Annotated in this window: 44 protein-coding genes and 3 pseudogenes (2 of these 47 only partly in view); 33 read left to right on the top strand and 14 right to left on the bottom strand. The window is 66.5% G+C overall.

The features are described 5' to 3' along the window. Both BJ970_RS34715 and BJ970_RS34710 read left to right on the top strand, forming a co-directional pair. Positions 1–441: the 3' portion of an ATP-binding protein gene (locus tag BJ970_RS34715; protein WP_246471956.1), read on the top strand. 1,881 nt of this gene lie to the left of the window's left edge; the window shows 441 of its 2,322 coding nt (coding positions 1,882–2,322); the start codon falls outside the window, past its left edge; its stop codon occupies positions 439–441. A gap of 144 nt (positions 442–585) precedes the next feature. Then, positions 586–807, top strand: a complete 222-nt coding sequence (locus BJ970_RS34710; RefSeq protein WP_184732063.1) for a hypothetical protein — start codon at positions 586–588, stop codon at positions 805–807. 141 nt (positions 808–948) lie between these two features. Here BJ970_RS34710 and BJ970_RS38600 read toward each other — a convergent pair whose 3' ends face one another. Next, complete coding sequence (locus tag BJ970_RS38600) at positions 949–1,377, bottom strand: transposase (RefSeq protein ID WP_246471955.1); 429 nt, start codon at positions 1,375–1,377, stop codon at positions 949–951. Positions 1,378–1,559: 182 nt separating this feature from the next. Here BJ970_RS38600 and BJ970_RS34700 point away from each other — a divergent pair, with 182 nt between their 5' ends. Beyond that, complete coding sequence (locus BJ970_RS34700) at positions 1,560–1,994, top strand: hypothetical protein (RefSeq protein WP_184732061.1); 435 nt, start codon at positions 1,560–1,562, stop codon at positions 1,992–1,994. Between the two features lie 198 nt (positions 1,995–2,192). Here the strand turns inward: BJ970_RS34700 and BJ970_RS34695 are convergent, their stop codons facing one another. Further along, complete coding sequence (locus tag BJ970_RS34695; protein ID WP_184732059.1) at positions 2,193–3,566, bottom strand: helix-turn-helix domain-containing protein; 1,374 nt, start codon at positions 3,564–3,566, stop codon at positions 2,193–2,195. Between the two features lie 436 nt (positions 3,567–4,002). Beyond that, entirely contained in the window at positions 4,003–4,740 is a 738-nt protein-coding gene (locus BJ970_RS37415) for an MmyB family transcriptional regulator (RefSeq protein WP_221468393.1), read from the bottom strand. A gap of 840 nt (positions 4,741–5,580) precedes the next feature. On the opposite strand from BJ970_RS37415, the gene ltrA reads away from it, so the two are divergent. From ltrA to BJ970_RS39275, 7 genes and pseudogenes are all read left to right on the top strand, one after another. Further along, positions 5,581–6,951 carry a group II intron reverse transcriptase/maturase gene (gene ltrA, locus BJ970_RS34685; protein ID WP_184732057.1) on the top strand — a complete coding sequence of 457 codons (1,371 nt, stop codon included), beginning with the start codon at positions 5,581–5,583 and terminating at the stop codon, positions 6,949–6,951. 168 nt (positions 6,952–7,119) lie between these two features. Next, positions 7,120–7,653: a (2Fe-2S)-binding protein gene (locus BJ970_RS34680; protein WP_184732055.1), complete on the top strand. Its 534-nt coding sequence runs from the start codon at positions 7,120–7,122 to the stop codon at positions 7,651–7,653. A gap of 21 nt (positions 7,654–7,674) precedes the next feature. Continuing rightward, positions 7,675–8,269, top strand: a pseudogene (locus BJ970_RS38595) (FAD binding domain-containing protein); the annotation flags it as partial. 15 nt (positions 8,270–8,284) lie between these two features. Further along, complete coding sequence (locus tag BJ970_RS38590) at positions 8,285–8,656, top strand: FAD binding domain-containing protein (RefSeq protein WP_312864634.1); 372 nt, start codon at positions 8,285–8,287, stop codon at positions 8,654–8,656. Beyond that, complete coding sequence (locus BJ970_RS34670) at positions 8,653–9,057, top strand: hypothetical protein (protein ID WP_184732053.1); 405 nt, start codon at positions 8,653–8,655, stop codon at positions 9,055–9,057. The genes BJ970_RS38590 and BJ970_RS34670 overlap by 4 nt, the downstream gene beginning before the upstream one ends. Before the next feature lie 42 nt (positions 9,058–9,099). Continuing rightward, a pseudogene (locus tag BJ970_RS39280) lies at positions 9,100–10,278 on the top strand (xanthine dehydrogenase family protein molybdopterin-binding subunit); the annotation flags it as partial. Then, positions 10,275–10,889 (top strand): molybdopterin cofactor-binding domain-containing protein, encoded by a 615-nt coding sequence (locus BJ970_RS39275; protein ID WP_281399673.1) that lies wholly within the window; start codon positions 10,275–10,277, stop codon positions 10,887–10,889. The pseudogene BJ970_RS39280 and the gene BJ970_RS39275, both read left to right, overlap by 4 nt. 47 nt (positions 10,890–10,936) lie before the next feature. Here the strand turns inward: BJ970_RS39275 and BJ970_RS34655 are convergent, their stop codons facing one another. Beyond that, positions 10,937–11,749 (bottom strand): helix-turn-helix transcriptional regulator, encoded by an 813-nt coding sequence (locus tag BJ970_RS34655; RefSeq protein ID WP_184732049.1) that lies wholly within the window; start codon positions 11,747–11,749, stop codon positions 10,937–10,939. 70 nt (positions 11,750–11,819) lie between these two features. Here BJ970_RS34655 and BJ970_RS34650 point away from each other — a divergent pair, with 70 nt between their 5' ends. From BJ970_RS34650 to BJ970_RS34625, 6 genes are all read left to right on the top strand, one after another. Then, positions 11,820–12,536 carry an SDR family oxidoreductase gene (locus BJ970_RS34650; protein WP_184732047.1) on the top strand — a complete coding sequence of 239 codons (717 nt, stop codon included), beginning with the start codon at positions 11,820–11,822 and terminating at the stop codon, positions 12,534–12,536. Positions 12,537–12,696: 160 nt separating this feature from the next. Further along, positions 12,697–13,929 (top strand): GDSL-type esterase/lipase family protein, encoded by a 1,233-nt coding sequence (locus BJ970_RS34645; protein ID WP_246471953.1) that lies wholly within the window; start codon positions 12,697–12,699, stop codon positions 13,927–13,929. 696 nt (positions 13,930–14,625) lie between these two features. Next, on the top strand, positions 14,626–15,876 hold the full coding sequence (locus tag BJ970_RS34640; protein ID WP_184732042.1) for a wax ester/triacylglycerol synthase domain-containing protein: 1,251 nt from the start codon (positions 14,626–14,628) through the stop codon (positions 15,874–15,876). A 143-nt stretch (positions 15,877–16,019) separates the two neighbouring features. Next, a complete protein-coding gene (ypfJ, locus tag BJ970_RS34635; protein WP_184732040.1) occupies positions 16,020–16,946 on the top strand; it encodes a KPN_02809 family neutral zinc metallopeptidase in 927 nt (308 codons plus the stop codon). A 341-nt stretch (positions 16,947–17,287) separates the two neighbouring features. After that, positions 17,288–18,697, top strand: coding sequence for an MFS transporter (locus tag BJ970_RS34630; RefSeq protein WP_184732038.1), 1,410 nt, complete (start codon positions 17,288–17,290; stop codon positions 18,695–18,697). 390 nt (positions 18,698–19,087) lie between these two features. Then, a complete protein-coding gene (locus BJ970_RS34625) occupies positions 19,088–19,858 on the top strand; it encodes a VOC family protein (RefSeq protein ID WP_312864610.1) in 771 nt (256 codons plus the stop codon). Between the two features lie 33 nt (positions 19,859–19,891). Here BJ970_RS34625 and BJ970_RS34620 read toward each other — a convergent pair whose 3' ends face one another. Continuing rightward, positions 19,892–20,884, bottom strand: coding sequence for a patatin-like phospholipase family protein (locus BJ970_RS34620; RefSeq protein WP_184732034.1), 993 nt, complete (start codon positions 20,882–20,884; stop codon positions 19,892–19,894). Between the two features lie 382 nt (positions 20,885–21,266). On the opposite strand from BJ970_RS34620, the gene BJ970_RS34615 reads away from it, so the two are divergent. Then, positions 21,267–21,488 (top strand): hypothetical protein, encoded by a 222-nt coding sequence (locus BJ970_RS34615; protein WP_184732032.1) that lies wholly within the window; start codon positions 21,267–21,269, stop codon positions 21,486–21,488. Here the strand turns inward: BJ970_RS34615 and BJ970_RS34610 are convergent. Next, positions 21,485–25,954, bottom strand: a complete 4,470-nt coding sequence (locus BJ970_RS34610) for a cation-translocating P-type ATPase (RefSeq protein WP_184732030.1) — start codon at positions 25,952–25,954, stop codon at positions 21,485–21,487. The two genes, BJ970_RS34615 and BJ970_RS34610, sit on opposite strands and share 4 nt — an antisense overlap. A 14-nt stretch (positions 25,955–25,968) precedes the next feature. Continuing rightward, positions 25,969–26,253, bottom strand: coding sequence for a hypothetical protein (locus BJ970_RS34605; protein WP_312864609.1), 285 nt, complete (start codon positions 26,251–26,253; stop codon positions 25,969–25,971). A gap of 970 nt (positions 26,254–27,223) precedes the next feature. Between BJ970_RS34605 and BJ970_RS34600 the strand changes: the two genes are divergently transcribed. Continuing rightward, on the top strand, positions 27,224–27,385 hold the full coding sequence (locus BJ970_RS34600) for a hypothetical protein (RefSeq protein WP_184732028.1): 162 nt from the start codon (positions 27,224–27,226) through the stop codon (positions 27,383–27,385). Positions 27,386–27,676: 291 nt separating this feature from the next. On the opposite strand, the gene BJ970_RS34595 is transcribed toward BJ970_RS34600, so the two are convergent. Next, a complete protein-coding gene (locus BJ970_RS34595) occupies positions 27,677–27,913 on the bottom strand; it encodes an AzlD domain-containing protein (protein ID WP_246472165.1) in 237 nt (78 codons plus the stop codon). Positions 27,914–28,153: 240 nt separating this feature from the next. Between BJ970_RS34595 and BJ970_RS34590 the strand changes: the two genes are divergently transcribed. Beyond that, on the top strand, positions 28,154–37,138 hold the full coding sequence (locus BJ970_RS34590) for a WXG100-like domain-containing protein (protein ID WP_184732026.1): 8,985 nt from the start codon (positions 28,154–28,156) through the stop codon (positions 37,136–37,138). 21 nt (positions 37,139–37,159) lie between these two features. Here the strand turns inward: BJ970_RS34590 and BJ970_RS39785 are convergent, their stop codons facing one another. Both BJ970_RS39785 and BJ970_RS34580 read right to left on the bottom strand, forming a co-directional pair. Continuing rightward, entirely contained in the window at positions 37,160–37,351 is a 192-nt protein-coding gene (locus tag BJ970_RS39785) for a PQQ-binding-like beta-propeller repeat protein (RefSeq protein ID WP_184732024.1), read from the bottom strand. A 134-nt stretch (positions 37,352–37,485) separates the two neighbouring features. Continuing rightward, a complete protein-coding gene (locus tag BJ970_RS34580) occupies positions 37,486–38,703 on the bottom strand; it encodes a helix-turn-helix domain-containing protein (RefSeq protein WP_312864608.1) in 1,218 nt (405 codons plus the stop codon). Between the two features lie 1,045 nt (positions 38,704–39,748). Between BJ970_RS34580 and BJ970_RS34575 the strand changes: the two genes are divergently transcribed. The 3 genes and pseudogenes from BJ970_RS34575 to BJ970_RS38580 all read left to right on the top strand — a co-directional run. After that, entirely contained in the window at positions 39,749–39,892 is a 144-nt protein-coding gene (locus BJ970_RS34575; RefSeq protein ID WP_184732020.1) for a hypothetical protein, read from the top strand. A gap of 99 nt (positions 39,893–39,991) precedes the next feature. Then, on the top strand, positions 39,992–40,183 hold the full coding sequence (locus BJ970_RS34570; RefSeq protein WP_184732018.1) for a hypothetical protein: 192 nt from the start codon (positions 39,992–39,994) through the stop codon (positions 40,181–40,183). A gap of 255 nt (positions 40,184–40,438) precedes the next feature. Next, a pseudogene (locus tag BJ970_RS38580) lies at positions 40,439–40,648 on the top strand (transcriptional regulator); the annotation flags it as partial. A 160-nt stretch (positions 40,649–40,808) separates the two neighbouring features. Here the strand turns inward: BJ970_RS38580 and BJ970_RS34560 are convergent. Together BJ970_RS34560 and BJ970_RS34555 are read right to left on the bottom strand one after the other, a co-directional pair. Next, on the bottom strand, positions 40,809–41,549 hold the full coding sequence (locus BJ970_RS34560) for an SDR family oxidoreductase (RefSeq protein WP_184732015.1): 741 nt from the start codon (positions 41,547–41,549) through the stop codon (positions 40,809–40,811). A 535-nt stretch (positions 41,550–42,084) separates the two neighbouring features. Further along, positions 42,085–42,987 carry a 1-aminocyclopropane-1-carboxylate deaminase/D-cysteine desulfhydrase gene (locus BJ970_RS34555; protein WP_312864607.1) on the bottom strand — a complete coding sequence of 301 codons (903 nt, stop codon included), beginning with the start codon at positions 42,985–42,987 and terminating at the stop codon, positions 42,085–42,087. A 755-nt stretch (positions 42,988–43,742) separates the two neighbouring features. Here BJ970_RS34555 and BJ970_RS34550 point away from each other — a divergent pair. From BJ970_RS34550 to BJ970_RS38575, 9 genes are all read left to right on the top strand, one after another. Further along, a complete protein-coding gene (locus tag BJ970_RS34550; protein ID WP_184732013.1) occupies positions 43,743–45,143 on the top strand; it encodes a sugar porter family MFS transporter in 1,401 nt (466 codons plus the stop codon). A gap of 19 nt (positions 45,144–45,162) precedes the next feature. Then, a complete protein-coding gene (locus BJ970_RS34545) occupies positions 45,163–46,248 on the top strand; it encodes a glycoside hydrolase family 172 protein (RefSeq protein ID WP_184732011.1) in 1,086 nt (361 codons plus the stop codon). Continuing rightward, positions 46,245–48,074 (top strand): glycoside hydrolase family 183 protein, encoded by a 1,830-nt coding sequence (locus BJ970_RS34540; RefSeq protein ID WP_184732009.1) that lies wholly within the window; start codon positions 46,245–46,247, stop codon positions 48,072–48,074. The genes BJ970_RS34545 and BJ970_RS34540 overlap by 4 nt, the downstream gene beginning before the upstream one ends. A 469-nt stretch (positions 48,075–48,543) precedes the next feature. Further along, positions 48,544–48,771 (top strand): hypothetical protein, encoded by a 228-nt coding sequence (locus BJ970_RS34535; protein ID WP_184732006.1) that lies wholly within the window; start codon positions 48,544–48,546, stop codon positions 48,769–48,771. After that, on the top strand, positions 48,772–49,383 hold the full coding sequence (locus tag BJ970_RS34530) for a DUF6879 family protein (protein WP_184732004.1): 612 nt from the start codon (positions 48,772–48,774) through the stop codon (positions 49,381–49,383). A 148-nt stretch (positions 49,384–49,531) separates the two neighbouring features. Beyond that, positions 49,532–51,604 (top strand): ATP-binding protein, encoded by a 2,073-nt coding sequence (locus BJ970_RS34525; protein WP_221468392.1) that lies wholly within the window; start codon positions 49,532–49,534, stop codon positions 51,602–51,604. A gap of 196 nt (positions 51,605–51,800) precedes the next feature. Then, a complete protein-coding gene (locus BJ970_RS34520; protein ID WP_184732000.1) occupies positions 51,801–52,286 on the top strand; it encodes a DUF2975 domain-containing protein in 486 nt (161 codons plus the stop codon). Then, a complete protein-coding gene (locus BJ970_RS34515) occupies positions 52,286–52,507 on the top strand; it encodes a helix-turn-helix domain-containing protein (protein WP_010981499.1) in 222 nt (73 codons plus the stop codon). The genes BJ970_RS34520 and BJ970_RS34515 overlap by 1 nt, the downstream gene beginning before the upstream one ends. A gap of 232 nt (positions 52,508–52,739) precedes the next feature. Next, positions 52,740–52,943, top strand: a complete 204-nt coding sequence (locus BJ970_RS38575) for a Rossmann-fold NAD(P)-binding domain-containing protein (protein WP_246471952.1) — start codon at positions 52,740–52,742, stop codon at positions 52,941–52,943. Positions 52,944–53,367: 424 nt separating this feature from the next. Here BJ970_RS38575 and BJ970_RS34505 read toward each other — a convergent pair whose 3' ends face one another. Next, complete coding sequence (locus BJ970_RS34505) at positions 53,368–53,754, bottom strand: twin-arginine translocase TatA/TatE family subunit (RefSeq protein WP_184731998.1); 387 nt, start codon at positions 53,752–53,754, stop codon at positions 53,368–53,370. A gap of 67 nt (positions 53,755–53,821) precedes the next feature. Beyond that, positions 53,822–55,402, bottom strand: a complete 1,581-nt coding sequence (locus tag BJ970_RS34500) for an LCP family protein (protein WP_312864606.1) — start codon at positions 55,400–55,402, stop codon at positions 53,822–53,824. 149 nt (positions 55,403–55,551) lie between these two features. On the opposite strand from BJ970_RS34500, the gene BJ970_RS34495 reads away from it, so the two are divergent. Then, positions 55,552–56,220 carry a DedA family protein gene (locus tag BJ970_RS34495; protein WP_184731994.1) on the top strand — a complete coding sequence of 223 codons (669 nt, stop codon included), beginning with the start codon at positions 55,552–55,554 and terminating at the stop codon, positions 56,218–56,220. Positions 56,221–56,743: 523 nt separating this feature from the next. After that, positions 56,744–57,671, top strand: partial view of a PHP domain-containing protein gene (locus BJ970_RS34490; RefSeq protein WP_184731992.1) — the 5' portion only. Its footprint extends 776 nt past the window's final position; the window shows 928 of its 1,704 coding nt (coding positions 1–928); its start codon is at positions 56,744–56,746; its stop codon lies off the right edge, out of view.

Raw genomic sequence — 57,671 nt, 5'->3', positions numbered from 1 at the left:
AATGAGCAAGCCGCTCGTCTGTTCGGTGTCTCGAACACGTTCCTCCGCGAGGGAGGTACGCCGTTGTTGGCCTTCTTCGACGAATACCACCATCACTGTGAAAGGGCGGTACGGCGGGCGCTGGGCGAACAAAAATACGGCAAGTTCTTCGCACAAGGCGCAAGCGTTCGACTTCAGAACGCCGTCGGTTATGCCCTCGGTGAGCCGGTCGGCGCAAGTACCCCGGTAGCGCCGGAACGCGAAACCGAGCTCAGTCGGCGCGAGCTGGAGATCGCGGACCTCGTCGTGCAAGGAATGAGCAACAAGCAGATCGCCAACACTCTAGTGCTGTCCCAGCGTACCGCCGAGGCCCACGTGCAAAACATCCTGCTCAAGCTCGGATTCACGTCCCGTGCTCAGATCGCCGCCTGGGCCACCGAGCGGCAATCAAGGTCGCATTAGCCACCCGCCTTCGCCACAAAGGGAAGAAGATTGGCCTTTTTTGGGCAAGGCTTGACGTCTGGATCTTGAAGCGGTTTCTGCGTGGATCTAGCTTGTTTCGTACAGCAGGACCCGAGAAATCGAATATGGATGGAGTAGTGCGGTATGCTTCGTAAGATTCTGGTGGGAGCGGCGGTTGTTGCCGGTTCGTTGGCGGTCGCCGCGCCGGCCATGGCCACATCCGGTCCTTACTTCGCAGGGGTTTACCCGTCGGTGCCGGCGGCGCAGGCGGCGTGCGATGCCGGAAAGGCCCAGGGGCGCTGGGATCACTGCGCCATCAAGGGCGCTGCTGGCCAGCAGGCCGTTATGTACGTCTGGAAGAACTGAGCGCACGGTCTGCGAAGCCGCGTGGCGCCTCGAAGCCGCGCCGTTTCGTGAGCCGTACTGCTCCTAGCTACTAAAAGGCCGGTTCAACCGTCGTGTTGAACCGGCCTTTTAATGATCTTTCGGTATTTGAGTGATCTTGGTTCATAGGGAAAGGCCGGTATGGTCGAGAAACGCGAAGCACAGCTGGTAGCTGTTGCCGATGCGTTCGAGTCCGGTCTCCGCTGCGGTGTGGGCTTCGTCGATGGTGTCGGGGCAGAGGTTGGCGAGTTCGGTTGCCTTGACGTTGCCCCAGATCTGTTCGACGGGGTTGAGGTCGGGGGCGTAGGCGGGCAGCGGTTCGACGTGCAGCCAGCGTCGCTGGGTGGCCAGCCAGGCTTTCATGGCATTGGAGCGGTGAGCGTAGGCCAGAATGTCTTCGACGGACAGCGTTCGCAGACACGTCGCGGCGAGTTCGATCGCAAGCGGGATGCCGTCCAGCCGCCGGCACAGCCGGGCGATCGCCTCCTGGTTGTCCTGGTTCAGGGTGAAGTCCGGCACGATTGCCGTGGCCCGGTCGGAGAACAACTCCATCGCCTCCGGTGTTCGACCGTTGTCGGCCGGCCGAGAATCGTTCCCCGGCGGCACCGACAAGGGGGGCACGGAAAACAGGGACTCCCCTGAATCTGAAGAGGTTCGCGGCTCGTGGCCAAAATCCGCAAGCCCGCGCACTTGGTGAGCAGGCGTGCCGCCGCGTCAGCGCAGGCATCGGCGAGATGCTCACAGTTGTCCCAGAGCAACAGCACCTGCTTGTGGTGGAAATGGGCGATGAACGCGCTCATCGGATCATGTGCCGGACGAGCGAGCCCAACCCCTTCCATGATCGCCACCGGGACCAGTCCGGGATCGCCGAGCTCGGCGAAGTTGACCAGCCAGACACCGTCGGCGAACGCGCGCCGCCGCTGCCGCGCCACATGTATCGCAAGCCTCGTCTTGCCAACCCCGCCCACACCGGTCAAGGTCACCGATCGCGAGGACGACAACAAACGCCTGATCTCGGCAGCCTCGGCACGGCGCCCCACCAGACTCGTTACCTCAATCGGCAGATTGTCCACGGCGACGCTGCCACCCCCGCCCCGCAGCTGGTTCACTGTGCACCGGTGCGGACCTTCCCGGCCCTGAATCGAGTAAGGTCGGCCCGAACGAAGTAAGATCGAGTTTCGTTGAGCCTGCTCCTCGCTCTTGCTCGCGGTGCCCTTGCAGGGACGAGGGTTCGTCGAACCAACCGCTACGACAGGGGCGAGCGAGCCGCCGTTCGCTCCTGGCCTGAGGCGGGCGATTTCAAGGGAAATCAGCGCGTAGCGCGTTGATTTCCCTTGAAATCGCCAACCCAGACACCGCGCCGCGGGTTATGCCTGGGTGTCGTGGACGGCGGCGTGAACTTCGGTGCGCAATTGCGCCATGTCGGATGATTTCGCGGCGAACGGCTCGGCGGCGTCGGCGATGGTCTGCAAGCGGCCTCGGATGTAGGGCGAGGAAAGCCCGTTGACGGCCGTGATCGCTTCGTGGCCGGTGCGGATGCCGGTGTCGAGGTCTCCGCCGCGGATGTAGACCTCGGATAGGCTTGTCAGTTGGAGCGCACGCGTTGAAGCGTAGGTGAGGTCGGAAGCGTTGACGACGGCGTCCAGCTGTTCGATTGCTGTCGGCACGAATTCGGGCTGGGTGCGGGCCAGCAGAGTAAGCGCGTTCGCCCGGTGCGAGGCGATTTCGGCTTCGGTGACGTGACGGTCCCAGGGAGGTATGTTGTCCGGCTGGATCGTCGCGAACGTCTCGACCTCTCTGCTCAGCGCGTCGTGGCACTGGTCAGCGTTGCCGAGCGCAGCGTGGCAGAAAGCCCGTTTGGCGTAGAGATCAGCGCGCACGCTTGCGCTCGCGCCGTGGATGCTGGTGTTCGCGATGTTGAAGCCGTGCTCGACCAGGCGCAGCGCATAGCGCGCCTTCCGGCTGTGGTCGTGGCGCTGACGTAGGGCCTGGGACGCGCCGTCGAGCAGCACCGCAATGGTCAGGTCGGTGCTCCCGGGGTGCTGTTCGCCGCGCTTGGCTCGGTTGAGGGCGAAAGTCAACAGCTGCTCGGCCTGATCGTGTGCTTCGATGTCCAACGATGCCCAGCCCGCGATCCATGCCAGGTCCCCGATCGCCAGGTCGACCCGTGCCCGGACCTCGTCGGTGCAGAGCGCGTCGTCGAAAGAGCGCACCGCTTGCAGCTGGGCGAGGGCGGCCGAATGCATCAGTCCGCCGCCTTGTGCGTAGACGGTTTGGCGGAACCAGTCGGTCATGTTCTCGATTGCCTCGGCGTCGGCTACGCCGATGCGGCGTCGCCGGATGGAGTCGGTGTGGGCGGGCAGCATTTCGCTTAGCCGGGCGATATCGGGATGGAGCGTGGAGCTCATCGTGATCCCGAGGACGATCGAGAGGAAGTCTCGGCGTTCCACCTGGTTCACCTCCCTATTGGAGTCCAGGCTGCCAGATTCGGTGCCAAAACCCAACAGATGAGGCGGTATCCGTAGCACGTTGGCGACTCGCGCGACATGGAGCACGTCTCGCAGGTTCCGTTCGCCTCGTTCGACCAGCGAGACCATCTGCTGGGTGAGGCCGGTGAGTTCGGCGAACAGGTGCTGGGACAGCCCTGCGGCCTTGCGCACGGCCCGAAACACCTGGCAGAAATCGTAATTCCGCAGAGCGTGCTGGAGCTCGGGCGCGTCGTAGAAGCCCGCCGGAACCACCGGCCTTGTCCGGCGGCATGGGGCGCATGTCGAATCGGAATTGCCCGCGCGCAAACACGAACCACACTCGGTGCATTGACGCCGCATTTGAGAGTTCCTCGCAATTGGGAAAACAGGTGGATTCTGAGCGTAACGGGAAAGCGTCACACCAGTAGTGCACCCGAGCGTGTCGAGCAACAACAGCAGTTGTAGCACCGCGGTTGTTGGTTTAGCTGGGAAATCTCGGCGCCGTTCATGCCATGCCGACGAAATCACGTGTTGCGAGTAGCCGCCATCGCCGCCGCGTAGCAAACCACGACTAGCGCAATACCGGCGGATACGTCGCGGTGAACGTGACAACGGACAGTCCGATGTGGAGCAGGAAGCGGGGGTGCCTCATCTGCTGATCATTCGAGGGCGACGCGGTTTAGGCGAAGCTCGGCGTGGCGAGCGAGGCTCACGTGGCTGGTCGCGTGCCGGGTTCGGCGTCGATCAGTGTCGAGAGCAGCGTGAGGGCCTGCGCGTCGGGGCTGCCCGGCTCGGCCTGGCAGACAAGCAGGTACTGGCCGGTGACGCCCGAGACCTCGAAGGTGTGGTAGTCCAGGGCGAGCCGGCCGACCGCGGGGTGGTCGAGTCGCTTGGTCTCGTGCGATTTGGTGGCGACGGCCTGCCGGGTCCAGATCCGGTCGAACTCCTCGTTGCCCGTCCGCAACTCCTCCACGAGCGCTTCGACGCGGCGCCGGGAGGCGGGGCGTCCCCATGCCTGGCGCAGCGTCGCGGTGGTGTCGAGCGCGATCCGCTCCCAGTCGACGAAAAAGCGGGTCGCCTCGTCGTCGAGAAAGAGCATTCGCGCGACGTTGTCTCGTTCGGTGAATCCCTGGTGGAGCGCTGCGCCGAGGGAGTTGGCGGCGAGAATGTCCTGGACATCGTTGAAGATGAACGCGGGGTTCATCGGCCACTGATCCATCAGCTGTCGTAGGGACGGGTGCACTGTGCGGCTCGGGCTGGACGACTGGTGCGTCGGCTCGACCCCGGCGAGGCGGTGCATGTGCAGTTGCTCGTCGCCCGTCATGCGCAGCGCCCGCGCGATCGCACTGATCAGCTGAGCGGAGGGGCGGCGCTCCCGCCCCTGCTCCAGGCGGGTGTAGTAGTCGATGCTCACGCCCGCGAGGGTCGCGACCTCTTCGCGCCGCATCCGGGAACCCGGCGCTTGCCGCGCGGCAGACCGACATCCTCGGGATGGACCGCGGCACGCCGCGTGCGCAGATAGGCGCCTAGTTCCGTTCTTGCCTGATCGTGCGCCAGTACTTCATGGTAACGGCAACGCTCACCGGGAAAAGGGGGTGCGTTACCCGCATGTTCACGGCGGCCTCCTGCGCTGCGCGACGCGTTCGTAGCGTTGACCTCGCGCGTCACGTGGAGTCCAAATGGAGGCGATTTCGTGCGCCCAGCAGACAGGGGGTTGACCGTGTAGGTGGTTGATTTTCTGTTGTCAGCTCGTCGTCGCTTGCCGGTGTGAGTCCGGTCCGGGTAGCTGCCAGGAGGCCCGGTAGCAGACTGGCGGTGTCGTGGGGAAACCTGCGGTGTCGAAGCCCAGTGTCGAAAGCCCTTGTAGGGGGAGCGACTGAGCGGTCCGTAGCGTGAAGCGAAGCCTGCGGCGTCGTTACTCATGCCGCCCGTGAGGGTGGCGGCAGGGAGTGCCGAGCCCTTCGAGATCGGGGTGAAGGCCATGGAAGCGGTGTAGTTCCTGGATTGCAGCCGTGAGGGACTCCCCGGCGTATGGGGCGCGGAACGTTCAGATAGTGGCGGCGGGAACTGGGGAGGCCCTCCCCGGCCCGGTGACCTGCGGAAAGGTTGTTGCCGGAGTGTGGCGTCCTATAACCGATGATCTCGGGAAGTGGATGGCCGGCCGGGTGGGCGTCGGAGGCGGCAGTAGTACCGGTTGAGCCGAGCGGACAACATAACCGCAGGTGAGGGAAGGGCCGCTACTTCGTCGATGCGTCATTGTTGTTGTGGAGGTGCCCGGTGAGTGCCGATGTCGGCTAGTCCCGCCGCCGTGGGAAGTTCTCCTGCGGATCCGGTGCGTGCCCTGCAACATGCGCTGTACCGGGCGGCCAAGGTCGATCCCGGACGTCGGTTCCACGCGCTGCGGGACAAGGTCTTCCGCAGGGACGTCTTGTGGCGGGCGTGGGTCGCGGTGTACCGCAACCAGGGTGCACCGGGCATCGACCGGACCACCCTGGCCAGGGTCGAGGAGTACGGGGTCATCCGGCTGCTCGATGAGCTGGCCACGGAGTTACGGGATGGTTCCTATCGGCCGTTGCCGGCGCGTGGGGTGTTCATCCCGAAACCCGGCACGGTCGAGCAGAGGCCGTTGTCGATTCCTTCGGTTCGGGACCGCATTGTGCAGGCCGCGTTGAAGATCGTGCTTGAGCCGGTGTTCGAGGCGGATTTCGCGCCGTGCAGTTTCGGGTTCCGGCCGAAGCGGTCACCGCATGATGCTCTCCAAGTCGTCATCGATGAGGCTTGGCGGGGCAGGCGGTGGGTGGTCGAGACGGACATCGCCGATTGCTTTTCGGTGATTCCGCATGAGGAGTTGATGCGAGCGGTCGAGGAACGCGTGTGTGACCAGGCCGTGTTGAAGCTTCTGCGGGCGATTCTGCGAGCGGGAGTGATGCACGACGGCCAGGTTCGGCGGCCGGTGACCGGCGCGGCTCAGGGTGGTGTGATCAGTCCCTTGCTCTGCAATGTGTATCTGCATCGTATTGATCGAGTGTGGGACACGCGGGAGCACGGCGTGCTGGTGCGTTTCGCCGATGATGCGCTGGTGATGTGCCGATCGCGGGAGCAGGCCGACGCTGCCCTGCAGCGGCTTCGGGATCTGCTGGCCGAGCTCGGTTTGCGACCGAAGGAAGCCAAGACGCGGATCATTGCCCTTCAGGTCGGTGGGGGAGGTTTCGACTTCCTCGGTTTTCATCACCGGTTGGTGCGATCCCGGCCCCGTGATGGGCGGCGACCGGTGACGTTTCTTGCCCGCTGGCCCGCGGATAAGGCCATGCAGCATGCCCGCGACCGGGTTCGGGAGCTCACGGCCCGGCGCAGGCTGCTGCTGTCGGTTGAAACGGTCGTGCGGGATGTGAACACGTTCCTGCGCGGTTGGACCGGGTACTTCAGATATGGGCACTCGGCTCAGCGTTTCAGCAAGCTCAGGCAGTACGCGCGGATGCGGATTGCGTTGTTCATCAGCAAACGCCACCGTCGTAGTCGGCATTTCGGGTGGAGAGCCCTGCTCACCTTCACACCCGATGAGTTCGGCCTGATCGGCCTGTATGGAATCGTCGTCTCACCCAGGGCGGGCAAGCCCTGGCGGGAAAGACCGAATGCCGGCGGTGAACGGCGTCGGTAAGCCGTGTGCGGGAGAACCGCATGCACGGATTGACGGGCGGGAGCTGGAAACGGGGAAACGATCGACCACGGCCACGAAGAAGAACGACCACGCGGGAAACCGTGAGGTCACCACCGGCTTCACGACCTACCGTCGATCAACGCCACCGCGCCAGCTCCCGACCCTCCAATGGAAATCGACGTAGCGGTGACGGGCGCTCGCCAGCGGCAGCCCGTCGAATACGAGATAGAGCTTGAGGTCAACGGGGCGAGCGCGCGCCGCCGGGTCGACCCGCGCACGACATTGGCGGACCTGCTGCGTGACCGGCTCGGGCTTACCGGCACCAAGATCAGCTGCAACCAGGGCACGTGTGGGGCTTGCACCATGCAGATCGACGGCGAGCGCGTGCTGTCCTGTCTGACTCTGGCCGTCACCGTGCAGGGACGTCGCGTCACGACCATCGAGGGACTGGCCGGCGACCCCGACGCCGTGCACCCGCTCCAGGAAGCTTTTGTGGCGCACGACGCGTTGCAATGCGGCTTCTGCACGCCCGGTCAGATCGTCTCCGCCGAGGCATGCATCCGAGAAGGCCATGCCGCGACCGATGCCGACATCCGGGAGTACATGAGCGGCAATCTCTGCCGATGCGCGGCCTACCCGGCGATCGTGGCCGCGATCCGTTCAGTCGCGACGTTTGGAAATCGGCGCGCCGGTTTCCATTGAAATCCGCAGCAGGGAGCAGCGATGCGACCATTCACCTACCAACGTCCGGACTCGCTGGCCGAGGCCCTCGCGCTAGCCGCCCGGCCCTCCACCACCGTGCTGGCCGGCGGCACGACGCTGGTCGATCTAATGCGCCAGGGAATCGAGACGCCGAGCGATATCGTCGACATCAGGCGGCTCGCGGAACTCGCCGGGAGCACCGTGTACTCCGACCGAATCGAGATCGGGGCGCTCACCCCGATGTCGCGCGTCGCCGAACATGCCGCCGTGCGCACCGATTTCCCGGCCCTGGCGCAGAGCCTGCAACAAGCGGCGTCCCAGCAACTGCGCAACGGCCACGGTCGGGGGCAATGTCCTGCAGCGGACTCGTTGTGCCTACTTTCGGGACGGGAGTTCTCCGTGTAACAAACGCGCACCGGGTAACGGGTGTGCCGCCCAACGCCACGGTGAGCGCCGTGCTCTCGCTGTCCTGGGCGGCTCTCCGTCCTGCGCGGCGGTCTACGCCGGTGACTGGGGTGTCGCGCTCGCGGCGTTCGACGCGGAGCTGGAGGTCCGCTCGACGCGGGGCACCCGCCGCCTGCCGTTCGTTTCGTTTCACTGCGACCCGGCCACGACGCCGGACGTCGAGTCCGTGCTGCGGCCGGGCGAGTTGATCACCTCGATTGTCGTGCCCCGCAGCGATGCCGCTCGACACTCCCGCTACCTGAAGGTTCGCGACCGGGCCAGTTACGCGTTCGCGGTGGCCTCGGCCGCGGTGGGGCTGCGGACGCAAGCCGGCATCGTGACCGCGGCACGCATCGCGATCGGCGGCACCACGACCCGCCCGTGGCGCTGCTCGGCGGCGGAAGAGTCGCTGCGGGGCTCACCGCTGACCGCCGAAACGGCCCGCCGAGCCGGGGAACTCGCTTACGAATCGGCGCGGGGCCCGGCCACCAGGATCGAGGTTGGCATCCGCACCGTGGTCCAAGCCCTGCTCAGCCTAGGGGAGGAAAGCGCATCATGAGCGTGGTCGGCATGGACATGCCCCGCCGGGACGCCTACGACAAGGTGACCGGCCGCGCCCGTTTCGCGGCCGACGAGGCATATCCGGACATGGCCCACGCCGTGCTCGTCACGAGCACGGTCACCCGGGGCACGATTATCGGAATCGACCCCACGGAAACCGAAGCGGTGCCGGGTTTCCGCACCGTGCTCACGCACCGGGGTGAGGCATCCGGACTGCGCGGGCTGTTCATGGGCGCGGGTGGACGTTTCCAGTCCAGTGCCAACCCGCTGGCCTCGCCACACGTCCAGCACAGCGGCCAGATCGTAGCACTCGTCGTCGCCGAAACCCTTGAGGCGGCCGAGGACGCGGCGTCCAGGCTCGCGATCGACTACTCGTCCGCGCCGGCTGCCGCGTCATAGCGCGAGAACCTCGCCGGCGCCCGGCTCGACGATGCCGCGAGTATCGACGTCGGAGACGTGGACCGAGCAATGTCCACAGCGGACAGTGTCGTTTCCGCCACCTTCCACACACCGGGTATGCACCACCTTCCGATCGAGCCGTACACGACGACAGCGCTGTGGCGCGACGGCGTATTACGGGTACACGTGCCGTCGCAATGGGTGACCGGCGCGCGTGCCGGACTGGCCGAGACGCTGGGACTTCGTCCCGAGGCGGTCGAGGTGCTCAGCCCATACGTCGGCGGCGCGTTCGGCTGCAAGGCCCCGCTGCTGTGGCACACCGTGTTCACCGCCCTCGCCGCGCGAGCGCTCGGGCGTCCCGTACGGCTCATGGTCACGCGCGGCCAGATGTTCACGGTCGGGCCGTTCCGCCCACAGAGCAAGCAATGCGTTCGGCTCGGCGCCCGCGCCGACGGCCGGCTGATCGCCTATGAGCACGTCGAATACCTCCAGACGTCCCGCACCGACGACAACCGCCTGGCTGGAACGGCGATCACGAGTGCGCTGTACGGGATGGAAAACGTGCGCCTGCGCGCACACCTGGTTTCCACGGACGTGAACACACCGGGCTCGATGCGCGGGCCACACGAGTACGGTCCACTGTTCGCCGTGGAAAGTGCCATCGACGAGCTCGCCGCGAAATGCGGTCTCGACCCAGTCGAGTTCCGGCTGCGCAACGACACCGCGCGCCACCCGATCAGCGGGCTGCCGTTCAGCAGCCGTTCGCTTGCGCAGTGCCTCGAACGCGGGGCGGCGATATTCGGGTGGGACTCGCGCGATCCGCGCGTGGGGTCGATGCGGGACGAACACGGCAGACTGGTCGGCTGGGGATGTGCGAGTTCGATCTACCCGGTGCTGCGCACACCGTCGCGGACGTCCGTCCGCCTCGAGCCGAACGGCCGGGTTCGGGCGCTGGTCAGCGGTCACGAGCTCGGCACGGGGGCGTACACCGTCCTTGCCCAGATCCTCGCCGACGCACTCGGGTGCCCGCTGGACCAGGTCGAAGTCGAGCTCGGTGACAGTCGCCTGCCACCAGGCCCGATGACCGTGGGTTCGTCCAACACCGGCTCGGTGGGTTCGGCGGTGGCACGGACCGCGCGGAAAGCCCGTGCCCACCTGCTCAACGCCGTGGCCTCCCGCCGGGGATTACCAGGGGGGCGCTGGCGCTGCGCAACGGGATGGTGGTCGGGCCAAGCGGCCCGATTTGCCCGTTGGGCGACGCGGTGGCCGAGCTCGGCGAGGGCGCGGTGCAGCTCGATGACCAGTGGGCACCCAACGAACTCGACCGGCAGGCGGTCCGGAGAGCGTTCAGCGGCCGAGAGGTGTTCGCCGGACCGGAAGCGAACGGTCACGCTTTGTACAGTTTCGGTGCCCAGTTCGTCGAGGTCTCCGTCGAACCGGTCACCCGGATTCCGCGGGTGGGGCGCATGGTCGGCGTGTTCGGCTGCGGGCGCATCATCAACCCCCGCACGGCGCGAGCCCAACTGGTCGGCGGCATGATCTGGGGCGCGAGTCACGCCCTGCTTGAGGCGTCCCCGATCGACGGCGCGGGCCGCTTCGCCGGCGCCGACCTCGGGGCCTATCACTTCGCGGCCAACGCCGACGTTTCCGACGTGCGGGTTGAGACGGTCGAGGAACACGACGAGGTCATCAACGAACTCGGCGCCAAGGGCGTCGGCGAGATCGGCGTGCTCGGCACCGCCGCCGCCGTGGCGAACGCGGTCTATCACGCGACCGGCGTCCGAGTACGCGAAACACCGATTCTGCTGGACACTCTGGTTCCTGATTCTTGACGAGCCCCTGACCGAAACGGTCGACTGTGGACGGCTTCGCCGCCGCTTCAGGCCACCTGTGCGGCGAGGTTGCGGAGGGTCCGCGCGGAAGGCGATCCGGGATCCGCCGTGATCAGGACGACTTCCTGGTCGTCCTCGGGCACGAGCAGTACGTCGCAGTTCAACCGCAGTGTGCCCAGCGTCGGATGGTCGAGGGTCTTGGTGCGGTGCCCGGGAGTGTGCACGGGATGCGCCTCCCAGATCTGCCGGAATTCCTCACTGCCGACCCGCAATTCGGCCAGCAGGGCGGCGAGCTGCGCGTCGTGCGGGTAGCGGTCCGCGGCCCGGCGCAACCGGGCCACCACGATGTGCCCGAATTCCTCGGCACTGAAGCTCTCGTACCTGCGCCCCTGGCCGAGGAAGCGACGCCGGGCCAGGTTCGTCGTCTCGCCTCCGAGGCCATCGCCCAGCAGAGCCCGCGCCAGGGGGTTCGACGCGATGACGCCATAGGCGGCGTCGGTGACGATCGCGCCGGTCTCCGGCAGTCGCTCCAGCATCCGGGCCACCTGCGGGCGCACCCTCCGCACCGCGTTGGTGCCGGGCGGCTCGGGTGATCCAGCCAGGCGGAACAGGTGGCTGCGTTCCGCCGGCGTGAGCCGCAGGGCCTGGGCCAGCCCGTCCAGGATCCGGGGCGACGGCCGGGGCCCGCGGGCCTGCTCGAGCCGCGTGTAGTAGTCGACCGACATGTGCGCCAGCTCGGCCACCTCTTCGCGCCGCAGGCCCGGTATGCGGCGAGGGGTAATCGTCGGCAGACCGACCTCGTGCGGACGCAACCCCTGACGGCGATCCCGCAGGAAGCGGGCCAACTCCTGCCGCGCCATGCTGCCTCCTCCAGATCCTGGTACTCCTCGTCCCTGGCAGGACGGGCACGGCCAGGGAACCGTATGTGTCATGAACGATCGCACAGCACTTGTCACCGGTGCCAACAAGGGCATCGGCAAGCACATCGCCAGCCAGCTCGCCGCGGCAGGCTTCACCGTGTATGTCGGTTCCCGCGACGCCAGGCGCGGGCAACAAGCCGTCGGAGAGATCGGCGGCGACGCTCGCCTGCTGGTGCTGGACGTGACGGATGCCGGCAGCGTCACCGCGGCGGCGGCCCAGGTGGACCGCTTGGATGTCCTGGTCAACAACGCGGGCATCTCGGTCTCGCTCGCCCCGCCGACCGGGACCGACGTCGAGGAGTTCCGGCGGACATACGAGACCAACGTGTTCGCGGTCGTCGCGGTCACCAACGCTTTCCTGCCCGCCCTGCGCCGGTCCGCGCACCCCCGCATCGTCAATATCTCCAGTGGCACCGGATCTTTGACTTGGAGCACGACTCCCAACCCTCAGTTCCCCTCCGGAAGCGCTGGCGCGGCCGCCTACCGATCGTCGAAGGCCGCCCTCAACGCCCTGACCGTCTTCTACGCCCAGGAGCTGGCCGAGGAGGGTTTCAAGGTCAACGCGCTCGCCCCCGGCGTGCGAGCCACCGACCTCAACCCCCGGGCCAGCTCCGTCGGCGGCGACCCGGCCGAAGCCGCCCGGGGAGCCGTCCGACTGGCTCTGTTGCCGGACGACGGCCCTAACGGTGCGTTCTTCTCCTGGGACGAAACACCCGTGCCGTGGTGAGCGTCTGATCATCTTTGACTCGGGCTTCGGGCCCGTCGCGCTGACGCGATTGACCATGACCACGGGGCTATTCTGCACCGTGCCGCTGATCAACTGATCTCTACGGAGGCACGCAATGATGCTGGCTCGGAGATTGTGCGTTCTCGCGACGGTTTTCCTCATGGCCACGGTCTGTTTCATCGCTTCCGCCCCGGCCCAGGCGGTCGGGCCGACGTCCTGGTTCACCGCCTGGGCGCAATCCCAGCAAGGACTCGCGGCGTCGAAGTTGAACAACCAGTCCATCCGCATGGTCGCCCACCTCAGCCAGGGCGGAAGCGCGGTGCGGATCCGGCTGCAGAACACGTTCGGCAAACAACCACTGATCATCGACCGCGCGACCGTCGGGCGCAGCGGGAAAGACGCCACCCTCGTGGACACTGCCCGCCCCATCACCTTCGCGGGCGGCAGAAGCGTCACGATCCCGCCCGGCGGTGAACTGTGGAGCGACGAAACGGGTTTGGACACGCGCCCCCAAGACGACGTCGCGGTCAGCATGTACGTCGCCGGCACGGTAGTCCCCGGCCAACACGCTTTCGCGGCACGCGACAACTACTTGACGCCGCCCGGCACGGGCGACCACACCGCTGAGAGTTCCGGCTCCGCTTACACGCAAACCGTGGTCTCCACCTACCTCGTCAGTGCGGTCGACGTCCACAACCCTGCGTTGCAGGGCACCGTCGTCGGGTTTGGCAGCTCGGTGGTCGACGGCGTCGGAAGTACCAACTGCGGCCCGGGCTGCACCGAGTTGGGGGCCAACCGGCGCTGGCTGGACGACCTGGGCCGCCGAATCTCGGCAGAGCTGCCACCGGGCGAGCAACTGGCGGTGGCCAACGCCGGGATCAGCGCGACCACGAGCTCCGGCGAGTGCCCGTCCATACCTCAAGAGGCCGCGGGACTCGATGCCTTGGCGCGGCTGGACCGCGACGTGCTCGCGCTGCACGGCGTGACCGGCGTGATCTATTACTACGGCACCAACGACCTCGCCGCGGGCTGCACAGCGGCGCAGATCTTGGACAGCTACCACAAGGTGTTCCAGCGGCTTCGCGATGCCGGAATCGCCGTCCACGTCACGCCGATCACCCCGCGCCCGTCGTACACGGACCGGCAAAACCTCGATCGCCACACCGTCGGCACTTTCGTGAAGCGCTGGAACAACTGCGCCGGCACCTGCGATGACGTGATCGACTTCGACCAGGTGCTCAAGGACCCGCTCAAGCCGAACAGCATTTACCCGCCCTATGACAACGGTGATGGCGCGCATGCCAACATCGCCGGTCAACAGGCGCTCGCCGACTATGTCTGCCTGCCCGCGCTGCGGCCCGGCTCAAAAGGGCAGAGCTGCGTGCCCCTCTGACTCAACCCGCAGCTTCCCTCTCCCGGCGCGCATATGGTGCTACTCGTGCCGGTAAGTCGGTGTTGTCACAGCGGCTGACCGGCACGAATGCATCAGTCATGCGATCAGCGAGCGCCGAGTGGTCTGGAGCCCCCGGGCCCGACCTCGGCTCCTGACCTGCGGCTACTCTTAACACTCCGGAGACACAGCTATGATCTAGGCCTTCTTCACGTCATCGCGGTGTCCCCCGACTCGCCGCTGCGGCAGGCCATGCCGACATCGCTGCGGACGCCGATGTGCGTCATCGAATAGATGCCCGCCGAACGCTCTCGACGCGTGGGCAATCGGTCGGCCCGTTCACGGGCCGACGACCGGACTTGGGCCGTTGGTGATCTCCAACGGGAGCGAGGTTGCCAGCGAACGTTGCGACAACTGTTGGCGCCGAAACCGAACCGCGCATCTGAAACCTCCAGAGTGGACCTTAACGGGACCTGAGCAACCGGAGCAGGGACGTTGACCGGGAGACGTCTGGACCGATCCCAGACCGGCTTCGAGCACAACGCCGACAGCGGTCCGCTCACCCCGCCACCGACGTGCTGGTTCGACTAGCCGAAGGTCGGGCCGACCCGCTCTCGGCGGAACCGGCTCACGGCGGGTAGCGATCTCATTGCCCGGCCGCGTAAGCCGTTGAGTACAAGACAGAGAACAGGTACACCGATGGGCAATTCTGTCACATGTGACATCACGTTATCGCCGCCAAGTGCCAACCCGCTGACGAACATCTTTCTCGCGCTTGACGAGCTGGTGCCGAATCCGGTCGATATGTACTTCGGTTTCCAGCTACGGATGTCCAAGGCCCCGCTGTCCCTTGACGTTCTGCGCGAGCGCTTGGCGGCGCCGGTGTCGCGGCTGCCGCAGCTCACGCACCGGCTGGTGCGCCGGAACGGGCAGGCCCGCTGGGAACGTGACGAGGACTTCGACATCGCCCACCATGTCCGCGCCGTCCGCGTGGCCGCCGCAGGGCCGGCACAGCGGCTGTTCGATTCGGCGCCAGATCCAAACAGGCCCCGGTGGGGATTGTGGCTTTCGACCGGGAACGACGGCACCTGGTCCCTGCACTACCTCGCGCACCACGCGGTGCACGACGCGATTTCAATGCTACGAACCCTTGAACTCATGTTCAGCGACACTGTCCCGGCACCGTACGCATCGGGCGTGACGAGCGCCCCAGCTGGCTGGCGAAGTGTTCCGTCGCTGCTTCCGGATCTGCTCAAGACCTACGGGCCGGTCACTCCTTGGCGGGCGATGGAGATTCCTGCCGAGCCCGGACGCCGCTTCACCAGTCGTGCCATCGATCTGAGCCGACTCCGCGACGTGGCCCGGAGTACCGGTGCCACCATCAATCAGGTCCATCTGGCCGCCATGTCGGGCGCGTTGCGCGACTGGTACCCGGGCGGCTCGGCCGCCGAGCGCCTGCACGCCTTGGTCCCGATCGACACGCGGCTGCCCGGCGAGCCAGATACCGGGCTCGGCAACCAGATCGGTTTCCTACGCACACCCCTTTTCACCGAACTTCCCACCGCGCGTCAGCGGCTGAACGCGACAATGGCCGCTACCAGCCGGCACCGGATGGCAGGGCATCGACGCGCATACCGCGCCCTGGCCGAACACGGTTCCGAACAGCTGACGGGGTGGGTAGTCAAACGTTTCACGGCCCCCTTCACTACCGCGCTGACCGTGTCCAACGTCCGAATCAGCCGCCCACTGCACGTGTTCGGAACCCCCGTCGACGAGATCGTTCCGCTCCCGTGGCTCCCGCCTGGGGAAGCGTGTTTCACGCTCGCCAGCGGATACCGGGACCAGTTCACGCTTTCCGCGCTCACGCACTCCGGCATCGACGATGCGGCCCGGCTCACCGATCTGTGGGCCCAAGCCGTCGAAGAGTTGCACGGCGAGTTCACCGGTTAACGTGCCGCTTGGACTTGGTGCGAGGTGGGCGCTCGGGCTGGGCAGGCCAGGGCGCCCCGTGAACCGGATATCGTGTTCGCCGACCACGATTTCTGGATGGCCGGCTTGCGGTCGGCCGGCTCGCGCCGCCCCGGGAGGACGTAGTGCGGTTCAACGAGGATGCGGATCTGGACGCGTCTCAGGTGGAGGACATCGGCGGTTCCAGCGGCGGGTTCGGGGGCGGCACCATCGCCGTGGGGGGCGGCGGGCTGGCCATCGTCGGATTCGTGCTCTACTTCCTGATCAGCAACTTCGTCGGCGGCAGCGGCCAGCCGGCGCTGCCGCTGAACCTCGACCGGCTCCCCGCCGGGCAGCAGGCCGACGACCAGCGCTTGGCGCAGGAATGCCGCACCGGGGCGGATGCCAACGCCCGCGATGAGTGCGCGCTGGTCGCCTCGATCAACTCGATCCAGGGCTACTGGACCGAGCAGTTCCAGCGCTCGGGCGGGACGTACCAAGTGGCGCCGACGAAGTTCTTTCGCGGCGCGGTGCGTACCGCCTGCGGGGGCGCGACTTCCGCCGCCGGCCCCTTCTACTGCCCGGCCGACGCCGATGTCTATATTGACCTGGACTTCTTCAACGACCTGAAGACCCGTTTCGGCGCCCAGGGCGGTCATTTTGTGGAAGCCTATGTGCTGGCCCACGAATACGGCCACCACGTGCAGAACCTGTTGGGCACCACGTCGAAGGTCAACCCCCGGGAGACCGGGCCGACTTCGGGTGGGGTGCGGTTGGAGCTGCAGGCCGACTGCTACGCGGGGGTATGGGCCAATCACGCCACGACCGTGCCCACCCGCTCCGGGAAGCCGTTGATCGAGGAGATCTCGCAGGACGACGTCCGACGCGCGGTGGACGCGGCGGGGCGGATCGGTGACGACTACATCCAGGCCAAGCTCGGCGGCGGCCGGGTGGACGAGACCAAGTTCACCCACGGGAGTTCGGCGCAGCGCGCGAAGTGGTTCACCACGGGATTGCGCACCGGCAACCCGAGCGCGTGCAACACGTTCGACCCCAAGGCCAACCTCGGCTGAGGCACCAAGCGGCTGGTCGCTTTCGGAAGCATTCGCTTGCCGAAGGCGACCAGCCTCGCTCGGGGGCCGCGCCCGAAATGATCGACGCGCCCGCATTGAGAGGTTTGCCGAATTTAAAGCCTGAGAACTTTCCATATTCGTCCGGAAGGATCTTTTCTGCCGTGAACGCTACCTATGTTTGGTTTGCCTGATTTATTTGTGATCGAAATTTCCTCTTTTTACCCCCAGCTGGCCGAACTTGATTCTTTCCCGCTATTGTTGCTCGTCATGTTTGCTTTCCGAGGACGAACAACCCGTGGCTGTCGGAACTCGGCGTGTAGTCGACCCGGACGGTGGTCGCGATGACCGAGGGGGAAGAGACGCCACGTTCCGAATCCAATGTCCATTCAGCGGACGGCATCACATTGGTCGACCCGGGCCTGGTTAGGCGCGCGGTTGCGGCGGCGGCCATCGGGAACGTGACCGAATGGTTCGACTTCGGTGTGTTCGCCTACATGGCGACCACGATCGGAAAGGTCTTCTACCCGCAGTCGAGCCCGACCTCCCAGTTGCTGGCGACCTTCGGCACCTTCGCCGCGGCGTTCCTGGTCCGCCCGATCGGTGGGCTGTTCTTCGGGCCGTTGGGGGACCGCATCGGCCGTACCCGGGTGCTCGCCACCACGATGATCCTGATGGCGACCGGGACGTTCTGCATCGGCCTCATTCCCAGCCACGCCACCATCGGTCTGGCGGCGCCGATCCTGCTGTTGCTGGCCCGGCTGGTCCAGGGCTTCTCGACCGGCGGCGAGTACGGCGGTGCCATGACGTTCATCGCCGAGTACGCGCCGGACAAGCGCCGCGGATTCCTGGGCAGCTTTCTGGAGTTCGGCACGCTGACCGGCTACATCCTCGGCGCCGTCATCGTCGCGGGACTGTCGGCGGGCCTGTCGGAGGCGGACCTGCTGTCCTGGGGCTGGCGCATCCCATTCCTGGTCGCCGGTCCGCTGGGCGTCGTGGGCATGTACCTGAGGCTGAAGCTGGAGGAGACACCGGCTTTCGCCAAGCTGATGGAGGAACACGAGGCACGGGAAGGCAAAACCACCAAGGCGGAGTTCCGGGAGATCTTCGTCAAGCACTGGCCCGCGATGCTGGTGTGCGGAGCTTTGGTGCTGGTGTTCAACGTGACCAACTACATGCTCACCGCCTACATGCCGACCTACCTGTCCGACGATCTTCCCCCGAACATCAGTGAAACCGAGTCTTACGTGCTGCAGATCGTCGTCATGGCGGTGATGCTGCTGGTGATCACCTTCATCGGCCGCATCAGCGACCGCGTCGGCCGCAAGCCCGTGATTACGGCAGGTTGCATCGCGCTCGTTGTGCTCTCGGTGCCCTCGGTACTGCTCATCCGGCAGAACACCATGCCGACTGTGTTCGGCGGACTCATGATCATGGGCTTGATGCTGGTGGTCTTCAGCGCCACGATGCCCTCGACGCTGCCGGCGCTGTTCCCGACCCGCATCCGGCAGGGTGCGCTGTCGATCTCGTTCAACATCTCGGTGTCCCTGTTCGGCGGCACCGTCGCCACCGTCATGACCGCGCTGGTCGCGGCCACCGGCGATCTCATGTGGCCGGCGTATTACCTCATCGGCGCGGGCATCATCGGTGGCATCGGTGTCTGGTTCACCAAAGAATCCGCCGCACGGCCCCTACCGGGCTCCACCGCCTCGGTCGAGACCGAGGAGGAAGCCAAAGCGGCAGCCGCCGGCTGAACAATGTGCGGCCACTGCCGGGCTGCCCCTAGCGTGCGTGCAACGCCATGCGTCGGCGCACGACCCACGCTAGGGGCGGTCGGGGAGCGGTCACCGGCGCGCCAGGACGAGTTCCGCGAAGACTGGCCGTCCTTTCATGCCGGGTGCGGCGCGGCGGGCCGCTTTTGTGGTATGTGTCAAGCACATTGCCCGGCAAGCACTGCCAGTGCGCAGTTGCGGATTCGCCGGATCGTGATCTCTTTTTGTGGCATGGTTGATCGTGTCACCATGAATAATGGCGACCATAGTTGATCTTGCCATGCTGGGGGGCCGGAGATGTCCGTGGTGAATCCTGGATCGGGTCAGCGGCGCTGGGATCTGCCCGATGGAACGCCGTGTTGGATCGAGCTGGTGACCACAGACGTCGGCGTGGCCTGCGAGTTCTATTCGGGGCTGTTCGGCTGGGACTACGAGTCGCACGACGATCCGCGTGCGGGCTTGCACGTGATCGCTTTCCACGAGGGATTCCCGGTGGCCAGCATCCGCGAGTCCGGGGACGGTCGGTCGAGGTGGCGGTTGTTCCTCGCCGCCGAAGACAGTGCGGCCACCGCGGCCGAGGCCGGCAAGCTCGGCGGGCAGATCGTCGTGCCGCGCAGCAGGGTCTCGGGCTTGGGGGTGAAACTGGTGCTGAGCACCCCCGCCGACGACGAATTCGGGCTGCTGGAGCCGGACGAGGCGTGGCAGTTCGACGTCGGCCTGCCGGGCACGCTGGTGTGGGCGGAGCTGGTGACCATCAAGGCCCAGACGGCGGACCACTTCTACGGCGAGCTTTTCGGTTACTCCGCCGAGCAGTTCGGCACCGAGCACCGAACCGGGTACGCGGTGTGGTACCTGGACGGGGAATCGGTGCTCGCGCGGGTCAGCATGATCCGCGAACACATCACCACGGGTACCCGGCCGCACTGGTTGGTGTACCTCGGCGTGGACGAGTCGGTGGGCACCGATGAGTTGGTGCACACGGCCATCGCGCTGGACGGCCGGGTGCGGGTCGACCCGTACGACTCCAGTCTCGGAAGAGTTGCGGTACTGCGAGATCCGACCGGAGCGCGGTTCGCCGTCGTCGATCCCAGCCAAGCCGCCGAGTACGGCTCGGCCGGCAACGACGACCCCTACGACGACTGACGTCCGTGGACCCGAAAACGCCGGGCCTCTCGACTACGCCGAGGTCGCCGCGGCGTGCGAGGGTCGGCCGTCCCAGGCTGCCAAGAAGCTGTCGACGGCAATTCGTGCCCTGCTGGTGAGCAGGTGTCGGTTGGCCGGGGATACGTCGAATTCGGTGATTCCCACGCCCGAGGTGTCGATGGTGATCATTCGTTTACGGACTTCGGGGCGGTCCAAGTGGGATTGGTCGTGTCCCACGAATGCGGTGATGACTACCTTCTTGAGCACTTCGAAGGGCGGCGGTAGTGGCCGGCCAAGCCCCGGGAAGACGTCGTCGATTCCCTCGGGCAGGTCGGGCAGCAGGCGGATGCCGAAGGTGGGCCATCGGGGTTGCGCGCCGTCGGTGCGGTCGAAGATCTCGACGGGGAAGTTCGACAGCACCGCACCGTCCACGATCAGCGATACCTCCCCGGTGACCGGGTCGGTGAGCCGCTGCGGCTCGAAGAACAACGGCAGCGACATCGACATCCGCACCGCATCCGCGACCGACTGGACATCGGGATCCAGGTGGAGCAGGTGGTAGTCCCACGGCAGTCGCAGGAGTCGGCCGTGCGTGATATCCGTGACCAGCACGACGAGCTTGTAGCGCTGTATGTTGGCGTCGTCGTCGCTGGCGTCTTCGGCGGAGTCGCGGCGAAGATCGCCGAACGTCTTGGCCCCGAGGGCGCCGAGCTCGCGGTCCAACCACTCCTGAAGGTAGTCCCCGGCGTAGGCGCCGCTGCGGGTGAGCAGCGCTAGACCCTCGCTGATCAACGGCAGGCCCGGCCGCCCCCGATCGGGTATGCGCGAGAGGTCCAGGCTCCGCATGCAGCTCCTGATCCGCGCCGCATCGGCTCCCGCGGCGGCAAACGCCCCCACCATCGCGCCGACAGACGTGCCGGCGATCCGGGGGAAGCGGTAGCCGTGTTCCATCAACCGGGTGACGGCTGCCACCGTTCCGAGCCCCTTGACTCCGCCACCTTCGAGTACGAGATCCGCTTGTGGCATGCGCGCCCTTCCTTCACCCGTTACCACTACTGTGGATCTCACGATCCTGCACCGGAGCCGCCGCCGCCGAGCAATCGACCGTGAGGAACCTGAACAGGTGGTCGTGGGGGCCAAGGTCAGAAAGGCCGGCCCGCGGCGGCGGTGGGGAAGCGCCGGTTTCGCGCGAAATCGCCGGTCGATGCGGTGGTGGCATTTCTGTGGGTGATGCTCTTGTGCGCTGCTCGGCTTCGTTGCCGTTGTGGCGTGCGTTACGGCCGGCGTTAGCAGGCCGTTAAGTGTCTTCGGATCGGCTGGGTGCCGGACGTACCTTGTGAACAAGAGCGGACTCGGATTCCGTAGCGTCTTCTCCGACAAAATAGCGCCACCCGAGGCAGGGGCCGTCATGAGCAACGTTCACCCCGATGAGTTAGCCCACCAGGTGCACACCATCATCAGGAGCGCCGAACACGAACCCCGGCAGGCTGCGGTCCGGCTGAACACCTTGATCACCAGATACGGTCCAGGCGTGGTCGTGCCGGCCCTGGTTGAGGAGTCCAGGACGGCGGTGACCCGGATGCGGAGCCTGATCGCCGACTTCAGAGCCGAGCCGAGCGCAAGCTGCTAGGCGCGTACCGGCTTCGGCAACAGCACGAGGGCTCGGGCGTCGCCGTCGTGGGGTGCTGGCTGCTGGGGTGGCCGACTGTGGCGGGCCGTGTCCTGGGTTGTCTTGTGGTGTTGTGAGGGTGTGGTGTGGTGTGGGCGGGGTTGGAGGATGAGGCTTGCGGTGCTGGCGGCGGCGGTGCAGCCCAGGGCGATGGCCCAGCCGTGGGGCAGGAGCGGTGTGGAGCCGAAGAAGTGGCTGAGGCCGGGGATCTGCACGATGGCGGCGAGGGCTGCCAGGGACGCGAGTGCGCCGGCCACGACTAGTGGGGTGCGTCCGCGGATGACCAGGGTCTGGCCGAGTTGGGCGCCGACGAGTGCGACAAGTGCGACGGTGTCGGCGTGTCGGCGGGTTCCGGTGGCGCGGCCGAGGAACCAGGCGATGAGTGCTGTGGCGGCGGTGATGATGCCGCGTCGGTAGATGTCGCGGTGCAGTGCGGCTCCGAGCGAGGCGTCGGGTCCTTCCTCCAGGAGCATTTCGGGGGTGATCTCCGGCGGGGGGCGTACCGCGATCGCCATCGCGGGGATGACGTCGGTGAGCAGGTTGATCAGCAGCATTTGGCGGGCGTTGAGCGAGCCGCCGGGGGTGAGCAGGCCGGTGGCGACGGTGAACAGGATTTCGCCGAGGTTGCCGCCGAGCAGCAGGGCCAGTGAGTCGCGGACCGAGGCCCACATGGCGCGGCCTTCGACGATGGCGTCCACGATCGTTTCGATGCGGTCGTCGGTGACCACGACGTCGGCGGCTTCGCGGGCGGCGGGTGTGGCGCGTTCTCCGAGGGCGATGCCGATGTCGGCGATTCGGATGGCGGGGGCGTCGTTGGCGCCGTCGCCGGTGACGGCGACCACGCGTTCCGTGCGTTGCAGTGCTTGGACGATGCGTGCTTTGTGGGCGGGGGTGGTGCGGGCGAACACGGCGATGTCGGCGGCCTTGGCGGCCAGTTCGGCGTCGCTGAGGGCGTCGAGTTCGGTGCCGGTCATGACCTCGTGGCCGCCCAGGATGCCGAGTTCGGCGGCGATGGCTTCGGCGGTGCTGGGGTGGTCTCCGGTGATCATGATGATCTGCACGCCTGCCTGTTGGAGCTGGTGCACGGCGGCGGCCGCGGTGGGGCGGACCGGGTCGGCCAGGGCGAGCAGGCCGGTGAGCCGGAGGTTTCGCAGGCGGGAGTCGTCGAGGTCGCGGCGGCCGGTGGCGGGCCGTTCGGCGACGGCGAGCACGCGGTATCCCTGGCGGGCCAGCCGGTCGAATTCCCGCTCCACGCCCAGGCGGGCCGCCTCGTCGAAGGGGACGTCGCCGTGGTCGCCTCGCCAACGGGTGCACTGGGCGAGCACGACTTCGGGTGCGCCCTTGATGCTGAGCAGGTGGTCGCTGCCTACCCGGCCGAGCACCATGTGGTAGCCGCGGGAGGGTTCGAAGGGGAGCTCTTCGACGAGTTGCCAGCCCGCGGTGCCTTCGCTGGGCTGCACGCCGAGGTCGCGGGCGCCGTTGACGACCGCGCGGTCGGTGGGGTGCGGCAGGACTTGCCCGTGTTCTGGCACCGGGCTCGCGCGCAGTGCGGCGGCGAGGATCTTTCGGTCTGCCGCGGAAAGGTGTTCAACGCTGCGGGTGGTGGCCCCATCGGAGATCCCGCGCAGGGCGATGCGTCCCTCGGTGAGGGTGCCGGTCTTGTCGAAGCACAGCACGTCGGCTCGGCCCAGCGCTTCGATGGTCGAGGAGTTGTGCACCAGGGCACCGCGTTTGGACAGTCGCCGGGCGGCTGCCAACTCGGCGACGGTCGCCACGAAGGGCAGGCCTTCGGGTACGGCGGCCACGGCCAGGCTCACCGCGCGGCCGAGGGACGCGCCGAAGGGTTGCAGTCGAAGCAGGTCGGCGACCAGCAGTAGTCCGCCCGCTCCGATCGAGATGGGCACGGTGACCTTGGTCAGGGTCCGCAGGCGTGCGGCGACCCCGCCGGGACGATCTGGGGTGTGGTCGGGTTGAGCCGCGCTTCCCGCTTCGGTGGCCGCCGCCGTGGCGACCACGACCGCGGTGGCGCGTCCGGCCGCGATCGCGGTGCCCTGGTAGATCATGCAGTGCCGGTCGGCCACCGCCGGGGCGGGCGTGGCGGTGGTGTTCTTTGCTACGAGTTGGGATTCGCCGGTCAGGCTGGATTCGTCGACTTCGAGTCCCTCGGCTTCCAGCAGTCGGCAATCCGCGGGCACGGAGTCGCCTGCCACCAGGTCGATGACGTCGCCGGGAACGAGTTCGTCGGCGGGCACGCGGGTGCGTTTGTCCTTGCGGCGCAAGGAGACCGGGATCGCGGTGGCGTCCAGGAGCTTGCGCAGGGCGCGGTCGGCGCTGACCCGTTGCACCCCGCCGATCAGTGCGTTGAGCCCCAGCACGCCGGTGATGATGACGGCATCGGCGATGGCTCCGATGCTGGCCGAGATTCCGGCGCCGGCGGCCAGCGCGGGTGTCAGCGGGCTTGCCAACTCCTCCAGGCTGGCTAGCGCCAGGCTCGTCTTGCCTGGTTGAGAGTGATCGCGCAGGTTGAGTGCGCGCTGCTGCGCATCCTCGGCGCTCAGGCCCTCCGGTGAGCTGTCGAGCAGCTCCAGCACCGTGGAGGCGGACATGGCGTGCCAGGGTGTGCGGCGGACGGCCGAGGGCGCCGGGCGCCGCCCCGCCTGCATGCCCCAATACGTTCCCGCCCCCAAAGCGAGCAGCGCACAGGCCGACACAGGCACCGCCGCACGGGTTTGGCTTCCCCGGTCCGGTCCGAGGGCGGCAAGCGCGGCACCCCCGGCCGAGCCGATCACGGCCAGCCGGGCACTGCGCCTGCTGACGGTGCGGGCGGTGGGGATCAACCCCAGCAGCGCGCACGCTTCGCCCAAGCCGGTGCCGGTGACCAGATGCGCTGTCCAGGGCGGCGGCCCGTGACCGGCTACACCGATGCCCAGATCAGCGGCCGCCAGGCCCGCATGACTGCGTGTCGAGACCACGGCGACGCCGTGGCCGTCGGCCTGCAATTCCCGCACCAGCTCCGCGATGTCCTGGCCGGCCGGCACAACGCGATCACCATTCAATGCCGCAAGCCGTGTGTCCGCTCCGGCGAGCACGACAGTTCCGACCTCCCGGGCGGCGGCGAGAAGTTCGCTGGTCAGCGGCTCCAGTTCCGCCTCGACCTCCACGACGGCAACCGTGTGCCCGTACCGGTTCAGCGCGCAGGTGTGCACCCCCGCACCGGCCGACCGCCGGAACGTGCCCTCCCGCTCCAAGAGCGACAGATCCGCCTCGCCCAGCCGTGACAGCGCCCAGCCGTCGCGTTTGGCCTTGGCGTGAACCACCACGCCGACCAGGGCGTGCGCGCGCTCCCACATCCCCGCGATATCGGCCTCACCGTTGAGCGGAATCACCCCGCGCACACGCCGTGTTCCGGCCTGCAACACTCTCGCGTCGATCACGACGGTATCGATGCGGTCCAATCGCCGCAGGCATCGCGGATCGAGCACCAGATCGCGCCGCGAGACGGCGATCCCGAGCTGGGCGGCGAACGCGTCCCGGCCCAGCCCGGCCGCCCGCGGCACCGCCGCCACCACAAACCCCTGCGCCCGCAGGATGCTGCGGGTAAGTCCCAGAGTGCCCAAGAACGCCGCGGGTCCGGCGATCGCCACGATGTTGGCCACGCGTTCGATCGGGCCGTTGGGCAGCCGTGCCGGACGGGAACCGACCCCGACAGGCGCACACCGGTGGTACTCGGGCCGCTCACCCAGCTCGGCCTCCCGCCGCGCCCAGCTGCGCTGCATCGCCTGGGACTCCCGCACCAGGCAGAACCGATACGTGGCGTCGGTAACCAACGCCGTCGGGCGCTGCGCCAACGTGTTGGCCACCGCACTGCCGAGACCGAACAGCAGATCCGCGGCCGACCAGCCCACCCGCTCTTGTACGGCACCGCGGACCCGCTGCACCGAATCCGCGGTGGAGACCAACGCCGGAATCGACGCCGCCAGCGCGGGTACCGGCAGCCAGCGGGTCGCCACCGCATACCCCAGGCCCGCCAGGTTCGCCCCCATCACCACCGCGTTGCCCACCACCCCGGCGACATCACCCGGGCGCACCGCGCCAGCCTCCTGGTAAGGATGCTCGCCCAATCCGCTGGCCCGCTCGGCTTCCTCGACCACGCCGACCAGCTCGGCCAGCCCGATCACCGCCGGGTCGTGCCCGATGATCACCCGGCCCAGCGCCGCATTGACCTCAGCCCACCGCACACCCGACAGGCGCCGCAGCGCCTGGGTGAGATGTTCCGACGCCGATTCCGTCCCGGCCTCGTGTACTCCGCGCACCTGAATATGCGCGCGCCCGTCCGCACTCCATGCCCGCCGACCACCGCCGGCACCCATCGCCTCGCGCGCCAGGGCCGCTGCCGGTGCCGCAACCTGCGACACCAAAGTCTTCAACCCACCAAGAATCCTCACGTGGCGGTGGTCTCCGATGCCGAACCCGAATTCGCCTGCGATGAACCGGAGGTTCCCCCGGCGGCGCGCTGCGTCACCACCGTGCCGATCCCGATCGCGGCCGCCACGGGCCACTCGATCAACGACAACGCCGCCAACGCGCCAAGACCGCCGTAAAAGGCCAGATGCCCCGGCGAGGGAAGATTCTCCCGCACGCTGCTGACCGCACCCGCGAACTCCTCCCGCCCCGGAAAACGCACATCCAGACGGTGAAACTCCATCGTCACAAACGGCAGCTTCACGGTCGCCTTCCGCGCCTGACCGGCCTGCTTGGATGAGGCCGGCTGCGAGCGAGCGGCAGGATTGCCACCAGAGGACTTGGCTTTCTGGGGTCTGGCCTCCACGGTACCTCCCAAGGTAGGACTAACAACGGGTAAATTGCGAGTCTACGTCCGGAGAATGAGTGCCGAAGACTCGAAAGTAGCCGCATACCCCGATCGAGCGGAAAATAGCCACAGTAGACTTCTCTCAGGTCCGGCGAGCGAACACACGGATCGTGCGCCGCGCGGTCGAGGCTGTTCGTCACCGATGGCGAGGAGGACCAGTGTCCATTATGGACATTTCGGTGGTCCGGTCAAGCACATCATCGCGGATGGCATCCGTGGCGAAATCAGAAAATCACGGCCCAAGAACTTTGCCGCTAAAGGAGTTCGGGACAAGGTCGAAGTGGTTTCTTCGCACCGATCATCGGCCGGGGAGTCGCCACGGGCCTTGCCGAAGCCATGATCGCCGACCCCCGGGCACTGGATCATCGGAGACCACCCGCCGAGTTTCTGCCCGCGACTCGTTCCTCAAGCGAGTCAACGAATCGCGTGTTGCGCTCGATGATGGAGTCAATTCGAGTTCCGTTCGAGGGGCCACAGCGGGGGCCGAGGAGAACGGGGGCGAGCAACGTCGAAGGCAGCATTCCGAGCGCTGCGACCGAAGGGCGGTGCTGATTACTATTCGTGACACGACTGTCACTGATCGTGCTGAGGGCGAAAGTCCCTTTCGTCGCGTTCCGTCGGCCCTAGGGTTGCAAGTGCACACCAAAAAAGTGCAAGGGCGCCTGCTGTTGCATCGCCCGAGTTCCAATGAATGATCGTGGACTTCCGGCCATGCCGCGCCGGCACGTGTTCGGGGGGCACGTCGGTGTTGTCGCTAGCACAGCACGATTGAACTGAAGATCCAACGAGAATCCTTACTACTCCTCAGAAACATCGAGGGATCAAAATGAAGATCAGCACCATCTTCACCAACCGCGGCGGCTGGGGCGGCGGTGGCCGCGGCGGCTGGGGCGGTTGGAGTCGCGGCGGCTGGGGCGGCTGGGGCCGCGGCGGCTGGGGCGGCTGGGGCTGGGGCTGGGGTGGTTGGTGGGGTGGCTGGGGCTGCTGATAACGCTGGCAGTCCTTCAACCTCATTCAATTAACCGCAGCACTCTGGCCGTAATTTAGCCCTGTTATTTCACACGTAGCTCCTGTCTGTGCGCAGACAGGAGCTACCGCTCTGTCGGCGGGCGCTTGCCCGCACACCCTGGAAGTCCGGACCGGTTACGTGCGGTCCCCACCGCAGCTCGCGCACCCGTGATCCACAGTGGAAGGTCCTTCCCGCCAACCTCTCGTTGGTGGCGGCGGCACTTCGGCCTCACGATCGCGTCCGCGGTCCAAATGGCCCCGCCACGCCCGGTCACTGCGGCAATAGCGTGCTGGCTAGGAGCACATGGACGGTCGTGCCGCCGAAAATGCTCAGCAACGCGTTCCAGCGCCACAGGTGCAGGCCGACGGTGGCGGCCAGGGCCGCCACCGGGGCGAGTGCGTGCGGGCCGGTCAGCGGTAGATCGCGCAGGCAGTAGACGAGCAGGATCACCATCGCGCCGACGGGCATGCGGGTGCTGAGGTACTGGACGGTCTCGCTCGCGCGCAGCGGAGCCAGGGCGGTGAAGGGCAGGGCGCGCAGGGCCCAGGTTGGCCAGCACGGTGAACAGGGCGGTCAGGGCGTATGCCTCGTCGGGTCTTCCCTTTTTTCCGATTTTTGGGTGGCTGAACGCGCATATCGCCGCGCGTGCGGGGGTGATTGGTTAGCGCGAGGGCGCAGCTGGCCCATAATACCAGTGCGATGGCCGGTTCGGCCTAGTTCAAGCGTGAGCTGATTGGGTGTTTTCGGATGTCGGTGCTGGTGCCGGAGGAGGTGAGGCGGCTTTTTCAGGTGTTGACCGGCGAAGACATGACGGATGCGGACGAGGACGCGTTGTTCGCGGTGGCGGAGCGGTTGGAGTCGGGTGCGGAGACGGTGGAGACGTTGGGTCCGGTGGTGGGGGATGTAGTCGAGCGGGTACGGGGAGGATTCTCGGGCAAAGCGGCGGACCGGTTCACCGAGCGGTTGGCGGCGTTTTCTCCGGTGTTGGAGTCCGGAAGTGCGGGGTTGCGGGAGCTGGCGGGGTTTGTGCGGAATCTGGCGTTGCAGGTGCAGTATCTGAAGTTCGTGACGGTGGGGGGTTTGCTCCTGCTGGTGGCGGAGATCGCGTGGGCGGTGGCGATGGCCGGGCCCACGGGCGGGGCGAGTATGGCGTGGCTGGCCGCGCGGTTCGCGGTGATGCGGTTTCTGCTGTCGCGGTGGTGGGGGCAGCTGTTCATGCGGCTGGCGATGGCCCAGGTGGTGGGGATCGGGTTGCAGGTGGTGATGGATGCGGGGGCGCAGGGGTTGCAGTTCGCACTGGGGACGCGGAAGAAATGGGATGGCCAGCTGACGACGATGGCGGTGGGGGTCGGTTCGTTCAGCGGGTTGCTGGCGGCGCCGCTCTCGGCGCTGGGCAATGTGGTGGGTAATGCGATCACCAAGGTGTTGGTGCGCGGCTTGGGTGACAAGATCGATGCTGAGGTGTTGGCAGCGGCGGCCAAGCACGCTGCGGAGGAGCACGCCGAGCAGTATCCGGTCTCGTCGATGGCGCGCTTTGCCGATGTGGTGTCGAAGAATATTGAGGATTACACCGGGATGTCGGTGCGGGCGATGTGGGTGGCCCGTTTCGGTCACGGGCTAGGCGAATCGCTGGAAGAGGGCCTGACCGAGATGTTCGGCGAGGCCGGGTATGGGGCGCTGAGTGGTCAGGGGGCGCAATGGAATCCGTTCTCCTTCACCGCCGGGGTGTCGGAGGCGGTGGGCTCGGGCATCGGGAACATCGCGGGCCTGGCGTTGCGGGGCCAGTTGACTCCGGAGGGTCGAGCCCGGGACACCGCCGCCGAGGAGAAGGAGTCCGCCAGCACGGACACGGATTCGGAAACGTCCGAGGACTTGAAGGCGGATCCCGGGTCGGAGAACAACGAGAAGCCCGGCTTCTCGGAGACTCTCGACGAAAAACCCGGCTCCCCGAACGGTCTGCCCGGTGTGCACGCTGGGATATCCGTTGCCCCGCCTGGTGCGGTGGCCACGCCTGGTGGTGGTTCGAGGGATGGGTCGTGGCTTGAGGGCGATGCAGCGGCCTCGGGCGCAGTGTTGGGTCCGGACAGGCTGGGTACGCCGCCGCCACCGTATAGTACGCCTCCGGGGCACGACGTCGTCCGCAACGACTCGCCGGGTTACGAGTACGTGGTCGAGTCGGGGAATTCCACGGCAGAGACACCGCCGCCGTACAGCCCGGCTAGTGGTGCCGACCACGCTGCTCCGGACTCGTCTGGTGTGGACAGTCGTGGTGGTTTGCTGGAAAATCCGGGGCCTGTGCCGGGGTCGGATTCGGTCAACCAGGGTGGTTCGCCGGTCTCCGATGGTGATGTGACGGCAGGGGATTCCGGCGCCGGTTCGCCGCCAAGCGCTGATCACACCGCAACGAGCTTGGACATTCCCGAGGGCGGCCGGAGCGGTTCGTCGGTTCCCGACGGTGTAGTGACGGCGGGGACCTCCCATGTCGGCGCACCGCCGGCGGATGGCCCGGTTGCTGGCAGTGACCACGCCGCCACTGGCTCGTCTGTCGCGAACAGTACGGGTGCGCGGCCGGGGCATCCGGCTTCTCTTGCGGGGCAGGATTCGCCAAAGTCGGGTGGCGGAGCGGTCGCTGGCGGCGGGGTGACGGCCGGGGGTTCCCGGGCCGATTCGCCGCGCGACGACCACACTGACGCCGAACCGTCTAGTCTGGACAGTCCGAGCGCTCCGCTGGAAGGTGTGCGGGGGGTTGAGCCCGCGGCACACGTGCCAGGCTCGCTCGTGGACAAGCCGTTGACGAGTGCCGCTGATGCGCCCGATGTTTCGGACACCGTCGCGTCGGCGACAACGTCTCCGCCGGCTGAGGTGGGCTCGGGTACAGACGCCGGGGCCGCATCGCCTGGACAGGAGTCCGCATTGGGTGGTGCGACCGCTCCTGGGATGTCTGCGGGGGCGGCTTCCGTTGCGGGGAACGCTGACGCGGCTCGGGTGGATGACGGTCCGCAGCCGTCGGTATCGCCGGACTCGTCGGTGTTGCAGGATTCATCGGCGGTGGTGTCGCCGGGTGGTGCGGTGCCGGGTGCGGGGCCGGCGGGGTCGCCTTCGGGTGCGGTGCGGGTGTCGGTGCCGGTAGAGGTGGCCTCCGGTGGTGGGGTTGTGGAGTTCGTGCGCGGTCGGGTTGGCGACATGGGTGCGGGTCCCGTGGTGTTGGTGTCGGGGGAGGGTTCGGGTTCTGGTGTGGTGCCGCGGGGCCAGGCATTGGAGGTGGCGCGGGGGCTGGGGCGTGATGTTGTTGCGTTGGTGCCGGGCCGTGGTCGCAGTGGTCCGCGGTGGATGTGGTTTGCGCCTGATGGCTCCCGTCCGCGCCTGGTGGGCGGTCCGGGCCCGATTGAGGCGCCGACGCAGGCGAGCCAGGGGCACGAGGCGCTGGATGGTTTGGCGAGTTCGTCGACTGCTGTTCCTGGCGGCGCGGCGAGGGTTGTGGGGCAGACCGATGAAGGCGGTGTTGAGGCGGTGTCGGGCGCCGACGCCGCCTCAGCGGCTATTGACGCGGCCGTGTCTGAGCCGGATATGCGGGGCAATGCCGGAAAGCAACCGGTTTGGACCGGGGTTGCGGGGTGGACCGAGGCGGATCTGCGTCGTGAGGTCGAGCGGGCTCGATCGGTCGGTGGGCCGCGTGCCGTGGCGGTGCGGATTGTGCAGGGCACGCACGATGTGGTGGCGTTGGCGCGGGGCGATGCCGGCGTGTCGCTGGATGACGTGGTGGCCTTGGTCGCGGCGAGCATTGATGCGGTTGGTCGTGCCGATGCGGTCCGGTTTTCCCGGGACTTGGCGGACAGACTTGGTATGCGGGGAACGGGCCTGGCCCTTCACGCTGGAGCGGAGCCGGACCCATTGGCAGATCTCCCCGGGTTGGGGGAAAGTACGGATAGTGGGCAAGGCGGCGGTATGGAACCCGAGCCGTTCGACATTCCGATGACGTGGGGATTCGATCCCGGCGACGCCGAACTGGCTGATAATCTCGGGACGTGGTCGCTTAATCCGGTGGACTTTGAGCAGTTCTTGGGTTCTGGATGGGGTATGGCGGAGCCGGGTGCTGCCGACTCGGCCGTCCCGTCGCGCGTTGGGTCGACGGTGGGCGCGGACGAGGTTGAGGGGCCGCTGGACTCCCACCCCGCGCCCGAGTCGGTTCAGGGCCCCGGTCCCGAATCCGCGCTGGGTGACGACGAAATCGCCGGACCGGATGCGGAGACGATGTTGGCGTCTGGTGTGGACACTGACCGTGACGTCGGCGGTACGGCTCCGGACGGTAAGAGGAGCGGCCGAAAGCGGGGTCGTTCCAACGATTCGATCGAGGCAGGAGCCGAACGTAGGCTAACGGGGCCCGGTGCTAGACGCGAAAGGCTTGCCAATGCCGACCGGTTGCGAGAGGCGGCGCGGGAGGAGGCGCGTCGTGCTCGTGACGCGGGCGAGCCCTATAACGGCGCGCGTTTGGGCAAGAAGTTCGGGATGGGCGAACGGTGGGGCCGAGAGAGGCTTGCGGAAATCAAGGCTGGGAGTGATGCGGGCCGGCCGAGTGAGCGTGACGTGAGCGGGCAGGGGGAGCATGAGGTGAGCGAGCGGGCATCGGAGGACCTGGAGCAGCTGCGGGAGGCGGGGCGGGCGGAGGCGCGTCGCGCACGGGATGCGGGCGAGCCCTACAGCGCCAAGACATTGGGGGCGAAGTTCGGCAAGGCCAAAGGGTGGGGCTTGGCGCGGCTTACGGAGATCAAGGGTGAGGATGGTGCGAGCCGACAGGCATTGGACGAGCGGGCAAGGGAGGCGGTGCGGGCGGAGGCGCGACGTGCACGGGATGCGGGCGAGCCCTACAGCAGTAAGACGTTGGGGGAGAAATTCGGAAAGCACGCTACGTGGGGTGCGTTGCGGCTTGCGGAGATCAGCGGTGCGGAGGACGCGAGCCAGCAGTCATCGGGCGAGCAGGAAAGGGAAGCAGCGCGGGCGGAGGCGCGTCGTGCAGAGGATGCCGGTGAGCCCTACACCGCGGCAGGATTGGCGGAAAAGTTCGGTAGAGGCTCGAAATGGGGTGCGTCGCGGCTTGCGGAGATCGGTGACGAGGGAGATGCGCGTCGGCTGGCATCGGAGAAACCGAAGCAGGAACGGGAGGCGGCGCGGGCGGAGGCGCGATGTGCTCGTGATGCCGGTGCTCCCTACACCGCCACGGCGCTGGCGGAGAAGTTCAGGAAGAGCGACTGGTGGGCTGCGGCGCGGCTTAGGGAGATCAGGGATGAGCTTGGCGCGAGCCGGCAGGATTTGGAGGAGCAGGAACGGGAGGCGGGACGGGTCGAGGCGCGCCGTGCTCGTGATGCCGGTGCTCCCTACACTGCCACGGCGTTGGGGGAGAAGTTCGGGAAGAGCGAGTGGTGGGGTTCGGCGCGGCTTGGGGAGATCAGGGGTGAGGGCGGTGTGAGTCGGCGGGATGTGGACGAGCAGGAGCGGGCGGAGGCGCGTCGCGCTCTTGAGGAGGGTCGGCCCTACGGCAGGAAGGAGCTGGCGGAGAAGTTCGGGAAGGGCGAAAGGTGGGCTTCGGCGCGGCTTACCGAGATCAAGGACGCGGGAGGTACGAGTAAGCGGGATGTGGAGGAGCGGGAAAGGGAGGCGGCGCGGGCGGAGGCGCGGCGCGCTCTTGCGGAGGGTCGACCCTACACCAAAAAGGCGTTGGGGGAGAAGTTCGGAAAGGGTGAAACGTGGGGTTTTGCGCGGCTTCGTGAGGTCGAAGAAGCGGGCGGGCGGAGTCGGCGGGATGTGGCGGAGCGGGAAAGGGAGGAGGCGCGGGCGGAGGCGCGTCGCGCTCGGGATGCGGGCATGCCCTACAGCGGCACGGCGTTGGGGGCGAAGTTCGGCAAGGCCAAGGGGTGGGGATCGGCGCGGCTTAAGGAGATCAGCGATGAGGACCGTCTGGTCGAGTCCACATTGGAGGATCTGGAGCAGGTGCCGGAGACTGGGCAAGCGGAGGCGGGTCCTGCTCGTGCCACCGGTGGATCCTACCCCGCCACAGGGTCGGCGAACGCGCGCCAATTGGGGCTGGAATGGGGCACGGAACTTCTCGCGGATATCGGGGACATTGGGGCGCCACCTTCTGGGGGTGGTGCGCCGGTGGCGGGCGACCCGTCGGCGCAACCCACTGTTGCCGTGGGGCCGCAGCCGGGTTTTGAGTCAATGGATGTGGCGGAGTGGCCGGCGACGGGTCCGTGGGTGGATGTTGCGGCGATCCCGCAGTCCGCCGGAAGCGGTGCGGCTGGTGGTACGGCCACCGAGCCTGCGTTTGATTCGTCGGCGTATGGGGAATCGTCGCGGCACGACATCGCGAACATCGCACCGTCGGAGACGGCACCGCACCCGGACGTGCCTGCGGATGAGCGGTCGCGGTTGGTTTCCGCGTTGACGATGTCGGTGAAAGCCTTGCGGGGAATGCTGACTGGCGCGCCGGAGGGTTATATGCCGGGGTTGCGGGAGGGGATTGAGCTGTGGTCGGCAATGTTGGGGCAGGGCGAGTTTGATGCCATTGCGCTCGCGGATTTGCGGAAGCAGGCGAACGATGCTGAGGCGTTTGTTGCGCAGGTAGTGAGCGGGGTGCTGGCGCAGTGGACGACGGCGGATCTGCGCCGGGAGGTCGAGCGGGCTCGTTCGGCGGAGTGGCCGCGTGATGTGGCGCTGCGGATCGTGCAGGGCACACATGATGTGGTGAACCTGGCACGTGGCGATGCGGATGTGTCGCTCGACGACGTGGTGGCTCTGGTCGCGGCGCGGGTCGGTGAGTATGGCCACGATGTTGCGGTGCGGTTTTCCCAGCAATTGGCCACCAGACTTAATACGCGGGGGACAGGGCTGGCCGTCCACGCCGGAGCGGGAGAGGATCCCTGGGCGGATGCCCCGATATTTTCGGAAGTTACGGACAGCGAGCAGATCAAGGACATGACCGCGCCAGCCGATATTTCCATGACGGAGTCGGCGGATATTCCCATGACGTGGGGGTTCGATCCGGACGCTGCCGAGCTGTGGGATATGTGGTCGGCTAATCCGGAGACCGCTCCGCAGGCGTCGGGATTTGGATGGGATACGGCGAATACCGCTGATCCGGCCGTGGCGTCCGGGGGCGAGCCGGCGATGAGCGCGGATTCGGTCGAGAGGGCGCAGCTGGTCCACGAGCTGACGTCGTCGGTGGACGAATTGCGGGCGCTCTTGCTGGGTGCGCCGGAGAGCTACATGCCCAAGTTGCGGGAGCGGGTCGAGCTGTGGTCGGACATGTTGAGGCGGCAGGGGTTTGCTGATTCGCGGCTGGCGGATTTGCGGAAGCGGGTGAACGACGCTCGGGCGTTGGTCGAGCGGGTGCGGCGCGAGGTGGACCATCATCCCGTTCCGGGGGCGTTTCCGGGTGCTGGCTCCGCGCCGGGCGGCGACCAGCGTCCGGACCCAAGTTCGGGGCCGTCGGTGTTCGGTGCGAAACGTGGGGTTGGCCAAACGGATTCGATCGGTGCGAGCCGTGGCCGCAAACGGGGGCGTGCCGATGATTCGGGAGATGAAGGTGCCCTACGAAGGCCCGTGGGGCCCGGTGATTTTGCTGGTGAGGCGGATGAACCCGACAACGCCACGGGATGGGGAGAGCTCGGGACGAGCGAACAGTGGAGTCAGGCGTGGTCTGCGGAAGCCAGTGCTGACCGTGAGGTGGCCGTGTCGGCCTTGCCAGAGCCAGAGCCAGAGCCAGAGCCAGAGCCAGAGCCAGAGCCAGCGCCAGAGACGGGAACGGAGACGGAGCGGGAGCGGGAGTCGGCGCGCGCGGAGGCGCGTCGTGCTCGGGACGCGCAGCAGCCCCACACCGGTGAAACGTTGGGGAACATGTTCGGGATGAGCTCGGCGTGGGGTCATAACCGGCTTGGGGAGATCAATGAGGGTGGCGTGACCCAGTCGCGGCGGGAGCAAGACTACCAGCAGGAATGGCAGGAAGCGTGGGAGGAGGCCCGTCGTGCTCGTGCGGCGGGCAGGCCCTACACCGGCAACGAATTGGGGAAGAGGTTGGGAAGGAGCAAGGATTGGGCGGCGATGCGACTTCGGGAGATCGAGAGCGAGGGTGGTTCGGCCTGGCCGGAGTTGGGTGTGCCGGAGTGGGAGCAGCTGCTGTGGGGGCTGGAGTTGACTGGCCAGGCCGAAGCCGAGCCGAATCCGCAAGTGGATGTGCCGTTGTTGGAGTGGCCTGCCAGTAGTGGTCCGGTGGGCGCGATGGCCGTCGAGCCGAATCCGCAAGTGGATGTGCCGTTGTTGGAGTGGCCTGCCAGTAGTGGTCCGGTGGGCGCGATGGCCGTCGAGCCGAATCCGCAAGTGGATGTGCCGTTGTTGGAGTGGCCTGCCAGTAGTGGTCCGGTGGGCGCGATGGCCGTCGAGCCGAATCCGCAAGTGGATGTGCCGTTGTTGGAGTGGCCTGCCAGTAGTGGTCCGGTGGGCGCGATGGCCGTCGAGCCGAATCCGCAAGTGGATGTGCCGTTGTTGGAGTGGCCTGCCAGTAGTGGTCCGGTGGGCGCGATGGCCGTCGAGCCGAATCCGCAAGTGGATGTGCCGTTGTTGGAGTGGCCTGCCAGTAGCGGTCCGGTGGGCGCCATGCCCGCCGAGCCGAATCCGCAAGTGGATGTGCCGTTGTTGGAGTGGCCTGCGAGTAGTGGTCCGGTGGGCGCGATGGCCGTCGAGCCGAATCCGCAAGTGGATGTGCCGTTGTTGGAGTGGCCTGCGAGTAGTGGTCCGGTTGACGCCATGCCCGCCGAGCCGACGTTCGATCCGATGGGGATTGAGGGGTGGTCGTGGGGTGCTCCCGACCTGGTGGGTGCGGGGTGGACGGAGGGTGAGCCGGCGCAGGAAACTGATTGGGCTGAGCAGATGAAGGTGGGATTTGAGCTGATGGGGTCGGTGGATTCGCTGCGGTCGCTGTTGGTTGATGTCTCAGCGCCCTATGCGCCTGAATTGCTAGCGCGGGTGGAGTACTGGTCGGACATCGCGCAGCAGCAGTTCTTAGAGGGCGTGGATGTAGCGGCGTTGCGGAACGAGGCGCAGGCTGCTGCCGCAGCTGTCGTGCGGGTGCGGCAGGCCCGGCATGATGCAGCGGTGCGAGAGCTGGATGCGTTGACGAGTGCGGCTCGTGCGGCGTTGCTCAGCGTGATGTCTCGGCAGGGGCGTGAGGTTGTCGTGGGGTTGCTCGCTGAGGCCGGTGAGGTGCTCAAGGGTGGGCCGGCGGCGGAGTACCAGCTTGTCATGGCGCATCAGCTGCTGCGGGCTCCAAACGATCGGGCGGCTGCCGAGGCGTTGCGGCAGCGACTGCACGAGTACCTGGCCGACACTGCGAACGTGAGTGGGGGTCCGGAGGCCGGTGGTGGGTTCCTTTCCCACTCGGGTAGTGAAGCGCAGCCGGGTAATGAGTTGCCGGCGGTGGAATCGCCGAGCGACGCCGGCAGCCCGGACGACGCGATGGAGCGGGAACGGCGCGAGCTGTTGGTAAGGCTCTATCAGTTGGCTCAGTCGGGCGACGCTGATCAGTCAAGCGGCCGGGACCGCCCGGCCGCGCTGGACACGATTGCGGAGGAGCCAGAGGAGGAGGCCGGGCCCACGACCACCGACGAGAGCGGATCGCGGCGTCGTCAGTCTTGGCCTAGCGGCCCGATGAACGAGAGCTACTTCCCCGAACAGTGGTGGTGATACGTTGGCGGGAACGTCTCTCTAGACGAAAACCGCGTACAGGTTGCTGTCGTCGCTGCCGACATACACCACCCCATCGGCTACCACCGGGGACGACCAGATGGAGTGACCGATGGACAGGCTCCAGCGTTCTTCACCGCCTTCGCCTTCCGTTCCAGGGCGGCGAGCTCCTGGACCAGCGGACTGGATCTGCCCGGGGTGATATTGCTGCACCGACTCGACCGTGTGACAGCCCTGTTTCCGGGGACTTCTCCCATTTTGCCTAAAATTGGGGAAATTCCGGCCCGGGCCCGCGTTTCCTCGCTCGGTTACGGAAGATCAACAGCACGGCCCTAACAGCTTGAATGTCACCCGGTAGGAGCAACGCCCATTCTGTGTGCGAGGCCGCGCAGATCCCGGCCACCAGCGTCGCGACGCGCTGCGGCAAGCAGGTCTAGCACAGTCTCCCGTACAAGTGGATTGTTTCGTGTCCACTGTGGAGCAATGGACTCCGCTTTGAGGATCTGCCGCAGTCCTACGTCGCGAGTCTTGCGGTCAGTCGCCAGCGCACGCCCAAGATCAGCAAAATACGTGGCTTGCCACGAACGCAGCGGGATTACCTCGGGGCGACCGTTGCGCGCCAATTCGGCGACTTTCGGCCCTTCCCCCAGTTCGGTGCCCAGCGACACCATCCACAAAGCGACGTTGTCGTGCCCGAAGTAGAGACCGGCGAAATTGCTGTGATGCGGCGGTAGTTCGTCGGCCAGCCGGGCAGCTTCATTGAGATGCTCGTGAGCTTGGTCTGCGTCCCGCTGAACAGCAGCAGCCAACGCCGCATTCAGGTGCAATGTGCCAGCGACTTGCAGCACAGACGAGCCCGACATACTGGCGGTTAGGCCGTCGATCGCTCGGACCGAGAGTGTGTACTGGTGGGATCGGCTTTGTGGACCGCCCATGATGCCCCGTAGATAAGCGGCGTATCCGAGCCATTCCGGGTCGCCAAGTTCCTCGGTGCAGCGCTGTGCCGCGCGAGCAGCGAGAAGTGGAAGCCCGCGGACTCCAAGGTTCTTACACACCGAAGCGGCGGTTCGATACGAGTACACCAATGCGATGAGTACCTCGCGTCGGTGCTGTGGGTCGTGGACGTAGGCAGTGTGCAGTTCGCCGAGCAGATCCGGCAGTACGGCGCCCTGCTCGGCGTAATTAGCGTCCCCGCGCAGGGTTCCTGTGAGGTGCTGGACCGCGCTGGACAACTCCGACCAAGGGCGGGGTTTCACGCCGGGATCGACACCGAGTTCGTAGACTTCTAGCGCGGACTCAACGCCGGAGAGCGCTGCGTGAATCTCAGACGTCAATGGGTCATTCGTAACATAGGGCTGGCCCGTCAGTTCACTCGGTGCGACGCGCAATGCGTCCGCGAGCGATTCGAGTGTGGATCGCCTAGTCACTGGCCGCACGCCGCGTTCAATCATGCTCAGGTACGCGCCGGTCATGCCCGCCAGTTCGGCTGTCGCTTCCTGGCTCATCTTGCGCCACGTTCGGATCTCTCGGACCCGTCGCCCGATGTGCGCGTCGTCGATATCCACGGATCACCCATTCGTCGCGGAGGGATGCTCTTCGCGGAAGCCCCCGGCGGCCAACCGGGGGCGGTGTCCTCCGCGAAGAGGCATAGACGAGCGTATCGGGATCATCTCGTCGTGACGAGGCAGTGCCCGCACCTCACAATGCCCGTCTGGCAGCGAGTCGCTCGGTACTCACGGTTCGTCGAGTGCTGGGCGGCGCTGGCGGCCATCGAGTTCGGTGCTACTCGCAGGCAGCGATGGTCGAACGAACAGTGATCGAGCTGGGAGCCGCCAAGTCCGATGCTGCTCACTCGCTCACGGCTGTCGAGCTGGCGACCGTCGAACTCGGCAGGTGCCATCGAGCTGGCTCGCAGGGTCGAGCGGGGGCCGTCGAGTCGGTTTTGCTTGCGGAGCTCCACTTCGTTGCTGAATCCTACGGCGTCCTTGACCGTTTCGGTCATTGGTGGGTCTCCATCCCTGATATACCTGGTGCTTCGGTCGCTGGCCGACGGCTGACGTTGTCTCCCGACGCTTTCGCAAAGACTCGAAACGCCGCATCAGCGGATTCCGCAAAAGGCCTCCGTCAGCTTCGTTGTGACGACAACTAGTGGCCTGGGTAGGCCATCCGAGGCGGGCCGCGCGACCTTACTAACTGATCAAGTAGCCGCTATGCACGCAGCGGATGTGCCGCCTTGGGCTACCTACCCATTGCGTACTTCGAACAGACGTTGGCATACTTCCGCGGACTGCCCCGTAGCCAGCGGCGCACCCGGGAGGGGCGCGGTGCCGGTCGACGAGGGGGCGTGGGCAGCCGAGTAGGTCGCTACGTGACCCGTATAGAGGCGATAGTCCCGGAAATACGTAGCCGCCTAAGTAGTCTCCCCATGTTTCTCGGGCGCCTGGCCGACCACGCTGGACCGGTACCGACCGAAATGTACCCCGAGCCCAGGACCCCTAGACCATGTACACGCCCCGAACCACCTCCTTCGAGCCCGCCGGTAACGCAGCGATCTTTGACTTCGCACCGCACCAGCGCCGTTCTCCGTCCCGCAGTCCCCACAAGCCACACGTGTATCGCAACTTGTTCATCGGCGCGTGGATCTGCGACCAGGAGGGCACCCGAGCCACCCCGGGCCCGGACAGCGCTCGGACGGTTTACCGGACCCATGCGGAAGCCGTGCGGGCCGCCATCGGCGTGGGTGCCGCGCGGTGACGGCAACATTCCAGCTGTGATCGCGAACCCCCGAAGACCGCTGCCCCGTGTACTACGTAGCAGCACCCCCGCAGAAACCCGACGCCAGGTAGCCAGCCCATGATTCTGAACCAATGCACCATGGAAGAGCTCGACGACCGCTCCCGACGCGCCGAGCACCACATGAACATCGCCCTCGAAGAACGGCGGTGGAACCTCGCCCAGCGCCACCGGGAGGAAATGCTCGCCGTAGCGGCGGAATGCGACCGGCGGCTCAAGGAACTGGACGAGCTTGCCGAGTCCACGGCGTAGGCAGCGCCAGCACGCCGCACTCTAGGCCGTGCAGCGACTCCTCTCGCGGCCCGAACAACCACGAGCACGCCCGCGCACGTCGTGCGATTCGGACGGCTCTCAGCGCCGGACGTCACTCGTGGCGGACGGCACACCCCCTGGCTCCGCCCGCCTTTCGGCTGGTGAGAGCGCTAGAGACGGGGAGGGGTGTACCGACAGGACCTCCCAGCGGCTTGCCGACGTGCCTAGCCTGGGCCCGTGGACGACCGCGCCGGAATGCGAACGTTCCTGACGTCCCGCCGCGCCAAGATCGGGCCCGAGCAGGCCGGACGGAGCGCCTTCGGCGGCAACCGCCGAGTGGCTGGATTGCGCAGGGGCGAGGTCGCGATGCTCGTCGGCATCAGCGTCGAGTACTACACGCGGATGGAACGCGGCAGCCTCAGAGGCGTCTCGGACAGTGTCCTGGAGTCGGTCGCGTCGCGGTTGGCCGCCGGGATGACGGGCAGGACGGCATCGCCCGCACGTGCGAGCCAGCGGATAGTCTGCGGTTTCCGGTACGCGCGTGCTGGTCGGCAGGTTACCGCAGTGGTCGTTCATGATGCGGCCTTTCCGTCATGGCTGCCTTCGAGGGGCGGGCTCGGGGGCCTCAGCCCATCCCTCCGGTCGCGCGGATGTTCTGGCCGGTGATCCACCCGGCGTCGGGGCCGGCGAGGAAGGCGACTACTCCGGCGATGTCCTGGGGGTGTCCGAGCCGAGCCAGGGGCGTCATCGCGACGGCGGTCTCCAGCGTTTCGGCACTGTTGGCCAGGCGCAGCAGATCGGTGTCGGTGGCGCCGGGCGACACGGCGTTGACCCTGATACCCCGCTCGGCAAGCTCCCAGGCCGCGACCCGCGTGAACTGTTCGACCGCTGCTTTGGTCGCCGCGTACACGGCCGCACCCGGTGCGGGCAATGCGGTACTGACCGAGGACACGGTGATCACGCTGCCCGCGTCGCGCATGCGCTTCGCGGCCTGCTGGATGGCGAAGAACGTGCCCTTGGCGTTGACCGCCATCAGCCAGTCGTAGAACTCCTCGGTCGTGTCTACAATGGACATATCGGCGCCCGTGCCCGCGTTCGCCACGAGGATGTCGACGCCACCGAAGAGTCGTTCCGATTCGTCAAACAGCGTGCGGACGTCCTCGAGATCTGGCAGGTTCGCCCGCACCGCATGCGCTCGCCTGCCCTGTGCTCGCAGGTCTGTGACGAGTTCCTTGGCGAGGTCTTCGCGGTGGTGGTAACTGAACAGCACGGCCGCGCCGTCGGCGACTAATCGCTGCACGATCGCGCGTCCGATGCCCCGGGATCCTCCGATCACCACGGCGACACGCTCATCGAGAGCGCCCATCACGCCCCCTGCCACTCGCGGCGCGGCGAGACGCGACGGGTTGGCTGTTGGTCTCGCTCCGCGCGCATGGTCGTTGTCGAGTTCGCAATGGACAGACCTCGTCTTTCCTGCTGCGGCTAGGGCGTGTCGGAGACGGCCGCCGACCAGTTGAGCACGGTCGCCCGTGGGTCGCAAGCAAGTGGCGCCAGCAGAAGGAGGGCACCATCCATCCGTCGCAAACACCGTTGCGGTAAACGACTTTTCTCGTTCGGCTGAAGGTTGGCTGTTGCGGCGGGACAGCAGATCGGCGCTGGACTACATGCTCGCCGCCGGGTATGACACCCGGAGGCGCTTTGGCCGTCACGAAGTAGCAGTTGCGACCACAACGATCGGGAACGAATGTGCGTCATACGACGACGAATCAGCTCGACGGAGCGGTCCTCCCGTCTCGTCCGGCTGTCCGCGATCAACTCGGCGGCCCAGCCGAACAGGCGTTGCCGACCGCGCGTCGCCTGGTCCGTCCGGCACTGGCCGAAGCCCTGAGGGCGCTGCCCGATCAGACATCTAACGGCTGCCGTTCGCCCGTGACTACCGCAATCAACGTCGTGCCCTGCGGGAACTTGCCCTGCTCGATCATGGAGAAGATTCCGTACATCATCTTTGCAACGTATACCCAGTCCAGGCGAAACCCGTGTCGACGCTCGAAAGACTCGATAAAATCATCCAGCTCGCGGTTGCGGCGAGCGTAACCGCCCATGTGGAAATCGCACGCTATCGACCAATTGCCGGTGTCTTCGCCAAACGTTCGCCTTTGCAGGTCGGAAACATCATTGCGCAAAAAATCTCCGCCCTTGAGGACCGAGAAACCTAGCGCCTGCTGTCCTGGCCTGAGTCCTGCCGCTATCCCCGCCAACGTACCGCCCGTGCCGCAGGCGCAACATATTGTATCAAAATTGATGTCTATCTCTTGTGGCAGTTCCTTGCAGCCCGCCAGTGCAAGTTCGTTGCTTCCCCCTTCCGGTATCAAGTAGAACTCACCGAACATATCGTGAAGCTGGTTGAGTATCGCCGGCGAAGTCTTAGTGCGGTAGCTCGCCCGATCCAGGTACGAGAGGTGCATCCCCAGGCTCACGGCATAATCTAGCGAAGGATTGAGCGGAAGATGTTCCTCGCCTCGAATGATGCCGATAGTCCGAAAACCAATATAGTGTCCGGCGGCCGCCGTGGCGCGGATGTGATTCGAATAGGCGCCGCCGAAGGTGAGCAAGCTCGTTGCGTTCTGTTCCTTGGCGCTTGCAATATTGTACTTAAGCTTGCGCCATTTGTTGCCAGGGATATCAGGGTGGATGAGATCGTCACGTTTGAGGTACAGGCGAATGTCGTGCCGGTCTAACGCCATGTCTCGCAATTCGACGAGAGGCGACGGAACCTGCACGGCGAAGTCACTGATCCCTGCCACGGAGCGAGCATACTCGCGAGGCATCGGCGCGATAGGCGTAAGGGGGCGCGTGCGTCCTGACAGCGAACAGCGAAACAAGCGCCCGAAGCCGCCCGGATCAAGACCACTCGAATGCAGCACCGCGCCAGCCAGTAGGGCCGACCACGCCACCAAACCGAACAGTCCGCCAAGGCATCAGCAGCAGCGACCGAACCGCACGGCCACCAGCACCGGGATGTACAAGGCATGCCGGGTGGAACCCTGCAGGTCGGCAGCGAACCGACGCAGCAGTCGCCCAGCCGCACCACAGCCACCACGAGCCGGCGTGACCACCGCCGCCAGACGGCAACGGTCACGACGGGTTACGAAATTCGCGCAGATGTCGGAGGTCTTTGGACACATGCGCGGGTTGCGCGCACGGGCGGGTTGCGGAAAAGTGATCAAGGTCTACTCCCTGACCCAGTTCGCGCTACATCGACATGACCAGGGGTCTTGATGGCGGTAGGTATTAGCGGCCGTGTCGCGGGGTACCAGGGGTGTGATGGGCGCGCCGAGGGGGCGGCGCGATCGACGTTCACCTTTTCGCGGTTCTCCCCGGTGCCCGTTACTACACGAGAACAGGTTCAGCCAGCCGAACCGGAACGCGCGGACTCCTTCCCGCCTCGACCTGAGGAAGGCACCGCGATCCGGAGCGTGCCTTCGGCGGGTGAAAGGCATGACGTGGCCGGTCCGCTGCGCTGAGCAACCCGCAGCGGCCTTCCGTATGGAGGTGGTCGATGGCAACGCCCTCCCCGAAACTCGGGGGCGCTACACGGCGTGTTTACGCGCTGGGATCGCTGGCGGCGATCCTGTTCGGTTACGACAACGGGATCATCTCGGCCGCGATCCTGTTCATTCCGCACGAACTGCCGCTGACGCCGCTGCTCAAAGGCGCCGTGGTCAGCGCGACGGTCGTCGGCGCGATGGTGGGGGCGCTGGTCAGCGGGCCGGCCGCAGACTGGCAGGGACGCCAACGCCTGCTGCTCACCGCCGGGGTGGTGTTCAGCATCGGCGCGCTCGGTGCGGGCTTGGCCCCGACGGTCGCCACTTTGGTGCTGTTCCGGTTCATCATCGGGCTGGGGATCGGCATCGCGTCGGTGGTCGTGCCGCTCTACCTGGCCGAGATGGCGCCCGCCGGCGGCCGTGGCTGGATCACCTCGCTGAACCAGTACATGATCATCGTGGGCACGGCCCTGGCCGCCGCCTGCGGGTATGCACTGGCCTTCGTCGCTTCGTGGCGCTGGATGATCCTCATCGGCGTGTTCCCCGCCGTGGTGCTGGTCCTGGGCCTGCTGGCCGCGCCGGACACGCCCCGGTCACTGGTCCGTCGGGGACACCCCGAGCAGGCACGCGCGCTCCTTGTCGGCCTGCGTGGCGACGAGGCCGCCGCCGACCGGGAACTCGCCGAGATCATCACCCTCGAACGCGAGCAGCGGGACGCCCGGCTCGGCGCCCACGTGTCCGCCGGCTGGGTGCGCCGCCTGCTGGTGCTGGGCGCGCTGCTCGCCGTGTTCCAGCAGATCACCGGTATCAACACCATCGTCTACTACGCCCCCACCGTGCTGACCAGTTTCGGGGTCTCCGACGTCACGGCACTGCTGTTCACGTTCCTGAACGGGCTGGTGAACATCGCCACGATCGCGATCGTGGTGCGCCTCAAGGTCGTGGATCGGTGGGGCCGCAAGCCCGTCCTGCTCGCGGGGCTGGTGGGCATGTCGGCGAGCCTGTTCGCGGTGGGGGCGGCGGCGTTGCTCCTGCCGCCCGAGTCGCCCGCGCTGTTCGGGATCGCGGTCGCCGCGTTCGTGGCGTATACCAACACCTTCTCCGCCACCTGGGGACCGGTGCTGTGGGTGGTCCTGGCGGAGATCTTCCCACTGGCGATCCGCGGCGCGGCGATGGCCCTGGCGACGCTGTTCAACTGGCTGACGGACTTCTTCGTCGCGCTCACCTTCCCCACGTTCACCTCGCTGGTGGGGGCGGGGATCGTGTTCCTCGCCTACGCCGCCGCGGGAGTGATCATCTTCCCGATCGTCAAGTGGATAGTGCCCGAGACCAAGCAGCGAAGCCTGGAATCGCTGGAGAAGGAGTTCCGGCGCGGCAAGCGGTTCCGATCGGAGGAACCACCGCTGGCCGGATGAGTACCGGAGGAGGCAGACGATGACCGTCGACTACGGCTGGCACGGCTCCAGCCTTCGCGACCTGCCACGGCTGCGCAGCAGTCGCCGGGGCCGGTCCTCCAGCTGGGACCGCAGCGGGGGCAACGAGGACCGCCTCACGATCGCACCGGGACGCACCGCGACACTCACCGAAATCCGCGGCGCCGGGAGCATCAACCACATCTGGGTGACCGTCGCCAACGAACGCATGACGCCTGATCCCTGGATGCGCGAGCCGGAATACCTGCGCAAGCTGGTGCTGCGTGCCTATTGGGACGGCGAGCGGCAACCCAGCGTCGCCGTGCCCTTGGGCGACTTCTTCGGCGTCGGGCACGGCCGCACGACCAACTTCGTCTCCGCGCCGTTGCAGATGAGCCCGCAGGACGGCAAGGCGTTCAACTGCTTCTTCCCGATGCCGTTCAGCACCGGCGCGCGGTTGGAGATCAGCAGCGAACTCGTCCACGAGCGGGTGTTCTTCTACTACTACGTCGACTACGAGCTCTTCGACGAGCTTGGGGCGGACATCGGCCGGTTTCACGCGCAGTGGCGACGCAGCGATCCCTGTCCCGGAGTCGATCAGCGCTCGGAGAGCAACGACCGGTTCCTGTTCACCGGGACGAACCTCGACGGCCTGGACAACTACACCATCCTGGAGGCGGCCGGACGCGGCCATTACGTCGGCTGCGTGCTCAACATCCACAACCTGCGCGATACCAACGAGTGGAACTGGTACGGCGAGGGCGATGACATGATCTTCATCGACGGCCAGCGGTGGCCGCCCACGCTGCACGGCACCGGAACCGAGGACTACTTCAACACGGCCTGGTGCCCGGCGGAGTCCTACCACGCCCCCTATCACGGCATCACGTTGCCCGGTGGGGACAATTGGTCCGGGCAGATCAGTCTCTACCGCTTCCACATCGAGGACCCGATCCCGTTCCAGCGGTCGATCCGGGTGAGCATCGAACACGGCCACGCGAACAAGCGCTCCGACGACTACTCCTCGGTGGCGTACTGGTACCAGAGCGAACCGCACGCCCCGTTCTCCCTCGCGCCCGTCGAGCAGCGCATCCCACGAGCCCTATGAGTATGCCGGGGGAGACGTCGAACTTCGTGAACCGGCGCGAGTTCGTCAAGCTCTCGCTCGCCGGCGCGGGAGCCGTGCTGCTCGGGCGCGAGCCACGCACCGTCGCCGCCGCCGAACGCTTGACCGTCGCCGACCCGGCCAGCACGTTCTTCGTGACCATGTTCACGGACTATTCGTCCACCGTCACCACCAACAGCACCGGGGATTTGTGGCCGACCTGCTGGGCGGACGACGACTATGTTTACACGGCCAACGGGGACGGTCAGGGGTTCGGTGACGAACCGATGGCCCCCATCGTGGTGAACCGGATCGCCGGAACCCCCGAGACCGGCCTGCGCGGCGAACGGCTGGCCGCCGGTGACGCGGTCTCCAAGGTCCATGCCGATGCCAAGCTGTATAACCTGAAACCCACCGGGATCGTAGCCGTCGACGGCAACGGCGACGGCCGGGACGAGCTGTACCTGGCCGTGCAGGACCTGCGCTTCTCGCCGGCCAGTGCGGCGTTCGACGACGCTCCGAACGCCAACATCGTCAAGTCGGAGGACTACGGGCGTACCTGGCAGCAGCCGTCCGGGCCGATGTTCTCCGGCCATGTCTTCACCACGATCATGTTCCTCGATTTCGGCCGGAGCCAGGAAAACGCCCGAGCGCTCGGTCCGGAGGACGCCGGGTACGTGTACGCCTACGGCTTGGACCACAACTGGCGGGACTCCTACACCAAAGTGGTGCCGTCCCCGACGAGCCTCTATCTGGCGCGGGTTCCCCGGAACACGATCCAGCAACGGGAAACCTGGCGGTTCTACGCCGGAACGACGTCTGGCGGTCGTCCACAGTGGAGCAACAACATCGGCGAAAAGGTGCCGGTGCTCACCGACGAACGGCGGCTCTACCCGACCATGTTCGGCGAGGGCCACAGCAACCTCAGCGTGATCTCGCAGGGCGGCGTCCTCTACAACGCCCCGCTGCGCCGGTTCCTGTACACCTCGTGGACCGAGTACACCTTCGAGTTCTACGAGGCGCCGGCCCCCTGGGGTCCTTGGCGGTTGTTCATGTCCAGGGACTTCGGCGCCCAGCCCTGGTTCGGTCACCCCGGCCGCATCAGGATGGAACCGGTGCCGGGTGGTCACGACGTACCGAAGCCGGAGACCGGCGAATCCATGCCAGCCTGCTTCGGCCCGAAGAACGGAGGGTACGGCTGCACCGTGCCCGCCAAGTTCGTGTCGCCTGACGGAACGCGGATGTGGTTGCAGTCCAACTGGTTCGTGGGCGTGGCATGCGGACTGCCCAACTACAATTTCTCGTTGCGGCAGTTCCAGGTGTTCCCCCGCCAGTGGGGCGATCCGCCCAACAACCCACCCAACCCGACGGTCAATCTGGCCAGGAGCGGGCGGGGTGTCTTCCCCATCGAGAGGACAGCCCACTTCGGCCGCGGCGATTACTTCAACAACGGCATCCGGCAAGAGAGCGAGGACAGCTTCGGCGGCGCCCCCAAGCAGGTTGACTTCTGGGGATACATCTGGAAAGACGAGTACTGGATCGACCGCGTCGTCTATACGACCGGAAACATGTTCTCCGACGGCGGCTGGTTCGCCCGTGATCTGAGCGTGCAGGTGCGCCAGGGGGCCAACTGGGCGGACGTCACCGGCCTGACGATCACACCGGCCTATCCCTATAACAACACCGCGGGCCCGAACACGACCTACGAGCTGACGTTCGACCCGATCAACGGCGACGGAGTCCGGATCGTCGGAGTCCCGGGAGGCACAGCCACCTTCACCTCGATCGGCGAACTGGAGGTGTATTTCGACGGCCGGAAGCCCCGATGATCCAGTGCCGTTGCGTGCCGATAAGGAACTCGATCGGCGAGGCGTTGTGGTGATTGTCGAGTTCGGCCTGAAACATTTTTCGGTCGAAGTCCTAACGCCGCGATGACCGGAGGAATATTCCGCCCAATAGAGGGCTCGCCGACTCCCGCGGTGATCCGTTTTCCGATGCCACACCAATGGCGGCTCCGGCTAACGCTTCTGGTGGACCGCCGACACTGCCGGCCAGCCGCCAGTGCGAGCGGAAATCGCTGCGGTGGCCCGATGTGAAAACACGCGGTGACCACCAAGGTAGGGCCCACCGGCTCATGTCCGGCAAATGAGCGACATCGGGACAGGGTATCCAATACGCGACATGGTCGATTGACGGGACCACCCCAACGGGGTATTAGTTTCGTAAAGAAACACGCCGAAACCTACTATAGTTCGACGCGATCTAGAGCCGACGTGAGCGGATAGGATTGGACGGGCCGTGAAATTGACGAAGCTCTTCAAGAGTCAGGGTTCGGGTGGCAATGGGTGCCCGACGGTGTATCTGGGGGAAAATGGCGAACTGGTCGTACAAGGCTACCGCGTGGACGAGGCGACGTTCGCCGAACTGGAGAACGTGCTGCCTGGTGAAGGCGCCGTGCGGATTTCGCCGGACGTCATCCTGGGCGCGGTTGAGAAGTACCATAGCCAGGCCACGGGAGGACAGTAAATGGGACGGTCTTTTACATCCCTGGCCGACGACGAGTTCAACAGGCTGTTTCTCGATTTCCGTTACACCGCATACCGGCTTGAGACTTTGCAGCGGTATGAGGTCTCGTACGAGCAGGCCGAATTCGATCGGTTCCTCGCCGGGGAGGCCCGCGGCGAATTTCCTGGGATCGCGGACTGGATCGGCGGAACGGTCACCAAGGCGGTGTCGGCCGGGAAGCGTATGCACCGTGTCCATGTCGTCCAAGAGCCGCTGTCCGACTATGTGCGGTTCGAATGCGCATGGGCGTATGAGCACACCTCTCGGGCGGGGGAGGAAATCCGTATCATTTCCGTCGCGAGAGATGAGTGGCCGGCAGGGCTGCCGAAGTTCGATTACTGGCTTTTCGATTCCTCGCAACTTGTCGCCATGTACTACGAGGACGACGGGAAGTTTATCTCGGCCGAGATCGTGGACGATCCAAAAAGGGTCGTGCAGGCGAACTACTGGCGAGACGCGGCGGTGGAGGCGTCGATCCCCTATCGCGAATTCGCCAGCCCGTTTGACCCCCAATTCCGCAACAAACAAGATAGGAGTCGTCAGGCCGAAGCCATCGGAAACGCCTCGGCATGAGGATCGCCCGAATAGGGTAGCGACCGGGATTTCGTCCGGGACCCCGGCTGAGTCGGACAAAGGTGATAGCGGCGTGGCCAGCGACGAACATCAGAGTGCTGCCCATGAGTTTTCCGGGACAGCGGAATCGGTCGTACAAGCTGGCAGCGTGCAGGGCGGAATCCATTTTCACCGGGACACCGGCGCCCATGTCTTCCCACTGCATCAGCTGCCGGCCGACATCGCCGGATTCGTCAACCGTGAGACCAGCCTGAACCGGCTCAACGCCCTGCTGGAGCAGCATTTGGGTGACGACGGCACCAGCCGGACCGCGTCCACGCTCATGGCTGCGATCACCGGAGCCCCCGGGGTGGGCAAAACCGCGTTGGCACTGCATTGGGCGCACCGAATACGGCGTCGGTTTCCCGATGGTGACCTCTACCTCGATATGCGCAGTTACGGGTCGGGACCGGCGTTGTCGACCGAGCAGGCGCTGGACATCTTCCTCCGATCGTTCCGGGTGGATCCCGAGTCCATCCCCATCGACGTGGATGAACGCGCGGCCCTGTACCGGTCGGTTATCGGGACCAGACGGCTGCTCATCCTCGTCGACAACGTGGCATCGGTGAAGCAGATACGCTTCCTGCTGCCGGGTTCGAGTCGATGTCTGTTGATCGCGACCAGCCGTGGAATGCTGTCCAGCTTGGTAGCTCGGGAAGGGGCGACACGTTTGACTCTGGACGTTCTGCCTCCGGAGGATTCGGTTCGGCTGCTTGCCGAAATCGTCGGTGAGGACCGCATCGAGGCCGACAACGCAGCCGCCAACCGGATCGCCCAGCTGTGCAGCCATCTGCCACTCGCCTTGCGGGTCGTTGCCGAGCGCACGGCAGGCCGGCCCCACCTGTCCCTGGCCGAAGTGGCCGACGAGTTGGTCGACGAACAGCGTCGTCTCGACACCCTGGCCTCGGAAGAAGACGAGCTGACCGACGTCCGTGCCGTGTTCTCCTGGTCTTATCGAGCCCTCACCGCGGACCAGAGGCGGACTTTCCGGCTACTCGGCCTGCATCCGGGAGATGAGATCGGCAGTGCGGCCGCCGCCGCGCTCGTCGGTATCCCCGGCTCCACCGTCAAACGCCGGCTTCAGGAACTCGTCGACGTGCACCTGTTGCAGGAAGTCACCCGCGACCGGTTTCAGCTGCATTCCCTCCTGCGGGCCTACTCAATCGAGCGTTGCCAACGCGAGACGACACAACGAGAACGCACCCACGCCATCCGCCGAATGCAGAGCTGGTACCTGCACACGGCCGACCGCGCCCGGCAGTTCATCCTGCCCTACTCCCACGCCATACCACTCGTCGCGGTCGATGGCATACAGATTCCGCCGCTGGCCACCGTCGCGGAGTCGACCAACTGGTACGAACGAGAACACATCAACATCCTCGGCGTCCTGAGACAGGCCATGGACCTGGGACAGTACGACCTCGCATGGAAACTACCAGTGGTCGCAGACGGCTTCTTCGAGCTCCATTCCTACTGGCGTGAGTGGAAACAGATCCACGAAGACGGGCTCGCCGCGGCCCAAGCGATCGGAGACCGACTCGGCGAGGCATCGAATTTCCTCTGTCTCGGTGACGCCACTTGGCGACTCGGCCAGCACCACGAAGCACTCGAACACTACGAGCAGGCCCACACCATCGCACGCCAGATCGCGGATCACTGGCTTGAAGGCTTCGCCCTCAGAGGAACGGGCCTGATCCACGAGGAACTCGGCGACACCAGCCGCGCCACGGACTACTTCGAGCGCGCGCTGGCCGTCTTCCGCGCCAGCGGGATCGAGCGCGGCGAAGGCATGGCACTGCTCAGCATCGGCAAAGCACAGCGCAGCGGCGGCGAAATACGATCCGCAGTTGACTACTGTCGCGACGCCATCGAGATATTCGAGCGCATCGGCGACCAGTGGAGCATCGCCTGGGCCCGACTACCCCTGGGGCAGATTTACGACGAAATGGGACAATCCGACGAAGCGGAGGCCAGTCTTCGCGCAGCACTCCGGATTTTCGAGGAGTTCCGCGACCGGCGCAGCGAAGCGGGCACACTCGACCAGTTGGGCGGTGTTCTCAAACGCCGTGGTGACATCGAGCGATCGAGAGACTGCTGGACCAGAGCGCTGGAAATACTTGAAACTCTCGACGAAACCCACGCCGAGTCCGTCCGAACCAAGATTGCCGCACTCGCGATGTGACGGGGTCAGGCGGCGACATGCACGCCATCACCCTCCGTTCGACAAGATCAAGACGGTTCGCGCGAGCGCCATGCCATGGGAGGGGGCGGCGGCGTCCCGCCACGGTGCGAAACCGCCGCCCACCCTCCGTCCCAACCCTTGCTTGATCTATCGAAATTCGATAGATTCCCATCGTAGCTCGATGGAAGGATGGGGCATGGGAAAGCTGACAGTGGGTGCGCTGCGCGCCGTGCTCGTGGTGGTGCTCGCCGGCACCGTGTTCGTACAGGCATTGATGGTGTGGGCGTTGGCCACCGACCCGGAGGGCGGGTCGCTCCCGCTGACCCCGCTGCGCATGATCACGATCCTGGGCATGGTGTCGGTTCAGGTCGCCCTGGTCTGCGTATGGCGGCTGGTGACGATGGTGCGACGCGGAACCGTGTTCTCCCACGCGGCCTTCCGGTACGTGGACGTCGTGATCGGTGCGATCGTGGCGGCTGCCCTCGTGTGGTTCGCGGTCACGGTCCTCAATGCGCCGGGCCAGCGGGCCGACCCGGGCGTCACCGTCATCATGGGCGGGGTTGGCGTGGCCATCCTGGGGGTCGCGCTCATCGTGCTCGTGCTGCGGATGCTGCTCGCGCAGGCCGTCGCGCGCGACGTCGAAGCGGCGCAGATGCAGGCCGAGTTGGACGAGGTGATCTGATGCCGATCGCCGTCGACATCGACGTGATGCTGGCCAGGCGGAAGATGTCCGTGGGTGAGCTCGCGGACCGCGTAGGGATCACGCCCGCCAACCTGGCGGTACTCAAGAACGGCCGCGCCAAGGCGGTGCGCTTCGCGACGCTCGCCGCGCTCTGCGAGGTGCTCAAGTGCCAGCCGGGCGACCTGCTGCGCTGGGAGGCCGAGGACGCCGCAGGCGGATGACCTGCCCCAGGGCGGCCAATTCCTCACGGCGCGGCCCGGCCGCTCGCCGGCGGGCAGCCCGGCGGCCTCGGGCGGGACCCGGTCGCGCCAGCGGCGCACCGCAACGGTCCGCGGCCCCGGTCGTGGTCAACGTCAGCAGCGGACTGGCCTCGCTGACCCGGGTCAGCACCGCGGGCACCCCGGCTTACGCATACCCAGGAATGCCTATCCGGCATCGAAGACTGCGGTCAACATGATCACCGTGCAGTACGCGAAGGCGTTCCCGAATATGCGGATCAACGCCGTAGAGCCCGGTTACACCGCGACGGACCTCAACGATCACACGGGAACGCAGACCGTCGAGGAGGGCGCCGAGGTCATCGTCCGCATGGCGCGGGTGGGGCCAGGTGGCCCGACCGGAGGCTATTTCGACGCCGAAGGCTCCTTCCCCTGGTAACAGGAGGGCGCGGGGTGGCGGGGCCGCTGCGCGGCGAACCGCGCGCCGATCTGTCGCAAAGCTCGCCGAACACCGCAGTGGCGCCGTCTATCCGCCGTCTCTTGTGCACGTCGCGGACGGATAGTTCCGTAACCGCGCGAGCATGCCGGAGTGACGATGCCTATCCGGTAGCTGCTGATCCGGGCCAGCCCTTAAACTCCTGGTGTGGCTGTCGTGCTGTGGGGGACCTTGTGCATCGTCTACATCATCAACGGTCACTGGTTCACGGGCGCGCTTGCCCTCTTGGTGCTTCTGGCGTGCGTCATGCCGCCCCCGGTCGGCTCCCTGCCGCCCCAAAGCAGTGACCAGCCGGTGGACAGTCGCCCGGGGAAGTAACCCGCGCCGTCTTTATCGGTAATCCCGCTTCCCCGAAGGCGTTTGGTGCTCATGTGGCGTCGGCGTCGAATGGCGGTCGTTCGCCCGGGCGCAGCAGCTCACGTGGTCGTGGTGCGCTTTTCGTCGCGGGCTCGTTGGGCGCCGCAGCCTGGCGATCGTCAAGCAGGTAGTTGACGACCGCACGTCGCGGGTCGATTCCGCGCAGGGCGTTCAGCTGCTGGAGGGGCTCGCGCAGCTGCTCAAGTGGTTCTTGCACCTGGCGGAAGTCGTCACCGAGTTCGGCGCGGAACCGTTGCTGGGTGTCCGTGGCATACGCGCGAACCTCGCGCAGGGTGCGGCCTGCCCAGGCGGCAGCCTGCGGCAGCTTTTCCGGGCCGAGAATGAACAAGCCTGCGATGAGCAGGATGGCGAGGTGTTCCAGACTCACACCGACCATCTCCGTTCAAGCCACGCCGAGCAGCAGTGGAAACGTGCCTCGCTTGCGGCTCGACTGCGCTCGCCGGTCAGTTAACGCAGGGTACCTCGCCCGCGTTGATGGTGTCTCCGCTCGGTGGTGCGGGTGCTTGGCGGGCGGTGGCGTCCAGACGGACCGCGGGGGCGGGGGCGAGGTTCTGGGCGCCGGGCCCGCGGTAGTCCTTGCCCAACACGACCTGAATCCGCCCACTGCGCAACCTCGGATCCGGTTGCGCGGGGAGCCCGCCGAGGTGTTCGGCGATGAACCGGGCGGCCTCCTCGTCGCCAGGCGTGAACAGCACGCGGGAGGCAGGGGACTCGGTGACATTGCCGACGTTGCCGATCGGGACGTCTTCGGAGTTCAGCTCGTCTTGCACCCGGGACGCCAATCCACTGATACCCGCACCGTTGAGCACGTCTACGACGCTGGTGTCCAGGCTCTTCGGCCGGGGCGATTCGGCAGGCAGCCCCTCGTTGACCCGCTGGATCATCATCTGGACCTGGCGCGGGTTGACCTTGATCGCCTGACCGTCCTGCGGCGTGTCGTACTCGGGATCCTCAATCGGAATCGTGTCGAAGGTGATGTCGCCCCCAGCCAGGCCCTGCATCTCCCCGGCGAAGGCGAGCACGTCCCACCCCGCGTCGAGCACCACGGACTGCCTGACCGCATCGAACATGGCACCCAGCTTGGCCGGATTGGCCAGCGTCCCCGTGGACAGCATCGACCGCGCCAGACCGGCCATGAACGCCTGCTGCCGCTGAACCCGATCGAGGTCCCCACGCGGCAGTCCGTGCCGCTGCCGGACGAACGCCAGGGCATCCCCGGCGGAGATGCTCTGGCGTCCCGCCGGGAAGCGCGCACCCGAAAAAGGATCGTCAACGGCGGCATTCAGACACACCTCGACCCCGCCGATCGCCTGGGTGAGCTGGTAGAAACCCAACAGGTTCACCTCGGCGTAGTGGTCGATGTTCACCCCGGTGAGCTGCTCCACCGTGCGCACCAGCAACTTGCGGCCCGCATCCGAAGACCGGCGTTCCAATTCAACCGGATCGCGAACCCCTTGGCCCTGCAACTCCGCCCGGGCCTTGGCCTTGGCGCGCCCGTACGCAGAGTTGATCTTGTGCTCGCCGAAGCCATCCGGAATCGACACGTACGAATCACGCGGCAGCGAATACGCCACCGCGCGCGACCGGTCCTTCGGGATGTGCAACAAGATCAGCGTGTCGGTCAGACTGGAGCCGCTGTCACCGGTCCGCAGCTGCTGCAGGACCTCCGCCGGCAATGGATTGCCCTGCGCATCGGTGCGACTGTCCAGTCCGACCAGCAGGATGTCCACCGCGCCGTCCGGCCCGGCTCCGGAGGTCACGTCACTCGTCGACAACCCACCCTGAAGCCGGCCGACAGTGATCCACAAGTACCCGCTGAACACGAATGCCACCGCCGACGCCAACGCAACGAGGGCGCGGGCACCCGCCCGCCGCCGGCGACGACCTCGGACATGTGACGGCTTTGGCCGGACCGAAGCGGTGTACTCCGCGGCGCTCGCCCGGCGCGGAGGGCGGCGCCGCGCCGACGCCCGTCGAGGCGGTGCGGGATCATCATGGCGCGCCACCTGAACCTCCTCGGTCACCCAGATGAGTGTCATCGAAGCGCGAACCCCCACTCCTTGGGGAGCGTACCTACCACCGGCAGTCGTCAGGGTCGATCCTGGTCGCAGGTCCCGTGACAACACCCGGGTTCGGACGAATCGGTCTCACAACGCTTTCCGGGGAGTGCCGAGTGGACTTCGGTGGGTTGTTCTCGTCGTTGGCGCAGCTTCCGCTGCCGCTAGTCATCGCGGCGGCGGGAGCGCTGACGCTCGCCGAGTGCACCATCGGTCTCGGGCTGATCGTGCCCGGCGAGACCGGCCTGCTCATCGCGGCCTCCGCCATTACCAACCTCGGCGGTTTCGTGGCGATGGTCCTCGTCGTCACGGTATGCGCCACCACCGGCGACACCTTCGGCTACTGGCTGGGCCACCGCTACGGCCACCGCCTGCGGGAAACCCGTTTGATAGGACGGCTCGGCCGCCAGCACTGGGATCGCGCCGCCGATCAACTGCGCAAGCACGGCGCCGGCGCGGTGTTCGTCGGCCGTTTCCTACCCATGCTGCGCACCCTGACCCCCGCCGCCTCCGGGACATCACGGCTGCCGTTCCGGCGGTTCCTGCCCGCTTCGGCGTCCGGCGCACTCTGCTGGTCCACACTTCACGTCGGCATTGGCACCGGCGCCGGGGCCTCGGCCCGATACATCGAAGACGTACTCGGCCAGGCAAGCTGGATCGTGCTGCTGGCGGTGGTCGCCGTCGCTGTCGTGGTATTCGGATGGTGGAAGATCCGCGCACGCCGACGCGCCCGGCCGAACACCAGAAACGGGACGGCTACCCGGGCTTTCCCGATCGATTCGTAGTTCCCGGAAACGGCATCGTTTGCCGGTGGTGTCCGGCCTGTCTTCCAACGCCGTGGCATAGACCTTCGGCACCACGAGGACCATCGATCACCAAGCGCCTTGGGGGTGCGCAGACATCGTGACCAGACATGGATCGAATCCATTGCCACACCCGGCCTCGGCCGCCGGCACTTCGTCCGTCGGTATGGCAATGCCCCGGTTGCGGACGCCGCGATCGAAAGACTCTTCGGGAAGTTTCCGTTTGCCCGAATCGTCCGCGATCGGCAAATGCCGCGCGTGAAAGGAAAACCGGCACAAGTCGCACTTATCCGGCACATCGGCAAACCACATTCCATTGTGGATCGCCCCCATTCGGGTGCGCCGTCCGGGATGTTCATCTGATCTTCGCCTGTGCGTGGGGCCCCGGCATGCGCGGCTGGCAATACTTCCTCGAAGCCGCGGCGAAAAGCCGCCGGGCAGGGTCGAAGCGGCATCGGGGGCCTTCGACCGTGACGTCCTCCTTGAACGAACGGCTGGATCCGACATGTCGCATGGCCACGGTCACCACGAGCACAGTCACCACCATCACGAGCACGAGCCGGTCGAAGGGAGTTGGGCCGATCCGGCCGATGACCGACCGCTGTCCATCGCGCGGCGGCAGTTCCTCGCCGGACTGGGCCTGACCGCCGGAGCGATCGCGCTCGGCACGCCGTCCCCGTCCGCGAGCGCCGCGGGTGCCCCCGCCGAAGTAATGAACCCCTGGAGTGGCGCGCAGCGATGGCTGGCCGGTGATCATCACATCCACACCAAGTTCTCCCCGGACGCGCAGTACGAGGTCGCCACGCAGGTCGCCCACGCTCGCCAGTACGGGCTGGACTGGATGGTCATCACCGACCACGGCGGCGTGGCGCACGAGAAGTTCTCGATCGACCAGGTCTCGCCGGACATCGAGCGCGCCCGCCAGGCCAACCGGGACATCCTGGTCTATCAGGGGCTGGAGTGGAACATCCCCGGTGCCGAGCACGCCACCGTATTCCTGCCTCCAGGACGCAACACCGTCGACATCCTGCGCGCGTTCGAAGCGGGCTACGACGGCAACGTCCTGTCCACGCCGGCCGACAAGGGCGGTAAGGGCCTGATCGCCCGACCGACCTCGGCGGACGGGGAAGCCTACGCGCTCCAGGCGCTGGAGTTCCTGCAGCGGCAGGTGGCTTCCGGCCGCACCGAGATCGCGTTGATGTTCGCCAACCACCCCGCGCGGCGGGGCCTGGACAGCCCCCACGAAATCCGCGGCTGGCGCGACACGGCCCCGCAGGTCGCCGTCGGCATGGAAGGCGCGCCGGGCCACCAGGCCGCCGGAATCCCGGCCACCGCTGGCGGCGTCGGAGAAGCCCGCGGCTACTACGACAAGGCCCCCGACCCGGACAGCTTCCCCGGCTACCACCCCACCGCCGCGGAGAACCCGTACCGCA

Origin of the sequence: Saccharopolyspora phatthalungensis (assembly GCF_014203395.1) — a bacterium.
Lineage (GTDB): Bacteria > Actinomycetota > Actinomycetes > Mycobacteriales > Pseudonocardiaceae > Saccharopolyspora > Saccharopolyspora phatthalungensis.
The sequence above is the reverse complement of the archived record's forward strand: the minus strand, read 5'-3'. Positions and strand labels throughout refer to the sequence as shown.

Excerpts from the sequence above, each read along its gene's own strand:
- BJ970_RS34540 (WP_184732009.1), top strand. The coding sequence starts at position 46,245 with ATGAGTATGCCGGGGGAGACGTCGAACTTCGTGAACCGGCGCGAGTTC.
- BJ970_RS34545 (WP_184732011.1), top strand. The coding sequence starts at position 45,163 with ATGACCGTCGACTACGGCTGGCACGGCTCCAGCCTTCGCGACCTGCCA.
- BJ970_RS34560 (WP_184732015.1), bottom strand. The coding sequence starts at position 41,549 with ATGGGCGCTCTCGATGAGCGTGTCGCCGTGGTGATCGGAGGATCCCGG.
- BJ970_RS34515 (WP_010981499.1), top strand. The coding sequence starts at position 52,286 with ATGCCGATCGCCGTCGACATCGACGTGATGCTGGCCAGGCGGAAGATG.
- BJ970_RS34615 (WP_184732032.1), top strand. The coding sequence starts at position 21,267 with ATGAGCAACGTTCACCCCGATGAGTTAGCCCACCAGGTGCACACCATC.
- BJ970_RS34620 (WP_184732034.1), bottom strand. The coding sequence starts at position 20,884 with ATGCCACAAGCGGATCTCGTACTCGAAGGTGGCGGAGTCAAGGGGCTC.
- BJ970_RS34645 (WP_246471953.1), top strand. The coding sequence starts at position 12,697 with ATGGCCACGGTCTGTTTCATCGCTTCCGCCCCGGCCCAGGCGGTCGGG.
- BJ970_RS34630 (WP_184732038.1), top strand. The coding sequence starts at position 17,288 with ATGACCGAGGGGGAAGAGACGCCACGTTCCGAATCCAATGTCCATTCA.
- BJ970_RS34655 (WP_184732049.1), bottom strand. The coding sequence starts at position 11,749 with ATGGCGCGGCAGGAGTTGGCCCGCTTCCTGCGGGATCGCCGTCAGGGG.
- BJ970_RS34700 (WP_184732061.1), top strand. The coding sequence starts at position 1,560 with ATGCTCACAGTTGTCCCAGAGCAACAGCACCTGCTTGTGGTGGAAATG.
- BJ970_RS34550 (WP_184732013.1), top strand. The coding sequence starts at position 43,743 with ATGGCAACGCCCTCCCCGAAACTCGGGGGCGCTACACGGCGTGTTTAC.
- BJ970_RS34680 (WP_184732055.1), top strand. The coding sequence starts at position 7,120 with ATGGAAATCGACGTAGCGGTGACGGGCGCTCGCCAGCGGCAGCCCGTC.
- BJ970_RS34590 (WP_184732026.1), top strand. The coding sequence starts at position 28,154 with ATGTCGGTGCTGGTGCCGGAGGAGGTGAGGCGGCTTTTTCAGGTGTTG.
- ltrA (WP_184732057.1), top strand. The coding sequence starts at position 5,581 with ATGTCGGCTAGTCCCGCCGCCGTGGGAAGTTCTCCTGCGGATCCGGTG.
- BJ970_RS34640 (WP_184732042.1), top strand. The coding sequence starts at position 14,626 with ATGGGCAATTCTGTCACATGTGACATCACGTTATCGCCGCCAAGTGCC.
- BJ970_RS38600 (WP_246471955.1), bottom strand. The coding sequence starts at position 1,377 with ATGGAGTTGTTCTCCGACCGGGCCACGGCAATCGTGCCGGACTTCACC.
- BJ970_RS34520 (WP_184732000.1), top strand. The coding sequence starts at position 51,801 with ATGGGAAAGCTGACAGTGGGTGCGCTGCGCGCCGTGCTCGTGGTGGTG.
- BJ970_RS34670 (WP_184732053.1), top strand. The coding sequence starts at position 8,653 with ATGAGCGTGGTCGGCATGGACATGCCCCGCCGGGACGCCTACGACAAG.
- BJ970_RS34650 (WP_184732047.1), top strand. The coding sequence starts at position 11,820 with ATGAACGATCGCACAGCACTTGTCACCGGTGCCAACAAGGGCATCGGC.
- BJ970_RS39275 (WP_281399673.1), top strand. The coding sequence starts at position 10,275 with ATGGTGGTCGGGCCAAGCGGCCCGATTTGCCCGTTGGGCGACGCGGTG.
- BJ970_RS34710 (WP_184732063.1), top strand. The coding sequence starts at position 586 with ATGCTTCGTAAGATTCTGGTGGGAGCGGCGGTTGTTGCCGGTTCGTTG.
- BJ970_RS34570 (WP_184732018.1), top strand. The coding sequence starts at position 39,992 with ATGATTCTGAACCAATGCACCATGGAAGAGCTCGACGACCGCTCCCGA.
- BJ970_RS34600 (WP_184732028.1), top strand. The coding sequence starts at position 27,224 with ATGAAGATCAGCACCATCTTCACCAACCGCGGCGGCTGGGGCGGCGGT.
- BJ970_RS34530 (WP_184732004.1), top strand. The coding sequence starts at position 48,772 with ATGGGACGGTCTTTTACATCCCTGGCCGACGACGAGTTCAACAGGCTG.
- BJ970_RS38575 (WP_246471952.1), top strand. The coding sequence starts at position 52,740 with ATGATCACCGTGCAGTACGCGAAGGCGTTCCCGAATATGCGGATCAAC.
- BJ970_RS37415 (WP_221468393.1), bottom strand. The coding sequence starts at position 4,740 with ATGCGGCGCGAAGAGGTCGCGACCCTCGCGGGCGTGAGCATCGACTAC.
- BJ970_RS34505 (WP_184731998.1), bottom strand. The coding sequence starts at position 53,754 with ATGGTCGGTGTGAGTCTGGAACACCTCGCCATCCTGCTCATCGCAGGC.